Source organism: Sulfitobacter sp. PM12, assembly GCF_045586035.1.
GTDB lineage: Bacteria > Pseudomonadota > Alphaproteobacteria > Rhodobacterales > Rhodobacteraceae > Sulfitobacter > Sulfitobacter pontiacus.
In genome coordinates, this window is sequence record NZ_CP151529.1 from 2,807,352 (window position 1) to 2,861,549 (window position 54,198).

Sequence of the window (54,198 nt, forward strand, 5' to 3'; positions counted from 1 at the left end):
AGATCGTCGGCAATTTTACTTTCCGACAGCACGTAACCCATGAAGATGAACATCGGCAGGGTCAGCAGCGGATACCAACGCATCAGCTTGATTGCGGCAGAGAACCCGATGTCATAGCCGCCGCGATCCCCCCAAAGAAACAGCGCCGCAATCACCGCGACAAAACCGATGGCCCCGAACACGCGCTGTCCGGTCAGCAGCATCAGCATCATGGTCGAAAACATCAGGATGGCGATCAACTCATAGGGCATCGCGGGTCTCCTCTGCCGATTTGAGGAAAAGGATGTCCTTGAACAGTTCAGAGACAGCTTGAAGCAGCATCAGGGTGATGCCGATGCACATGGTCACTTTGACCGGCCACATATAGGGGCGCCACGCGGTCGGGCTGCGCTCCCCCCCGTATTTGAACGAATACATCGTGGATTCGATACCGCCCCACAGCAGGATCACCAGATAGATCAGCAGGAAAAAGACGGTGATACAGTCCGTCCAGGCCTTCTTGCGCGGGGTCAATTCGGCATAGAACAGGTCCATCCGCACGTTCGCGCCCATCTGCAAAGCATAGGGCCCGCCAAGGATGTAGTAGCCCACCATCACGAACTGCGCCATTTCCAGCGTCCAGATCTGGGGCGAGGCGAATGTCTTGTTATAGGACGACCACAGCAGGATCCCCATGAGCACAAAAATCCCGTACATCATGATCCGGCCAAGGCCATAGTTAAAGCCGTCGACCACCCGGATATATCTGCGCATCGCGTTCATTCTGCGGCCTCGCTGTCGGGGATGGGAAAGGCTTGGGTCAGGCTTTCGGCCAGATGCCGCGCCATGTCCTGCGCTTTTTCGGGTGTATCGATCAGATCATTGCGAATCTCGATCATCACGGCGGGCAGCGCCTGCGCCTCGCCATGTTCTTCAAGCGTATAGGTCACGCCATCCGTCGCGGCATAGGGTTCGTTCAGCGCCGAAGCATAACGCCCCCGCGCCTGTTCAACCGCCAGCAATGCCTGCGCGGCGGCGGGCTGCGCGTGGTAGAGAAAGCCAAGTTCAACCGCGCGGGTCGCCCCGTTATAGACAGGCGTAAAGCTGTGGATCGTGACCAGCACCGGTGCGGCTTGGGCGGGCTGCCAGCTTTCGCGAACACGGGCGACCGCATCGTGAAATGGCGTATGCACCTGATCAAAACGCTGCTGCCGTCCGGCATCCTCCAAAGCGGCATTTCCGGGGATGTCATAGATCTCGCTGCGCGCCGGAATACAGTCCGGGGCCTCAAGCGGGCGGTTGCAATCATAGACCAGACGGGAGATGTCACCGGCCACCAAAGGCGCGTCCAGAGCATCTGACAGCGCGTGCGCCACATCCAGCGCGCCGATGTCCCAGGCGGCGTGCGAACAGCTTGCCGCAGGGGACAGCCCCAACCCGTCCAGCGCATCGGGTATCCGGCGCGAGGCGTGTTCACACACCAACAGCCAGCCCCCCTGCCCCTGCGGGTTCACGATGTTTACGGCATTCCAGTCGGTATTGGTCACGGTGCCCCTAACGTCTTGTTGCCTCACAATCACTACAGAATTTTCTAGCCTGTCAAGATTTTTTCTGTAATCTTTGCTTCACACTGATCTGCGCTGTACCGAAAGGAACATGAGTTGCACAAAAAAGCACTGGTCCGCGATCTGCTGAAAGAAAAGCAGACCGAGCTAACGGCGGCAGAGCGTAAACTGTCGGCTGTTCTGCTGGACGACCAGTTGCTCACGGGGCTGCAATCCATCACACGGCTGGCCGAGCTGGCCGAGGTGTCATCGCCCACCATCATCCGGCTGGCGCGCAAGCTGGGGTTCGACGGTTTCTCGGATATGCAGGACGCCATCCGCGACGAAATCGGCGCACGGATGAAAAAGCCGCTGGCCAAGCTCGACACCCCCGGTGACAGCAGCGATCACATGGTGTCGCGCTTTATTCAGGCGGTATCGGGCAATGTGAACCGCACGCTTGAACGGCTTGATCTGGCTGAATTCGACGAGGTTGCGGCGCTGCTTTCCGATCCGTCGCACAGGCTCTATCTGCTGGGCGGGCGGATCACGCGGTCCAACGCGCATTACTTTTTCAACCACCTGCAGATTATCCGGCCGCAGGTCACCCTGCTCGATTCCTCCCCCAGTGCATGGCCGCAATCCTTGCTGGATATGGACGCGGGTTCGGTGCTGATCGTCTTTGACATCCGCCGCTATGAAAAAGAGCTGGAAAAGCTCGCCGATCTTGCGGTCAAGCAAGGCGCGACCATCGTGCTGTTCACCGATGCTTGGGGGTCGCCCATCGAAAAACACGCCCGCCACTGTTTCCGCGCCATGGTCGAGGTACCGTCGAGCTGGGACTCAACGCTGGCGATTAACTTTCTGATCGAAGCGCTGGTCGCCGACGTGCAATCGCGCAGCTCCGACCAGAGTGCCGAAAGGATCGCGGCGCTGGAACAGATGATCGGCGAGTCGCGCATCTTTCGCAGCAACTAAGCCCCAGCCGCCCCCCGCACGCCGGCACGGCGTCCTCCATTCATGAAACATCAGAGTTTGCGTTGAACGGCAACATCCCCTAATCGGAACGCGCACCGCGTCTGCGTCGTTTTGTAAAGGATCTGCCATGAAGACCCCGTATTATCTGATCGACAAATCCCGCCTTCAGGCCAACATGGAAAAGATCGCCTGGCTGCGCGAGGCATCCGGAGCGAAATCCTTGCTGGCGTTGAAATGCTTTGCCACATGGTCGGTCTTTGACTTCATGGCGCAGTATATGGATGGGTCCACGTCCTCCTCGCTCTATGAGGTCAAACTGGGATACGAGAAATTCGGCGGCGAAACCCACGCCTATTCAGTGGCCTATGACGATGACGAGATCGCCGAGGTGCTGGCCAATAGCGACAAGATCATCTTCAATTCCATCGGCCAGCTGGACCGTTTCGATGTGGCATCGGCAGGGCATACGCGCGGGCTGCGGGTGAACCCCGGTGTGTCGACATCGGAATTCGATCTGGCCGACCCCGCCCGCCCCTTCAGCCGTTTGGGCGAACATGATCCGGCGCAGATCGCCGCCGTGGCCGACCGCATCACCGGGCTCATGTTCCACAACAACTGCGAGAATGACGATTTTGACCGTTTCGCTGACATGCTGACGTTGATCGAGGACCGCTTTGGCGACACGATCCACCGGATGGACTGGATCAGCCTTGGTGGTGGCATCCATTTCACCGGCGACGGCTACCCGCTGGACCGTCTGGCCGCGCGGCTGAAAACCCTGTCGGATACCTATGGCGTGCAGGTCTACCTCGAACCGGGCGAAGCCGCGATTACCGGTGCCGCCACGCTAGAGACGACCGTGCTCGACACGCTGCACAACGGCAAGAACCTTGCCATCGTCGACAGCTCCATCGAGGCGCATATGCTTGATCTGCTCATCTACCGCGAGCCCGCCAAAATGGCCCCGAACACCGGCGACCACGACTGGATGATCTGCGGCAAATCCTGCCTTGCGGGCGACATCTTTGGCGAGTTCAAGTTCGACGCCCCGCTTAAACCGGGTGACCGCATTTCGTTTCAGGACGCTGCGGGCTATACTATGGTCAAGAAGAACTGGTTCAACGGCGTCAAGATGCCCGGCATCGCCATTCGTGAACTTGATGGAACGATCACATCGGTCCGGTCATTCGACTACGAGGATTTCAAATCCGCCCTCTCCTAACCCTTCCCTTACAAGAGGTGTACTGAATACATGAAACGTAACGTTCTTATCATCGGCGCCGGTGGCGTGGCTCAGGTCGTGGCGCATAAATGCGCGCAAAATAATGACGTGTTGGGCGATCTGCATATCGCCAGCCGCACCGTGTCAAAATGCGAAGCGATCATTGAAAGCGTGCATGCCAAAGGCGCGATGAAACAGGACGGCGTATTCAAGGCCCATGCGGTCGACGGGATGGACAGCGACGCGGTAGAGGCGCTGATCAACGACCTCGGCGTGCAGATCGTGATCAATGTCGGCTCGCCCTTCGTGAACATGACCGTGCTCGAAGCCTGCATCCGCACCGGTGTCGCCTATATCGACACGGCCATTCACGAAGACCCGACCAAAATCTGCGAAACACCCCCGTGGTACGGCAACTACGAATGGAAACGCCGCGAGGATTGCGCCAAGGCCAACACCACCGCCATTCTGGGGGCAGGTTTCGATCCCGGTATGGTTAACGCCTTCGCCCGTTTCGCCGTGGACGAATTCATGGACGACGTTAAATCCATCGACATCGTCGACATCAACGCGGGCAATCACGGCAAGTATTTCTCGACCAACTTCGACCCCGAGATCAACTTCCGCGAATTCACCGGCACGGTCTACAGCTGGCAGGAAGGCGCGTGGCAAGAGAACAAGATGTTCGAGGTCGGCCGCGAATGGGATCTGCCCGTCGTTGGCAAGCAAAAGGCCTATATGTCCGGCCATGACGAGGTGCATTCGCTCGCCGCGAACTACCCGCAGGCCGACGTGCGTTTCTGGATGGGCTTTGGTGATCACTACATCAATGTCTTCACCGTGCTGCAGAACCTTGGCCTGCTGTCTGAACAGCCCGTTGTGACCGCCGAAGGGCTCGAGGTCGTGCCGCTGAAGGTGGTCAAAGCCGTACTACCCGACCCATCGACCCTTGCGCCGAACTATACTGGCAAGACCTGCATTGGCGATCTGGTCAAAGGCACCAAGGACGGCAAGGATGTAGAGGTGTTTGTCTACAACGTCGCCGACCACAAGGACGCCTATAACGAGGTCGGCAGCCAGGGCATTTCCTATACCGCTGGCGTGCCACCTGTGGCGATGGCGATGCTGATTGCCGATGGCACCTACGACACCGGCACGATGGTGAACGTCGAAGAGCTGGACCCAAAGCCGCTGTTCGCCCTGCTCGACACCATCGGTCTGCCGACCCGTGTCAAACTGGCGGATCAGGATACCGGCTGGGACGAGGCCATCGCCTAAGCCTGCCGCCTGAGGCACCCACACCAACAACCCGCGCGCCCTTGCACCCGCGCGGGTTACCTCGCCCCGAGGGGCCATACCCCCATAAAATCAAACGATTAAACACAAACAGCCCAGCGCGCGATCATGCGTGCAGGGTTATCAATTTGATTATGAAAATTGCGGACGGTTGTGCCGCCAAGTTCAAAATCTAACGATGTTTGAAAGTGGCGGACCGAGGAGGATTCGAACCCCCGACCCCCTGATTCGTAGTCAGGTACTCTATCCAGCTGAGCTATCGGTCCGTTAAGGCGGGGTTTAGTTCTGGGCGCGGGGGTTTGCAACCCCTTCTTTTGCCTAACGTGAATTTTCTTCAAACAAATTAGAAAGACCCGTCGCCCTTGGGCAATGTCACAATGAAAACCGTGCCCGACGCGCTTGTCTCTGACAGTTTGAGCGTCCCACCGTGACCGCGCACCAGCTCTGCCGCGATGGCAAGGCCCAGACCGGAGCCCCCCTTGCGCGCACCGCCCTTGAACGCAGTAAACAGATGCTCCCGCGCCTTGGGGGGAAGGCCGGGGCCGTTGTCGCTGACGCGGATCACCCAGTCGCCGGCCTGTTCACTGGCAGCAACGATGATTTCGCCGGATTTACCCGTAGCGATGATCGCCTGTCGCGCGTTGCGCACAAGATTCGCCAAGACCCTGAACAAATGCTCCGGATCGGCGCGCACGTGCAAATCTTGCGGCACGTCGCAGGTGAACGTCAGATCCGCCCCGTTGATCGCCAGCCGCTCGCTATCAACGACGTCATCAACGATGCGCAACAGTGGCGTGACCGTCAGCGTCGGGCTTGGCTCTTCCGCGCGGCCAAAGGCAAGCGTGGATTCGCACAGGTGCACGGCGCGGGTGATTGAGCTGACCAGCTTGGGGGCCATGCGTTTGACCGTCGGATCCTCGGACATTTCGATCCGGTCGGTAAACAACTGTGCCGATGTCAGTATGTTACGCAGATCGTGGCTGATCTTGCTCACCGCCTGCCCCAGCTGCGCCAGACGCTCTTTCTGGCGCAGGGCTTGGGTCAGTTCGGTTTCAAGCTTCATCAAAGCTTCCTCGGCCTCTCGCACCTCTGTCACACCAGCAGAAGGCGAAATGATTCGTCGCGCATCCTCGGGGGCAAGCGCGTAGTTCTGCATATGCCCGACCACACCCTTGATCGGTTTCAGCAAAAACGCCCGCATGGTCAGAAACAGCAAAAACGCCGTGATCATCGAGATGGCGGCAGAAAGCACCAGAATGCGAATACCATAGTCAATCATGGCCGTCCGTAAGGAGCCTGCCTCCATCGTGATTTCGATCAGCAGACCCGCATCCTGCACCGGGGCACCGATCACGCGGATCACCCCCGGCTCTGTTTCGGCCAGCTGATGAAACGCATCGCGAATCAACACCCATGCGGAGGCATCGCGCAGATCGTATGTCTCTTTGATCGTCTGCGACATCGGGGACGACAGTGCCAACTGTCGTATACGGTCCCGCCGCAGCACCACATTAAACACCTGCGCGGTGCGCAACAGCTCTGCCTCAAGCTCGGGGTCGATCATATCGCTTGCGAGCAGGGTCAGCGACGCGATCTGCGCTCTCTCCAGCCGGTTCATCATGTATTCTTCGCGAAAGCGGGCGATAGAGGGCACAAAGATCAACACTTCCGCCAGCATCACAAAGATGGTGGTCAGAATAAGAAGCCTGCCGGAGAGGGATTTGAGCATAGGCGCGCGCTTTATGGGATGAACCGCTGCACCAGTCGAACGACAGTCTTGACCAAATCGCTTTCGAACAGACGCGGGCTGAAATACGCCCCCGCCGCACGTTTGTTGATTTCGCCGATGGTAGGGTAAGGTGCAACCATAGACGCAATCTGGCTCATTTTCATGGTATTTGCCAGCGCCAAAGCCCACAGGTTGATCAACTCTCCTGCTTGGTAACCGACGATGCTTGCGCCCACGGGGCGCCCCTTGACCACCATGACCTTGATCAAACCTTTGGTTTTACGCTCCGCGATGGCGCGATCATTGTGGTTATAGTGAAAGCGCACGACCTCCAGCTTGTCACCGTATTTCTCTTTGGCTTGCGCCTCGGTCAGGCCCACTTGCGACAGTTCTGGGTCGGTGTAGGTGGCCCAAGGGATATGCGCCGTCTTCGCCTTGGCAGGCAGGGCGAACATCAGCGACCGGATCACGACGCCGCCGTGATAGCCCGCAACATGGGTAAATTGCATCCCGCCTGCGACGTCGCCAATGGCATAGACCTTGCGGTTGGTGGTGCGCAGGGAATCGTCAACCTTGATCCCGTTCTTGATCGGTTCGATCCCCGCCTTTTCCAGGTCCAGACGATCCGTGTTTGCCTTGCGGCCGACGGCCACCAGAAGATGCGAGCCTTTGAAAACGCGCCCGTCTTTTGCTTCCACCTCTATCGCCCCGACATCCCCGCGGATTTCAGCAGCTTGCGCGCCTTCTGCAATCTCGATGCCTTCGTCCTTGAGCGTTTGCAAAACGATGGCGGCAAGTTCGGGGTCGTCCTTTGAAAGCGCTTTATCTCCCTCGATCACGGTAACCTTGCACCCCATGCGTATATGGGCCTGCGCCATTTCCATCCCGATCGGCCCGCCACCGATGATCAGCAGATGCTCGGGCTTCTCGCGCAGATTGAACAACGTCTCGTTCGTCTCGTATGGCGTTTTATCCAGACCTGTAATCGGGGGCACCAGCGGCGATGATCCCGTCGCGATGACGATGCGCCGCGCCTTGATCACCGTATCTCCGGCCTGCACTTCGTCTTCGGAGATGAAGCGCCCGTACTCCCGGATCACGTTAACCCCGAAGCCTTCGAAGCGTTCCTGACTATCGACGGGCGCGATCTGCGCAATCACGTCCGCCACATGATCTTTTGCAGCGGCGTAATCCACCTCGCCCGCCGCATTGGCCACGCCATATTCCGCGCTGTGCCGCTGCCCATAGGCCGCTTTGCCCGTAGCAATCAGCGCCTTCGACGGCACGCAACCAAAGTTCAGGCAGTCGCCGCCCATCTTGTGCCCTTCAAGCAGCACAACGTCCGCCCCCATTTGTGACGCCCCCGCCGCGACGGACAACCCGCCGGAGCCTGCGCCAATGATCAACAGGTCAGTTTTGATGCGGTTCATTTCAAAAGTTCCTTTTTGCCGGTGACAGCTTTCAACACGACGGGCAGCACCGACAAAGCGCAAAGCCCCAGAATGGGAAGCAGGATGTGAGGTTCGAATATAATGCCGAAGTCTGGCGTTTCACCCCGTGCAAAAACGGAACCCAGCCCAGCACCGATTGAGGTGAACACAAGCGACCCGGGAATGATCCCTAGAAAGGTAGAGATCACAAAGCGATAAAGAGGCACGCCCAGAAAGGCAGGAATAAGGTTCGCCACAAAGAAGGGCACCACGGGCACCAATCGTATGAAGAAAAGCATCGACCACTGGTTTTCGTCAATGCCCGCTTTGACCTTCCGCACAAGCCCCTCCGACGCGTCCATGCGCGCCTTCAATGTCTCTCCGAGACCCATACGCGCGGCAAGGAAGATCACAACCGCCCCCAGTGTCGCGCCGGTGACATTTGCCAGAACGCCGAACACTGTCCCGAATAGAAAGCCGCCAGTGATTGTTGCCACACTCGCCCCTGGAAGGGAGAACCCCACAATCATGATATAAATGCCCAGAAAAACGAGGATCGTCAGCGCATAGTGCTGGTCACGAAAAGCGATCAACGCCTCGCGGTTGTCGCGCAGCGTCTCGAAGGTAAGGTAATCGCGCAGGGCGAAATAGCCGATCACCGCGACCGCCAAGATGACCACAAAGGGCAAGTAGCGAAACCACGAAGGCTTTTCAGAGGCTTGTGCGGACATATTGTCGGGTCACTTTCAAAAGGGTATAAGTTGCTCCTTATTAGATGGGTCAAATATCGCCAGTCAGATAGGGTGCTCACGTGTGGTTGATGTGAAGGCGGCTTTTATGACGATGTCACGGCAATTCCCAAGAAAACTGTAACATTGCGCAGATAAGCTGGCTTAATTTGTTGCAAAGGCCGAAATAACGGCACCAAGGGTTTGACTTGCCCGTGCTGCAGCTTTAGGAGCAGGGCTTGAAATGACAGTGACGCGCCGAATCTGGTCGCGTGCTAAAGTATAAAGTGGAGTCGGAGCGATGAAACGCACCTATCAACCTTCAAACCTTGTGCGCAAGCGGCGCCACGGTTTCCGCGCACGCATGGCAACCAAAGCGGGTCGCAAGATCATCAACGCGCGCCGTGCACAAGGCCGGAAGGAACTGAGCGCGTAATACGCGACCTCGGTTTCAAAAAGATATGACACCGTCGGAGGCACCTATGGATGGCAGCATCGCCACACCAGAGGAAACGCTTCCGGCGGTTTCTTTACGTGTGCAAACGCTCAAAAATCGCCCCGACTTTCAACGGGCGTCCCGCGCCCCTCGGGTCGCCATGCCCGGTTTCATCCTGCAGATGCGTAAACGCGCAGCGGGCGAAGCCGATGGCATACGGGTTGGGTTCACCTGCTCTAAAAAAGTGGGCAACGCCGTCGCGCGCAATCGGGCCAAACGACGTCTACGCGAAGTCGCACGCCTGACGCTCCCTCACGAGGGACGCGACGGTATGGACTATGTCCTCGTAGGTCGCAGCGATGCCACGGCATCCCTCCCTTTTGACAAATTGCAGTCGGATTTCACCAAAGCCTTGGGGATCCTCCACGGCAAGCAACGCTCTGGTTCAAAAAAGTGACCCCTTTGGCGCGCGTTTTGGCGCTGCCTGTGAAAGGGTATCGCCTCGTCTTCAGCCCCTGGGTTGGCCACAACTGCCGATACCACCCGACATGCAGCGCATATGCGCTGGAAGCACTTGCTAAACATGGCGGCATCAAGGGCGGCTGGCTCACCTTGCGGCGCATCGCGCGCTGCCACCCTTGGGGCGATAGCGGCATCGACAACGTACCGGACTAGCCCTTCCGCTTCTCTCCTTTCTCTACATCACCAATCGCCGCCATACACATGCACTGGCGCTTGATCGGCAAACCCAGTTGCACTAAGCCAAGCCCATGCTTGATCATCCCGAAGAAATTCACCCGCTCTTCAACGGTGCCCCCCAAAGCACCGAGTTTCGCAAACTGCGCAAACGTCTTGTGCGACAAACGCGCGAGGCGATTGAGCAATACGGGATGATCGAACCCGGCGGCAAATGGCTGGTTTGCATGTCCGGGGGCAAAGATAGCTACACCCTGCTGGCCATCTTGCACGAGCTCCAATGGCGCGGTCTTCTGCCCGTCGAACTGGTCGCTTGCAACCTCGATCAAGGCCAGCCCAATTTCCCCGCCACGGTCTTGCCCGCGTTTCTTGAAAAGATGGGTGTCAAACACCGCATCGAATACCAAGATACCTATTCCATCGTCATGGATAAAATACCCGCCGGCCGCACATTCTGTGCGTTGTGCAGTAGGCTTCGTCGGGGGCACCTCTATCGCATCGCACGCGAAGAAGGATGTACCGCTGTTGTCCTAGGCCACCACCGTGATGATATTCTAGAGACGTTTTTCATGAACCTGTTTCATGGCGGGCGCTTGGCGACCATGCCGCCAAAACTCGTGAACGAAGAAGGCGATCTGTTCCTATACCGCCCCCTCGCCCATGTTGCGGAGGTCGATTGCGAAAAATTCTCTACTGCCATGAATTATCCAATCATTCCGTGTGATTTGTGCGGCTCGCAAGACGGTCTGCAACGCCAGCAGGTAAAATCGATTCTAGACGGCTGGGAGGCGAATAGCCCCGGACGCCGTCAGGTGATGTTCCGCGCGCTGATGAACGCACGCCCTTCGCATCTGTTGGATCCGAACCTGTTTGATTTTGCAGGACTCAGTCGAGACAAGTAAACCCTCGAAAAGCTGAGGGTTTAATTCAAATCCTTTAGATCAAAGGCAGAACATTAATCTTTTGGTCAGAGGCAAGGGCTATCGGTATGGCGGTAACACTGTCAGCCGAGGCTTCATTTGCAACACGATCTTAAACCCAATCTTTCGAGACGCAGCACAACCCGCCGCCATTTACCCGCTGGCCTCGTGCTCTTGCTGGGGTTTGCGTTGTCCGTGCTTTGGTTCGGCTGGCAGGGGTTAATTATCATCGGCTTTATCGCCCCCCCTTTGCTGTATTTGGCTTCAGATAGGTGGCGTAGTACACCATCAGAACCAATGCGAACGCGCCCCCTGGATAGGACGGCCACTGCCCGACCAAGCGGCGGCACCGATCCTACACCTCGGGAACCGATGCAGCACGCTCGAACTCTATTTCAGCCTCAGATATCCACCCATTCCGGCATGATCACCGGATTCTCTGCAGTTCCGACCTGCCACACCAGCATGAACACCGACATGGCCGCGCCGGTCAGCACCTCGGAAATTGCAGAGGATGAAACTCCTTTCAGTCACTTCAGCAATCTGACTCACGCGCTGCACAGGGCCAAAACCCTGCAACGAACGTCTCACTTTCCTCTTATCATCGCATGCAGCCTTTCTACCGAGCAAGTCGAGGACGTGCAGCTGGCGGCAAAACTGGAATGGGAACTTGATCGTCTCGACGTCAAACCCGCTACTTTGCGACTAGCCCTACCGCAACACCTTTGCCAGCATACGCCTTCTCACCCACTGATTTCCACATGCCGTGACCTTCGCACGCTAGGATGCGGTATTGCGCTTTACGGTTTTGGCAGCGGTCCACATTGCGTTGAGATCATTCAGAAATGCGGCGTTGACCTCGCTATCATCGAACCGTCTCTCACCAATGACGTTGATAAACACCCCAACCGCCGCCGCATCCTGTCAGCGGTAGTTGCGATGGCTCAGGATTTAGGCGTCGAAACCCTGGCCTGTGATATACGAACCGCCGGAGAGCATAGCTTATTGTCTCAACTGGGCTGCGACCATGTTCAAGGCGACGGCATCGCGCCGCCCATGCAGATACACGAAGCGACCACTTGGATGCATACACATAGCCAAAAACTGACACGCCTGCCCAGTGTGGTGGGTGCCATTCGTTGATGTTTGGCTTCGGCAGATCAGTGTGCACCAAAGGGGAAAAGGCGAATCTACTTGACCTTTGGTGCCTTACTCTGTTGAACCCACGCTGATATTACAGGCATCAGGTGACGGTCACATGGACGATCAAAACAAGAATCTCATTTTCGCGACGGTTCTAAGTTTCATAGTCATCCTAGGGTGGTTCGTGTTGTTTCCGCCTCCGGAAACCGAAACCATCACCGACCCGGCTGCCACACAGCAAGTGACGGACGCAACATCGACAGAAGCTGTTGTCCCTTCAAGTGCCGGTGCCGCCGACAATGTGACCGACGCATCGGACGAGGCAACGGCAGCTCTCGAAGAAGCGCCGCGTATTCCCGTTGAAACGGCTCGCATTTCCGGCTCAATCTCACTGCTAGGGGGGCGAGTCGATGACCTTCATTTGAAGGATTACAACACAACTATCGAAGACGATGCTCCCATCGTAAGCTTGCTATCACCTGCAGGCACACCCGACGCATACTATGCGCTATACGGCTGGGCTCCAGGTGCGGGGATTGCCCCTGAACAAGTTCCAGGACCAAACACCCTTTGGACGCTTAGCCAAGGTGAAACGCTGTCAGTCGAAACCCCGGTCACGCTCACTTGGGACAACGACGCCGGTCAGCTTTTCTCACGCACCATCTCAATCGACGAAAATTATATGTTCAAGATCGAACAGAAGGTTGAGAACACTTCCGAAAACTCAGTTTCGCTTGCACCTTACGGGCTAATTGCACGCCACGGTATTCCAAGCGACGCGCAGAATTTCTTCATTCTGCACGAGGGCCTTGTCGCCATGAACAATGGTGAACTGCTTGAGACCGCTTGGGATGACATTCCCGAGCTGGATGTCGTGAACGGCGTGCCATCCAAACGTATTGACGGTGTAACCAACGGCTGGATCGGCTTCACCGGGCATTATTTCATGACCAACCTGATCCCGGATCCGGCACAGCCAACGCGCTTGTCAGTCAAGTACCTGCCACGCACTGAGATTTTTCAAACCGAATCCGTGATGCCGACGCAAACTGTCGCAAGCGGGCAGACAGCAACGGTCACCACCCAGTTGTTCGCCGGTGCCAAAGAATGGGAAATTCTGCGCGACTATGAGGCGCAAGGCGTGTACAAGTTTATCGACTCCATCGATTGGGGCTGGTTCTTTTTCCTGACCAAACCGATCTTTTGGGTACTTCACCATCTAAACCTGCTGATCGGCAACATGGGTGTCGCGATCATCGGCCTGACGTTGCTGATCAAAGCTCTGCTCTTCCCACTTGCGTATAAATCCTACGTTTCGATGGCGAAGATGAAAGAGCTTCAGCCACAGATGGAGAAGCTGAAAAAGGACGCAGGCGACGACCGTCAAAAGCTTCAACAGGGCATGATGGAGCTATATAAACGCGAGAAAGTGAATCCAGCCGCCGGCTGTCTGCCGATTTTGATGCAAATCCCGATTTTCTTTTCCCTCTACAAAGTGATCTTCGTCACGTTGGAACTGCGCCACGCGCCCTTCTTCGGCCCGTTTCAGGATTTGAGCGCCCCAGACCCGACATCTATCTTCAACTTCTATGGACTGCTGCCATGGGCTGCGCCCGAAGCAGGGACCGTTCTTGCATTGGTCTTTATCGGGATCCTACCGCTGCTGCTGGGTATTTCGATGTTCCTGCAGCAGAAACTGAACCCGGCCCCTACGGATCCCACGCAGCAGATGATCTTTGCGTGGATGCCATGGGTCTTTATGTTCATGCTTGGCGGTTTCGCATCTGGCCTCGTCGTCTACTGGATCGCAAACAACACGATTACCTTTACGCAGCAGTACCTGATCATGCGCAGCCAGGGCTATAAGCCTGATATCCTAGGGAATATTAAAGGCAGCATGAAATTCGGACGGAAGGGTGATCCGAAATAATGACAACGGTGACCCAGCTCTATCGCCACCCGCTCAAAAGCCACGGTCGCGAAGAGCTGGATCATAAAGCGCCCTCCACGGGGCAGTCGATGCCGTGGAACCAGACCTGGGCGGTGGCGCATGGCGCGGCGCGTCTAGATGGGAACGAATGGGCGCATTGTGCAAATTTGAGCACCGGGTCAAAAGCACCATTTGGTTTGATACCGCAACACCATGGAGCGAGCTTGATTGGGTCGGGAACGACGTGTCACGTGGCGAAACTGTCCTACGTGTACGGGACCCCACCAAGCGGTGCCAAGCGACCACCGCGAATCGACACAACGGCGAGCGCGACATCGACATATTGCGCGTATTGAGCACTTGGGGTCACCAAGATTTCCGCGTATACGCTAAGGTCATTCACACAGGCTCCGTCGCACTTAGCGACCAGGTAAAGGTACTTTAACTCATGCAAGTCCAATTTAGCATCGCCGAAGAGCCTGATGCCTATGCAGCCGAAAAAGGCCGCATGCTATTTGCAGGCGAAACGCTGTTTGTGAAAGGCGTTGTCGCGATGGACGGCCTGCCACCCGCCGACCGGATGGAGGTGTGTTTCGCAGGGCGATCAAACGTTGGTAAATCGACTTTGATCAATGCCTTGACGGGCACAAAAGCGCTGGCAAGGGCGTCCAACACGCCGGGGCGCACGCAAGAGATCAACTATTTTACCGCGGCCGACGATCACTACCTCGTCGATTTGCCCGGGTATGGCTATGCAAACGCTCCTCTACCCGTCGTCGAAAAATGGCAACGGTTGCTGAAACAGTACCTTTCAGGTCGGCAAACGCTCCGCCGGGCGTTTGTGCTGATCGACGCGCGGCATGGCGTTAAGAAGGTCGATGACGAAATCATGTCCTTGCTGGATAGCTCAGCCGTGACTTTTCAATGTGTCCTCACGAAAGCCGACAAGGTTAAAGAAGCTGAGCGTCAGAAGGTTCTGGATCAGGTCCGCGGTGCGCTTGCCAAGCACCCAGCCGCCTACCCCGAAATCGTGGTTACGTCTTCTGAAAAGGGCTGGGGCATCCCTACGCTCCGTGCCATTATCGCGACGTTGGAGTGACGAGCACTTCGGCGTTTACCGAGGCAGAGAATGAGAAAACAAGACATGAATCGCGACTGGATCGCCACCGCACGCACCTTGAGCCAAGCGCTCCCCTACTTGCAGCGTTACGCTGACGCTACCGTTGTTATCAAGCTGGGCGGTCACGCCATGGGCAGCGACGATGCGATGGAAGAGTTCGCGCGCGACGTAGCACTTATGCGCCAGGTCGGCGTGAACCCCGTCATCATTCACGGCGGCGGCCCGATGATCAACGACATGCTCGGCCGGCTGAACATCAAGTCCGAATTCGTAAACGGCAAACGGGTGACCGACGCTGCTACGATGGAAATCGTTGAGATGGTTCTGTCGGGCCTTGTGAACGCCCGCATTGTGCAAGCGATCACGGCACAGGGTGGGCGTTGCGTCGGTGTGTCTGGCAAGGATAGCGGCCTAATTATCTGTGACCAAGAGGACCCAGAGCTGGGGTTGGTTGGCGCACCGACCGAAGTAAACCCCCGTTTGCTACGCGATCTAGCCGACAAAGGTATTATCCCGGTGATTGCGCCCCTTGGCATGGGCCGCAACGGCGAAACATTTAACATCAACGGCGATACTGCGGCGGGCGCGATTGCAGCTGCGCTGAAGGCAGACCGCTTGCTGCTGCTTACCGACGTTGCAGGCGTGAAGAATGCCGAAGGCGACGTGCTGACGGAGCTAACAGCGAGCCAGATACGCGAGATGGTGGCAGACGGAACGATTGCCGGTGGTATGATACCCAAAACGCAAACTGCGCTTGATGCGATCGACGGTGGCGTGCGCGCAGCGGTGATTTTGGACGGGAGAGCCCCTAACGCCTGCTTGTTGGAGCTTTTCACCGAACATGGTGCAGGCAGCATTATCCGCGGCCAGTAACAACCACTTTATAAATTACTGCATATTGCACCCTCCCCTGTTTCCGGCTGTCTGAGCTTCTCGTTTATGCGGCCGATACATTAAGGAAACGTTGATGAGACGCCTTATTCTGATGCGCCATGCAAAAGCAGGTTGGCCGGCGGGGATCGCAATGGACTTTGACCGGCCTTTGGATGACAAAGGTCGGCAAGACGCACATGCAATCGGGCAATGGCTCGACGCCGAAGACTACAGACCTGATCTTGTGCTATGCTCTGCATCTCGGCGAACGTCGGAAACGCTCGAATTTTTGGAAATTCCCTCCGCTGTTAAACGAATCTTCACAGACCGTCTTTATCTAGCAGATACAGAACGGCTGATGGCGGCCATACAGGGCGCTGAAGGGTCCACAGTTTTAGTTCTTGCGCATAACCCCGGCGTGGCAGAGATGGCGCACCTCCTGCCCCGTGTGGGTGCCACAGCTCATCTTGCAGCCGGAACCCCACCGGGTGCGACAATGGTGATGTCATTCGAAGTGGACGACTGGAGGGGTGTGCACTGGCACAGCGGCGACGTACAGGCGTACATGACGCCACGGATGCTTGCCCAATAAAAAAGGGCGGGGAAATCCCCGCCCTTGAAACTTAGTGGCCCAAAATCTGACTGAGGAAGAGCTTGGTCCTCGGGCTTTGGGGGTTGTTGAAGAACTCTTCAGGTTCGTTCTGTTCGACGATCTGGCCTTCATCCATAAAGATGACGCGGTTTGCCACCTGACGGGCAAAGCCCATCTCGTGCGTCACGCAGAGCATCGTCATGCCTTCCTCGGCCAGTTCGACCATCGTGTCCAGAACCTCTTTGATCATCTCCGGATCCAAGGCTGAGGTCGGTTCGTCAAACAACATGATACGCGGACGCATACACAGGCTGCGCGCGATCGCCACGCGTTGCTGCTGGCCACCAGAAAGCTGACCTGGGTACTTGTCCGCCTGATCCGGGATCTTAACCTTCTCAAGGAAATGCATCGCGATTTCCTCGGCTTCCTTCTTAGGTGTTTTTCGCACCCAGATCGGAGCAAGCGTGCAGTTTTCGAGGATCGTCAAGTGCGGGAAAAGGTTGAAGTGCTGGAAACACATCCCGACTTCGGAGCGGATCTTGTCGATGTTTTTAACGTCCGAAGACAGCACCGTACCGTCGACTTCGATCCGGCCTTTCTGATGCTCTTCCAAGGCATTGATACAGCGGATCAGAGTTGACTTCCCCGAGCCCGACGGTCCGGCAATAACGATGCGTTCACCACGGTAAACGGTCAGGTCAATATCCCGCAGTACGTGAAAAGTACCGTACCACTTGTTCATGTTCTCGATGCTGATCGCGACCTCGTTCGAGACTTTCAGCGCTTGTGCTTGTTCAGCCATAATAACAGCCTTTCCTTAATGGTGGTCGGTCTGGAGTTGACGTTCCAGCCATTGTGAATATTGCGAGATGCCGTAGCAGACGACGAAGAAGAGCAAGGCGGCAAAGCCCCAAAGTTCCCAGTAAACGCCGTTCCAGTCAGTCGACGCTAGGATCGGCCCGCGGATCATCCCAACCAGGTCGAACATCGAAATAATCGACACCAGCGTAGTATCCTTGAACAGCCCGACGGCCACGTTAACGATCCCTGGGATCGAGATTTTCAAGGCTTGGGGCAAAATAATCAGGCGCATGGCCTGCGCATAATCAAGGCCCAAGCTGTCTGCGGCCTCGTATTGACCACGTGGCAAGGCTGCTAACCCGCCCCTGATCACCTCGGCGATATAGGCCGACGCGAACATGGTGATCATGATGATAACACGCAGGATCAGGTCGAAGTTTGTGCCCGGTGGCAGGAAGTAAGCCAGGACTACGTTGGCAACAAAAAGCAACGTAATCAGAGGCACCCCTCGGATAAACTCAATGAAAACAACGCAGATCAGTTTGATGATCGGCAAGCTCGATTGACGACCCAGTGCAAGCAGAATGCCCATCGGCAAGGACAAAGACACGCAGATCACGCCCAAGATCATGTTGAGCATAAAGCCCCCCATGTTCCGCGAGGCGACCGGTTCCAGCGCGAGTACGCCGGATAGGCTTGGCGTAATGAAGCCGCAGATAAACCACGTCACGATGCCTGCGATGAGACCCGCGAAAAGGCCGCCTGCAAAGCTTGTCTTAACGATTCTGCTGTAGACCACATAGCCAACCACAACGGCCAGCAACGCCGACAATGGCACCAAAAGGGAACCGCCCCAGATCAACCAAAAGGCGATGAAAGGATAGATGACGGTAAAAAGGATGAGCCCACGTGGCAGATTGCTAAACAGCACCGGTGACACAGCGACGAACAGGAGCACGAATGCCAATGTCGGGCGCCAGTAGCCGTCCTGCGGATAGGCGATACCAAACAACAGTTGGTTCCAGCGTTCTGTCAGCACCGAGAAACAGCCGGCTTGGACACCGTCCAATACTTCGCGACACTCGCGAATGTTGGATGTCGTCCAAACGCCGCCCAGCAACCAAGGAAGGAAGCCGGAAAGGATCAGGTAGATAACGTAAAGCGCTGCGAGCGTGAGAATGGTGTAAGGGATCGACGAAAACAGGCTTTCGCGGACCCATTTTACAGGCCCCTGCGCGGTTGGCGGGGGCGCGTGCTGTGGCAACATGGTGTCCCGCACATAAGGGACGGAGGCGGCGTGTGTATCTGACATCTTACCGCTCCTTCAAGCTGACAGAGTTGTTGTAAACGTTCATGATCGCAGAGATCGACAGCGATATCGTGAGATAGAACAGCATCAGCAAAAGCACGCATTCGATCGCACGGCCGGTCTGGTTCAATGTGATCCCCCCCAGTGTCGCAGTGATATCGGCATACCCGACGGCAATCGCGAGCGACGAGTTCTTGGTGATGTTGAGGTATTGCGAAATCAGCGGCGGAATGATCACGCGCAACGCCTGCGGCAGAACCACAAGGTTCATGACCCGCTTCGGGCGCAAGCCCAGCGACGACGCAGCTTCGGTCTGCCCTTTTGAGATCGCCTGAATACCTGCACGCACGTTTTCGGCGATGAAGGCACCGGTGTATACGGACAAAGCCAACCACAAAGCGATCAGCGGCGCGCCGATCTGCAGACCACCACGGAAGTTAAAGCCCTTAAGCTCGGGGTAATCCAATGCGATGGGGCTGCCCATGATGAAGAACATCACAATCGTCGGCACCAGCAAGATCGCGACAGTGGGCCATCCCATAGGCAGCAGCTTGCCCGTACGGAACAGAAGGCTAACCGCATACCGGCGATAGATAATCGCGGCGATGATCGACAGCACAAAGGTCGCAACCACGATCATAGACCCCGGGCCCCAAACCGGTGCGGGAATGTAGATGCCGCGGTTGGTGAAGGCGAAGGCGTCGAAAAGCATGCTCGACGTGGCGTTGTCACCGCGGAACTTGTTGGGCGCGGGCAAAACGGCCGTCATCAAGGTGTAGATCATCAGGATCCAGATCAGCACCGGAATATTCCGGAAAATCTCGACGTAGACCGACATCAGTTTGGACACGAGCCAGTTCTTGGACAGGCGTGCCACACCGGCGATCACACCCAGAATTGTCGCAGTGACACAGGCCAGAAACGCAACAAGAAGTGTGTTGATGATACCGACCATTGCGGCACGCAGATTCGATGACTGGCTGTTATAATCGATTAAGGATTGGTTGATATCGTAGCCGGCTGGCACGTTCAAAAACCCGTAAGAGATGTTCAATCCGGCCTCTGCCAGATTTCGTACCAGGTTAATGCCCAGAAACGACATCAATGCGATAAGCAGTATCAGCGCGATAAACTGGAAGGTGTAGGATCTATAGCGGGTGTCGTTAAGCAACATCGACAGCCGGAACGAGCCCTGTTGAGGGTCGGACATTGTCGTCATCAGATTTTCCCTGTGTGCCGGACCTGTTTTTCACGCACCATTCGGTGTCGCGGGCCGGGTTTTATTTTTGCGTCGTATAGGCGCAAAGGGCGCGGAATTGCTCCGCGCCCCTCGACGGATGTGTTTAGCGGAAAGGAGGCGCGTACATCAGGCCGCCGTCTGTCCACTGAGCGTTCAGGCCACGGGCAAGACCGATTGGTGTTTCTTCGCCGATGTTCTTGGCAAAGATTTCGCCGTAGTTACCTTGCGACGCGATAGCTTTCTTCGCCCAGTCAGCTTCCAGACCCAGCATTTCACCCAAAGTACCTTCGGTGCCAAGCAGACGGGCAACTTCTGGGTTTGTGGTGTTTGTTGTCATCTCTTCGACGTTTGCCGATGTGACACCCAGCTCTTCAGCTGCGATCAGAGCGTAGAGAACCCAGCGGGTTACATCGCCCCAGTCGTTGTCGCCATGGCGAACAAGCGGGCCCAGAGGCTCTTTGGAGATGATTTCGGGCAGGATGATGTGCTCACCTGGGTTTTCAAAGGTCGCGCGTGTCGCGGCCAGACCGGATGCGTCGGTAGTATAGGTGTCGCACGCACCGGCCAGATACTGCTGTTGGCCTTCGGCGTTTGTTTCAACAGGAACGGGCTCGTAGCTGATGTTGTTGTTGCGGAAGAAGTCCGCGAGGTTCAGCTCGGTCGTGGTGCCGGTTTGGATGCAGACAGTCGCGCCATCCAGATCCTTGGCAGAGGAAACGCCAAGCTCTTTCGGAACCATGAAGCCCTGACCGTCATAGTAGTTCACGCCGATGAAGTCGAACTTGAGGTCGACATCGCGGCTGAAGGTCCATGTGGTGTTACGTGCGAGGAAATCGATCTCGCCCGAAGCCAGCGCGGTAAAGCGTGTTTTGCCGGTTGTGGGGATGAATTCGACAGCTGCGGGGTCGCCCAGTACAGCAGCGGCAACGGCGCGGCATACCGCCACGTCAAAGCCTTCCCATTCACCATTGGCGTTGGGGGCCGCAAAGCCAGCCAGACCGGTGGTAACGCCGCAGTTCAGCTTGCCGCGCGCTTTGACATCGTCAAGCGTGGACGCAGCAGCTGCGCCAGCCGCAAGGCCGGCTACTGTTAGCGCACCAAAAAATACGGATTTGTTCATTTTAACCTCTTCCTGATTTTCCGCCACGTTTTAGGGCGGTTCACCCGGCACCTTTTCGGACCGGAGATGTTTTGGCGGGGTTATCCCCGTCAGTGGAAGGGAGTTTGGGCGAATTTACGCCGGAACGTCAAGTCAGTGTGCTTAAAAAATGCCCTCAATCCTATGTATTGGGGTCACCGTGAAACCTATTCGGGCACGCTCAGGTCAAACATCAACTTAGCGTGTAAGAAACTAGTCTTTTTCACTGCGGCCAAGGCGTCTGCCTCGTCATCATTGCCCCACTGTTCGGCCTGCCAAATCTCGTCCAGACGCGAAATTTCCCAAATCGATTCCGCTTCCTTTGCGTCAAGCGCCGCCGCAAAGCCCAAGATCAACGAGCCAGACAGGCTCACAAGGTCGTGAAAGGCAGCGAGTTGAAAGTTGCTTAACGCATGGGTGCGCGCGGACAGGCGTGCGACATCCGCAGGTGACTGGGGTTCGTGCATGATCCCCACTCGGGTCTGCAAGCTCACGCCCAAAGCCTCGCGGGCCCAATCCAGCATGGGGTCCCATTGTTCGGCCTGCCGCGCGACCAGCTCAGCCGGGCTATCCGCGCGATAGCACAGCAGATCACAGTCGCCGTAGGCCGCCAACATATCCGCAACCTCGGCATGTTGCAGCGCAACCTTGTCGATCGCGGCATTGGCGGTTTTGGTGGCGGGCATGGTGTCGGGGTTGATCACCCCGTCCTGTGCCTGCCACTCAGCAGCGATTTTCTGCGCCATAGCGCGGGTTGGCACCACCAGTGCACGTTTGGCCGGCGTCTTGATCCCGCGCCCGTCAAGCTCGACAGTATAGCCACCCTCCGCCTCGACAACGGCCGCCTCTTTCCAGAAACGTTTCGCTTTCCAATCGCTCACCCCCAATCCTCCTCGAACGGGTCAGCAGGCACGTCGGAGGGTACCCACTGGAACGTGTCCCAGGTGCGCGCCATGTGGTCCGGCAGCGGGGCCGTGAGGTTCAGTCGCGCCTTGGTGACAGGATGCTCCAGCGTCAGGGATCGCGCATGCAGGTGCAGCTTCTTAGAGATATCACCCCCCAGTTGCGCGCCCCATCCGTCGCCCATGTTCTCCTGACCTGAACCGCCATATTTTCCATCTCCGACAATGGGATGCCCGATTTCAGCCATATGCGCACGTAGCTGGTGCGTCCGGCCCGTCACAGGGATCAGCGCCATCCAGCAGGTCCGCTTACCGGCCTGTGCGAGGGTCGCATAATCGGTGGTCGCGCGCTTGGCGCCTTCGGTTGTTTCCATGTCTTTCGGGTGGACGCAGTACATCTTTTCGCCCTCACCACGGGCGCCGTGACCGAAGGCTTTGACCAGCCCGAATTTGATCGTCCCGTTGCGCGGATGCGGGACGCCCGCGACCGCAGCCCAGTAGATCTTGCGGGTTTCGCGATGGCGGAACGACGCTGTCAGCGCGGCGGCAATTGACCGTGTCCGGGCCATGATCAGCACGCCAGAGGTGTCTTTATCCAACCGGTGCACAAGGCGCGGCTTTTCATCAAGCTCGAACATCAAAGCATCGGCAAGCGCGTCGACATGGCGGTCCGATTGACCAGACCCGCCCTGCACCGGCAGCCCCGGCGGTTTGTTTAGCGCGATGATGTGATCGTCGCGATAGATCACACAAGACCGGATAAACTTGGTATCCGCCTCTGATATCCGCGTGCGCTTGGGCGGCGGCGGAGCCTTTTCATCAGGCAGCGGCGGGATACGCACGGTCTGCCCGACCTCAAGCCGAGTAGAGGCTTTGACCCGCCCCCCATCAACACGGATGTCACCTTTCCGGCACATCTTTTCGATCAGCCCTTGGCCAATCAACGGAAAGGTCCGTTTGAACCAACGGTCCAACCGTTGTTCCCCGTCGCCTTCTTCTACGACCAGATGTTGAACCCGGCTCATGCAAATACCCCTCTGGCCACGAAAAGGCCCAGCATTAATCCTAGCACCGATAGCCCGACGGACAGTGCCACATATATCCCTGCCGCCCCGATCTGGCCGCGCTCCATCAACGTGACCGTCTCGAGCGAGAAGGACGAGAACGTTGTAAAGCCGCCAAGCACGCCGGTCATCACAAACGGGCTGATCTGCGTCAGCCCTTTTTGTGCGGCACACACCACAAAGAGGCCCATCAAGAACGACCCGATGATGTTGACCGTCAGGACCGCGATCGGAAAATCCGATAGCCCGACCAGCCGCGTCACGGCGACACCAAACAGATACCGCAAGGAGGCACCGATCGCGCCGCCCATAGCGACAAGGGACAGGGTTGAAATCATCTGCGGTCTCTCACGGTTCACGCCCCGAATGTCAAGTTTTCCGCGTTGCCCGCAGCTTTTCGAAATAATCGACGCGTTTTTTCAGGTCACGTTCAAAGCCTCGTTCGACAGGTTGATAGAATTGCGGTCGCTCCATCCCGTCGGGAAAGTAGTTCTGGCCGGAAAACCCGTCTTCGGCATCATGGTCATAGGCATACCCCGCGCCGTAGCCCTGTTCTTTCATCATCTTGGTGGGCGCGTTCATGATGTGCTTGGGCGGCAAAGAGGACCCGGTTTGCTTGGCCGCACGCCGCGCTGCCTTATAGGCCACGTAGGCCGCGTTCGACTTCGGGGCCAGCGCGAGATAGGTCAACGCCTGCGCAATCGCCAGCTCCCCTTCGGGCGAGCCGAGCCGCTCGTATGTCTCCCACGATTGCAGGCAAACAGACTGCGCCTGCGGATCGGCAAGCCCGATATCCTCGACCGCCATGCGCGTGATCCGGCGCATCAGATACCGCGGGTCTTCGCCCCCCTCCAGCATCCGCGCCAACCAGTACAGCGCCGCGTCAGGGTCAGAGCCGCGCACGGATTTATGCAGCGCTGAGATGAGGTTATAATGCGCGTCCCCCCCTTTGTCGTATTGCGCCGCGCGCCGCATCAAACGCGCCGAGAGGGCCTTGCCGTCCAGCTTGCCCTCGACCTTCCAAGCGGCGACTTGCTCTATCAGGTTGAGCAACGCACGCCCGTCGCCATCAGCCATCTCAAGCAGGTTTTCACGCGCAGGCCCGTCCAATGGCAAGCCACGACCCAGTTCCTTTTCGGCCCTTTGGGCCAGCCGCTCCAGATCAGCCAGCGGCAAGCGCTCCAACACCAGAACCTGCGATCGGCTCAGCACAGCGGCGTTCAGCTCGAACGATGGATTCTCGGTCGTGGCCCCGACCAGCAGGATCGTTCCATCCTCCATATGAGGCAGGAAGCCGTCCTGCTGCGCCTTGTTAAAGCGGTGGATCTCGTCCACGAACAGCAGTGTCCCCTGCCCGTTCTGTCGTCGGATTTTCGCCGCATCAAAGACCTTGCGGAGCTCAGGCACACCGCTGAAAATCGCGCTGATCTGCACGAAATGCAGGTCCGTCTCATCCGCCAGAAGTCGCGCGATCGTCGTTTTGCCAACGCCGGGCGGCCCCCAGAAAATCAGCGACCCCAGCGACCCCGACTGCAGCATGACCGTCAGCGGCGCGTCCGGCCCCAGCACCTGTGACTGACCGATGACCTCGCCCAAACTGCGCGGGCGCAGCCGGTCGGCCAACGGGCGGTGCCCGCTTTCCACAGCCGGCGCGTCCGATCCAAATAGGTCCGCCATCGCGCTAGACCCGGAATTGCAGCGACAGACGCTGCACGCCACGCTGCACCACCATCGACACCTGACGGCTGCCCGCCATCTGGTCGCTGACATCCGACGGTGTTTGCACCTCGGCCCCGTTCACGGCCAAGATCACATCCCCCTGCCGCAACCCCACGCGCGCACCATAGGGCCCGGTATCCATCACCGCCACACCCGCGACCTCAAGCGGGAGGTTCAATTCAGCCATCACAGCAGGATTGATCCGCGCCAACGCCAACCCCGGTAGCAAGCTGCTTTCATCCAGCGTGAGCGCGGCACGCGATGGCTCTTCCGGTGCGGCGATCAAGGCGACCTCAACCTCTTCCACCGCGCCATCGCGCAGCCGCGTGATCCGCGCTTGCGCCCCCATCCCGGCCACGCTCATGCGGTAGATCATCTCGGCGGGTGTATGTACCTCTTGCCCATCGACCGCCGTGATCACATCGCCGACAGCCACACCGGCCTTCAGAAACGGGCTGGCAGGGTGCATCCCAGACACGATGATGCCACCAGGCCTGTCCAGCCCCAGAGGGCCCGCCATATCCGCGTCCACCGGCTGCCCGCTCATCCCCGCCCAAGGTCGGGTAAATTCAACGACCCCGTCGCGCGCCTGCGCCATGAACGCCGCGATCAAATTGGCAGGTATCGCAAAGCCAATCCCGTTTGAACCGCCAGAGCGTGTCAAGATCGAGGTGTTGATCCCGATCAACCGCCCCTCTACGTCGATCAACGCACCACCAGAGTTGCCCGGGTTGATCGGTGCATCCGTCTGGATGAAGTATCCCTGCCCGCCACCGTTCATACCGCCAGACCGCGCAAGGCCTGACACGATCCCGCTGCTCACCGTTTGCCCGACCCCAAAGGGGTTGCCGATGGCCAACGTCAACTCGCCGACCTCGACGGTATCGCTATCGCGCAACGACAAAGGGGTAAGCCCGTCGACGTCATCGATTTTCAGGATAGCCAGATCGCTCTCTGCATCGCTCAGCAGCACACGGGCGGAAAACTCGCGACGGTCCGACAGGACGATCCGAATGTCCGTCGACATCCCGACCACATGATAATTCGACACCACAATCCCATCCTCCGACAGGATCACGCCGGACCCGAGCGAGTTCTGAACCCGCGGGCGGCCGGCGTCTGGCCGTCGGAAGAAACGTTCAAAGAAGGGATCAGCCTGCAGCGGCGTGCGGCTTTGCTCGACGATGGTGCGGGCGTAGATGTTCACCACGGCGGGCGCGGCTTCTCGCACCAGCGGCGCAAAGCTCAACTGGATCTGCGCGGCAGAGCTTGGCACAGTTTGCGCAGCGGCAGGGAAAGACAGAACGGTCAGCAGGATCAGAAGTATTCTCATGCCCCCAGATATGCGCAGCCATAGGCCCTTGCGCAACACCCGAGTTCCAAATGGATTTAAATCCTCGCCGAAGGCATAAAAGCAAAAAGCCCCTGCGTTGGCAGGGGCTTTCAGAATTCTTAACAAAAGCAGGTCGCTTTAGTCTTCGGCAACCTCATAGGCCGCTACGCGCGCCTTGTCGTTTGCACCCTTCGCGTCGCGGTCGCGATCTACGAATTCGATGATGGCCATAGGTGCCATGTCGCCATAACGGAAGCCCGCTTTCAGAACGCGGACATAGCCACCCTGACGGTCTTTGTAGCGTGGGCCCAGGATGTCGAACAGTTTCGCGACATACTGGTCTTGCTTCAGCTTGCTTGCAGCCTGACGACGCGCGTGCAGGTCGCCGCGCTTTGCCAATGTGATCATCTTTTCGATGATTGGCTTCAATTCTTTGGCTTTTGGCAATGTTGTTTTGATTTGCTCATGTTCGATGAGCGAGCCTGCCATGTTCGAGAACAACGCCTTGCGGTGCTCATGTGTACGGTTCAGGCGGCGGTAACCACGTGCGTGACGCATTTTCTAGTCTCCAATTTAATGCCCTCTACGGGCGGTTTTACTTTGTCTGGCTGGCGTGCGTAGCGCCAACTCTCCTTGGGGCCGATGCCCGGTCGTATTGTCGGGCGGGGAAACCCCACCCGACAAATCTCTTAGAACGAATCCTCGAACTTTTTCGCGAGGTCTTCGATGTTGTCTGGTGGCCAGTCCTCGACGTCCATACCAAGGTGCAGGCCCATGCCCGACAGCACTTCCTTGATCTCGTTCAAGGACTTGCGGCCAAAGTTCGGCGTGCGCAGCATTTCGGCTTCGGTCTTCTGGATCAGATCGCCGATGTAAACGATGTTGTCGTTCTTCAGGCAGTTTGCCGAACGGACGGACAGTTCCAGCTCGTCTACTTTCTTCAGCAGCAGCGGGTTGAATTCCAGACCGTCGTCGTCGTCCTGACGCGATGCGGATTCAGGCTCGTCGAAGTTGACGAAGATGCCCAGCTGATCCTGCAGAATACGCGCAGCAAAGGCCACGGCATCGTCAGGAGAGATGGAGCCGTCTGTTTCGACTTTCATCGTCAGCTTGTCATAATCCAGCACCTGACCTTCGCGGGTCGGTTGCACGTCATAGGACACTTTCTTGACCGGCGAATAGATCGCGTCGATCGGGATAAGACCGATGGGCGCATCTTCTGGCTTGTTCTTGTCTGCCGCAACATAGCCCTTGCCGGTGTTAACCGTCAGTTCCATGTAGACGTCAGCGTTGTCATCCAGGTGGCAGATCACGTGATCGCGGTTCAGAATTTCGATACCAGCGCTTTCGGAGATATCACCAGCAGTGACAACACCCGGCCCCTTGGCAGAGATCGACAGGCGCTTGGGCCCTTCGACTTCCATGCGCAGGGAAACGCCTTTGAGGTTCAGAACGATGTCGGTGACATCTTCGCGAACACCCGCAACGCTCGAAAATTCGTGCAAAACATTATCAATTTGTACAGATGTGATGGCGGCACCTTGCAGCGACGACATCAGAACGCGGCGCAGCGCGTTGCCCATTGTCAAACCAAAGCCACGCTCCAGCGGCTCGGCGATGACAGTAGCCTGACGTGCAGGGTCATTGCCCGGCTTGACGTCCAACTGCTGTGGCTTGATCAATTCAGCCCAATTTTTGTGGATCATACGTCCCTCCATTCCTGTTCTGCGCCCCATGTCCAAATGGCGAAGAACTCCCGAGGTTTCAACAAAGCAGTAAGAGGCCGTGCGCAAAGGCGCGGCCCCTTTTGTAACTTATACTCTTAGACGCGGCGGCGTTTCGGAGGGCGGCAGCCGTTGTGCGCCATTGGGGTCACGTCACGGATCGATGTGATGTTGAACCCGGCAGCTGCCAGCGCGCGCAGGGCGCTTTCACGGCCGGAGCCGGGGCCTTGCACTTCGACTTCCAGCGTTTTCACGCCGTGGTCCTGGGCTTTTTTACCTGCATCTTCAGCAGCCATCTGAGCCGCGTAAGGTGTCGATTTACGCGACCCTTTAAAGCCCATGGTGCCTGCGGAGGACCAGGAAATTGCGTTACCCTGAACGTCAGAGATCAGGATCTTTGTGTTGTTGAAGCTGGAGTTAACATGCGCCACACCTGCGGCGATGTTCTTGGAAACCTTACGCTTCGTCTTTGTCTTTTCGCGTGCCATTGATCAGACCCTCCCTTACTTCTTCTTACCGGCAATGGCCTTTGCAGGGCCTTTGCGCGTACGAGCGTTGGTGTGGGTACGCTGACCACGAACCGGCAGGTTACGACGGTGGCGCAGGCCACGGTAGCAACCAAGGTCCATCAGACGCTTGATGTTCATCTGCGTGTCGCGACGCAGGTCACCTTCGACGGTGTAGTTTTCGTCGATATACTCACGGATTTTCAGGATTTCAGCATCCGAAAGTTCGTTGATACGACGTGTGGAATCGATGCCAACAGCTTCGCAGATTGCAGCTGCGGAGGAGTTACCGATACCGGTGATATATGTGAGGGCGATTGGAACCCGCTTTGCAGTCGGGATGTTTACGCCGGCAATACGTGCCACGTGTGTGCTTCCTTTTCGTTGCGGGTCCGTCATGCCAGACCCTTTTTTCACAACGTGAAGCCCGAGGCGAATGTGCCGTCGGGCTCCAGCTGATCAGGTGTTCATGCGCAGGGCGTGATCGGTGCCCGTTGCAATTCGATTCTCTTACGAGATACGGCTGGTTATGAGGAATTGACCGGCGCGTCAACCCATAGCGGCTGAACGCCGCATGGATATCCCTTTCAATCTGAAAGCACCCCACCCTGCCCCATATAATAGCAAAACGGCGCGCTTCGAAAAGCGCGCCGTTGCCTATCGGTCGTAAGGTTGCATTAAGCGTCCAGAACCTTGGCGATGCTGTTCTGCACCTCTTTAATGTCCGCCAGACCGTCAACCCGCGTGAGCATGTTGTGGGCGTAATAATAGCCCAACAGCGGCGAGGTCTTCTTGTAGTATTCCATCAAACGATTGCGGAGGCTTTCCTCGTTATCGTCTGCACGGCGTTTGAAGTCAGACGCGCCGCATTTCTCGCACTTCCCGTCGGCTGGCTGCGGCTTGGTCACGTCGTGATAGACTTCGCCACAGTTGCCGCAGGTGGACCGACCAGAGATACGGGCGACCAGCGCCTCGTCATCCACGCCCAACTGGATCACGTGATCCAATGGCTTGCCCGTCGCTTCCAGCAGCTCACCAAGCGCGGTGGCCTGCGCCAGCGTGCGTGGGAAACCGTCAAAGATGAAACCGCCGTGGTCAGTGGTGTCTTCCAGCTTTTCGCGGATCAGGCCGATCACGATCTCGTCGGTCACCAGATCACCGCGCGCCATAACATCGGCAACCATGTTGCCCATCTCGGTCCCGCTGTCTTTGGCTTCACGCAGCATGTCACCAGTGGAAAGCTGTACCATATTGCGTGTCTCAACCAGATGACGCGCTTGTGTACCTTTACCCGCTCCGGGTGGTCCTAAGAGAATAATGTTCATCGACGTACCGGGCTCCGTTTTTTCCGTGGTTTGCCAGACTTACCGCGCAACTGGGAACGTTCAAGCAGACCTTCATACTGATGTGCAAGCAAATGGCTTTGTACCTGCTGGATCGTGTCCATGGTCACGGACACAACAATCAGCACCGACGTACCGCCAAAGTAGAACGGGATCGCAAACTGGCCGCGCAGGATTTCGGGCAGAATACAAACAGCCGCGAGGTAAAGCGACCCGAGCACAAGAATGCGGTTCACGACATATTCCAGATACTCAGCGGTTTTCTTACCGGGGCGGATGCCGGGGACGAAACCGTTCTGGTTCTTCAGGTTGTCCGCAACCTCGTCAGGTTTGAAGCTGACGTTGAACGTGTAGAAATACGCAAAGAAGACGATCATCGCGACAAAGAACAGCAGGTACAGCGGCTGGCCGGGGCCGAAGTTGGCCAGCAGAACCGACATCACCGGACCGGTAGAATTGCCCGAGAACGTGCTGATCGTGACCGGCAGCAGCAACAAAGAGCTGGCAAAGATCGCAGGGATAACACCGGCGGGGTTTACCTTGACCGGCAGGTGCGAAGAACCGCCATCGTACATCTTTTGCCCAACCTGACGGCGCGGGTACTGGATGTGGATCTTGCGCAAGGCGCGTTCCATAAAGACGACGAACATGATCGTCGCGATAACCATAACCAGCACGCCAACGATAATCGCGGGGCTGATCGCACCAGAACGACCCGAAGAGAAGAACTGCGCGATCGCGGCAGGAACCTCGGCGATGATGCCAACAAAGATGATCAGCGAGATACCGTTACCGATGCCGCGTGCGGTGATCTGCTCACCCAGCCACATCAGGAACATCGTGCCACCGACCAGCGTGATCATACAAGCGATGCGGAAATACATGCCCGGATCAGCGGCGATATCGCCGGCCTCAAGGGAGACAGCCAGGCCATAGGCCTGGAGCGTCGCCAGAGCCACCGTACCGAAGCGGGTGTATTGGTTGATCTTCTTGCGCCCCTGCTCGCCCTCTTTCTTGAGCTGCTCTAGCGCGGGCACCATCGAGGTCATCAGCTGAACGATGATCGATGCAGAGATGTAGGGCATGATACCCAAGGCAAAGATCCCCATACGGCCAAGCGCGCCGCCGGTGAACATGGAAACCATGCCGCCGATGCCTTGACCCGCGCTTTCCATAAACTGGCGCAGGGCGGTGCCGTCGATCCCGGGAACCGGAATGAACGTGCCAAGGCGATAAACGATCAACAACCCCAGAGTGAATAGAATCCGGTTGCGCAGGTCTGTCGCCTTGCCCAACGCGGACCAACTGGTGTTGGCGGCCATGCTTTCGACGGCTGATACCATGATATAGGGCTCTTTCTTTGCAAAAACGCCGCCCAAGCCGTTTTCCGGCGGGCGGCATTTGGGAAAACTCGATTGACTATGTAAGCGGGACGCGTCCCGCTCACAAGGCAAAAGGTCGGGTTACGCGTCTGCGTTTGCCGCGGCAGGTGCTGTGACGGTCAGTTTGCCGCCCGCTTTTTCTACGGCTTCAACCGCGGATTTGGATGCACCGGATACCTGCAGTTCAACCTTGGCGTTAAAATCGCCTTTGGCCAGAACGCGGATACCGTCCAACTTGCGACGAACCAGACCGGAGGAAATCAGGGCGTCCTCGGTGATCGCAGCGGAGGCGTCGATCTTTTTGGCGTCGATGAATTTCTGGATCAGGCCCAGGTTTACAACGGCATAGGACTTCCGGTTTGGCTTGGTGAAGCCGCGCTTTGGAAGACGTTGGTACAAGGGCATTTGACCGCCTTCGTAACCGTTGATCGATACACCCGAACGGGATTTCTGACCTTTGATACCACGGCCACCCATTTTACCGGTGCCGGAACCAGGACCACGGCCTACGCGCTTGCGTTTCTTGGTGGCGCCTTCGTTGTCAGACAGTTCATGAAGTTTCATGTCGCTTCTCCTTTTGCCGGATGTGGCCCCCAGCGACGGGAGCGGCCAAACGCGGCGTTGCATGATTCTTGTGGCGGATTGGTGGCCACTGGGGGCGTATAGACGGGAGGCCTGAAGGTTTCAAGCCCTGCCCCAACTCCCAGGTGCCCGAGACAAATGAAAACGCCCCGTAGTTTCCCACGGGGCGTCGATACCGAGCAACAAGACCATTATAAAGTCTCTAGCTTTCTAGGAAAGCGTTCAGCCTTTTTCTTCGATGATCTCAACCATGTGAGAAATCTTGCGGATCATGCCGCGAACGGAAGGTGTGTCTTCCAGTTCACGCACACGGTGCATTTTGTTCAGACCCAGACCAATCAACGTAGCGCGCTGGTCGGCGGGGCGGCGGATTGGCGAGCCAACCTGCTTGATTACGATCGTCTTAGCCATGCTTATGCCTCCTCAGCGACTTGTGCGGACGATTCAACATTGTCCTCACGCTTGGGCAGAATGTCTGCAACTTTCTTGCCGCGACGCTGAGCAACAGCACGTGGCGAAGATTCTTTTTTCAGGCCGTCCATGGTGGCGCGGATCATGTTGTAAGGGTTCTGGGTCCCGATGGACTTCGATACAACGTCCTTAACACCCAGCATTTCGAATACGGCACGCATTGGACCACCGGCGATGATCCCGGTACCTTCTGGTGCTGTGCGCATTACAACGCGACCGGCGCCGTGACGGCCTTCCATGTCGTGGTGCAAAGTGCGGCCTTCGCGCAGCTGAACGCGGATCATTTGGCGCTTAGCTTGCTCGGTGGCTTTGCGAATGGCTTCTGGAACCTCTTTCGCTTTACCTTTGCCGAAGCCTACGCGGCCCTTTTGGTCGCCAACAACGACAAGTGCAGCGAAGCCAAAGCGCTTACCACCCTTAACGGTTTTGGAAACGCGGTTGATCGCCACGAGGCGGTCGGCGAATTCGGGTGTCTCGTCGCGTTGGTTGCGGCGGTTGCCACCCCGGTTGTCATCTCTTGCCATGCGGCATCATCCTTTTGGTGCTGCGCTTGCGCGCGTCATAGAGTCAATCCAAGTGGGCAAAGCCCCCGGATCATCGAGGCGGCGCGAGACCCGCGCCGCCTACGTTCGCTTAGATTTTCAGACCGCCTTCACGGGCTGCATCGGCCAAAGCTTTGATCTTGCCGTGGAACAGGAAACCGCCACGGTCGAAATATGCTTCGCTTACACCGGCCTTCTTGGCACGCTCGGCGATCGCCGAACCAACCTTGGTCGCTGCTTCGATGTTGTTCTTGCCAACAACGCCCAAGTCTTTTTCCATCGAGGACGCGGAAGCCAATGTGACCCCGTTTACGTCGTCGATCAGCTGGGCGCTGATGTTTTTGTTCGAGCGGTGAACGGAGAGGCGAAGACGCCCTGCGTTGACCCGGCGAAGTTTGTTCCGAACGCGCAGGCGGCGTTTCAGAAACAGTTGTCTTTTGCTGTTTGCCATCTGTGCGATCCTTACTTCTTCTTGCCTTCTTTGCGGAAGACGAACTCACCCTTATAGCGGATGCCTTTGCCCTTGTAGGGCTCGGGCTTGCGCCATGCGCGGATGTTCGCAGCGACCTGACCAACAAGCTGTTCGTCAATGCCTTCTACCACAATCTCGGTCTGTTTCGGGGCTGTGACTGTCACACCTTCGGGTGCCACATAGTCAACATCATGGGACAGGCCCAGGTTCAGTTTCAGCGTGTTGCCGTTCATGGCAGCACGATAACCAACACCCTGGATCTCAAGCTCTTTTTTGAAGCCTTCGGTGACGCCGGCAACCAGGTTGCTTACCATTGTGCGGCTCATGCCCCACTGCTGGCGTGCGCGCTTGGATTTGCCGCGTGGTGTGATGGTGACCACGTTGTCTTCGACAGCCAATGTAACGTCGTCAGTTGCCTTGAAGGAACGTGTTCCCTTGGGGCCTTTGACTTCGATGGTCTGGCCGCTCACGGATGCTGTAACACCGCTTGGCAGGTCGACCGGTTTTTTACCAATACGAGACATTTTGCTCTCCTTAGAATACGGTGCAGAGCACTTCGCCGCCAACGTTCTGGCTGCGTGCATTCTGATCCGACATCACACCCTTGGGGGTGGAGACAATCGACACACCAAGGCCCTGACGGACAACAGGAATGTCATTGACGCCCATGTAGACGCGGCGACCGGGCTTGGAAACCCGCTTCAGCTCGCGAATAACAGGTTCGCCCTCGTAGTACTTGAGGCTGATTTCAATCGCGGGGTGGCCATCGGCGCCCGTTTTTGCTTCGTAGCCACGGATGTAGCCTTCGTCTGCAAGCACATCCAGAACCCATGCACGCAGCTTGGAAGCTGGTGTCATAACGGTGGATTTGCCGCGCAGCGAAGAGTTACGGATGCGTGTCAGCATATCTGCGATAGGATCGTTCATCTGATGCGCTCCTTACCAGCTCGACTTGACCATGCCGGGGATTTGGCCCGAAGAGCCAAGGTCCCGCAGCGCGATCCGCGAAATTTTCAGTTTACGGTAGTAAGCGTGTGGACGGCCTGTCAGCTGGCAGCGGTTGTGCAGACGCACAGCGCTGGAGTTGCGAGGCAGTTTTGCCAGCTTCAGGGAGGCGCGGAAACGCTCTTCCATCGGCTTGGATTCGTCGCTTACGATCTCTTTCAAGGCAGCGCGCTTGGCAGCGTACTTCTTGACCAGTGCTTCGCGCTTCTTTTCGCGCTCGATCATGGATTTCTTAGCCATATCTAAATCCTCCCCGCGCTTACGATGTGAAGGGCATGTTGAACGCTTTCAACAGTGCCTTCGCTTCAGCGTCGGTTTTCGCCGTGGTGGCGATCACGATGTCCATTCCCCAAGTCTCATCAACTTTATCAAAGTCGATTTCGGGGAACACGATGTGCTCTTTCAAGCCCATGGCGTAGTTGCCACGGCCGTCAAAGCTGTTGCCGTTGATGCCGCGGAAGTCGCGGATACGAGGCATTGCGATCGTGATCAGACGATCCAGGAATTCGTACATACGCTCGCCACGCAGGGTCACTTTCGCACCCAAAGGCATGTCTTCACGTACGCGGAAACCAGCGATGGATTTCTTGGCAACAGTTGTCAGCGCTTTTTGGCCGGCGATTGTTGTCAGGTCTTCCTGTGCGGATTTGGCTTTCTTGCTGTCACGAACAGCTTCTGCACCACAGCCGATGTTCAGAACGATTTTATCCAGACGCGGAATCTGCATTTCGTTCTTGTAACCGAACTCTTCCTTCAGAGCAGCGCGGATTTTGTCCGCGTATTCGCCCTTCAGGCGGGGTGTGTATGTTGCGTTATCAAGCATCGATCACGTCCCCCGTGGTTTTTGCAAAGCGCACTTTTTTGTCGCCTTCGATTTTAAAGCCAACGCGGGTTGCTTTGCCGTTGGCATCAACCAGCGCCAGGTTGCTCAGATCGATGGGCATCGCTTTGGGAATACGGCCGCCTTGCGACGTCTGGGACTGACGCGTGGCGCGGATTGCCATGTTGATACCATCTACGATTGCTTTGTTGGCCTTTGGGTCAACGGACGAGATGGAACCCGTCTTGCCCTTGTCCTTGCCAGCAAGCACGATGACTTTGTCACCTTTGCGAAGTTTAGCAGCCATTACAGCACCTCCGGCGCAAGCGAGATAATCTTCATGAAGTTTTTGGCGCGCAGCTCACGAACAACTGGCCCGAAGATACGTGTACCTACAGGTTCATTCGAGTTGTTCAGGATGACGGCGGCGTTACGATCGAAACGGATGGCTGTGCCATCTTCACGACGAACTTCCTTGGCAGTGCGAACGACGACGGCTTTACGCACGTCACCTTTTTTCACACGACCGCGAGGGATGGCTTCCTTGACCGACACGACAATAATGTCGCCGACGGATGCGTATTTACGCTTGGAACCACCCAATACCTTGATGCACTGAACACGGCGCGCGCCGCTGTTGTCAGCAACATCCAGGTTGGTCTGCATCTGGATCATTTGGTTTCTCCCGACCTTCTGGGGGGCGATGCGTGCCCTAACCCCAGGGTTTCGATTATATTGGTCTGCCCGAAATGGGCATCTCGCTCGTGCCTTTGGGCCTTGGCGCCCTCAGAGTCAAGGGAAACAAGGACCTCAGGTCCGAGCGAGCAGTACCTTAAGCCTCAGCGGCTTGCAGCACTTCCCAACGTTTGGTTTTCGACTTTGGTGCACATTCGATGATGCGAACAGCATCGCCCACTTTGAATGTGTTGTTCTCATCGTGCGCCCGGTATTTTTTGGACTTACGGATGGTTTTCTTCAGAACCGGGTGCGTAAAGCGACGCTCTACGGAAACGGTTACTGTCTGTGCGTTGGCATCGCTTGTCACGGTGCCTGTCAGGATACGTTTGGGCATACTCTCAGGCTCCTATTATTCAGCAGATGCCGCGGCAGCGGCTTTCTGGTTCAGAACGGTTTTGACACGTGCGACGTCACGCTTAACGGTCTTCAAACGTGCGGAGTTTTCCAGCTGGCCTGTGGCTTGCTGAAAACGCAGGTTGAAGGATTCTTTTTTCAGGTTAACAAGCTCATCGCGGAGTTGATCCGGCGTCTTGTCGTGCAGTTCTTTGGCGTTCATCGCCTCTTCCTTTCGACATCACCAGTAGGCCCCTTATGGGTGACCATGATTCTGGTGGAGTTCATGTGAAAGGTTCCTCTACAGGCCCTACCCCTGTTTGGCAAGCAAGCTTTCTATAAAACCGTATCGCCACCCAGAACAGGCTGATATAGAACGGCCCTATGTCACAGATAGAATCCCTTTTCGTCACCCGTCTTTACCGCGCCGCCCTGTCCGAGCACGGTCAACCCGTTGATCCGGCCGAGCTGGAGGCCGCGTGCCTGTCCATCGCCGAGGATGACGAGGCCGGGCAGGAATGGTGCGAGGAACATGATTTCCCGGGTTACACCAGTTATGCGTCGCTCACCGATCTGCCGTGGCGCTTCCCGATCTTCAAGACGGTGAAGAAAGCGCTGGATAAACACGTCAAAGCTTTTGCAAAGGAACTGGCGTTTGATCTGGACGGGCGCAAGCTCAAGCTGGAAGATCTCTGGATTAACATCCTACCCGAAGGCGGTATCCATACGGCGCATATCCATCCCCATTCGGTGATCTCCGGCACGACCTATGTGGCGATGCCCGAAGGCACGAGCGCGCTTAAGCTCGAAGATCCGCGGCTGCCGATGATGATGGCTGCCCCCGGTCGCAAGAAAGACGCTCCGCGGGAGCTGCGCCAGTTCGTCTATGCGGAACCCGTCGTCGGCGACGTGCTGCTTTGGGAAAGCTGGCTGCGGCACGAAGTGCCGATGAACATGTCCGAAGACGATCGCATCTCGGTCTCGTTCAACTACGCCTGGGGTTAACCACGTTTGGGCGGCGTTGCCTTGCGCGCCGCCTCTTGTTCTTTGATCGCGGCCTTTTCCTCTTTGGTCAGCTTATTGCCCCACTGATTATTGCTAAGCCCCAGATCATCCGGCATCGGCTTGGTCTTGCCCTTTTTGATCGTACCCCCCTTCTCAAGAAATGCTTTGATCAGGTCTTCGTCGGTGGTGGGCTTGGGCACATGTTTCATGTCAGCTCCTATAGGCAGGTTAGCCCGAGCCTATGCGCCACGCCTTGCGCTGGCTAGACCCTGCCGCCGCTTATTCATCATGCATTAATGTTTCAAAAATCGCGGGCTGGATCACGTCACCGCGGGTTCAGCAGCTTGTGACTAGGATTGCATGTGCCCCGGTGCCATCTCGACCCCGTTACCGTAAACGATGCGCACATAAGGAAGCCCCACGTGGATACCCCAAACCAAAGCCCCCTGCCCGCCCTTGCCCTTGCCGGTCTGATCGGCGAACTCACATTCGAGGCCTACGCATGGCTCGCCTCTCCCGCCCTGTTCGGCGTCAAGCTAGAACCCGCGAACCTGGTCATCGGGCTAAGCAAAAAGCTTTTGGGCCTCGACCTGGCTTACGGCGCGGCCTTCGCCGTCCACTTCCTGATTGGCGCGTTAGGATTTGCAGCGGTGGTCTATCTGACCAAGCGGATGACACAGTTCGGCTATATCGGCGCGGGTGCCCTGGCCGGCGTCATCTTGTGGTTTGTCGCCCAAGGCATTTTGGCACCGCTGATGGGGCGTAGCTTCATGATGGGTTTTGGCACCTACACGCAGTCATCCTTCGTGGGCCACGTGGGCATGACCATTGTCATCGCGATGGTCTGGCAGAACCTGGCACGCCGCCGCGCCAAGCTGTTTACCTAAACCCCGCACCGACCGACAAAAACAAAAGCCCCCGCTGATGTCTCAGCGGGGGCTATTCTATTCATTCCTCCGACAGATGTCGAAGCGAAGGTCTTACCAATCTTCGCGTACAACGACGCGGGTTTTGATAGGCAGCTTCATCGCGGCAAGACGCAGAGCTTCTTGTGCAACGTCCTCGGCGACACCGTCGATTTCGAACATAACACGGCCTGGCTTGACCTTGCAGACCCAACGATCCACGGAACCTTTACCTTTACCCATACGAACTTCGATGGGCTTTGCGGTGACAGGAACATCCGGGAAAATACGGATCCAGACACGGCCTTGACGCTTCATGTGACGCGTCATGGCACGACGAGCAGCTTCGATCTGACGTGCAGTCACACGCTCGGGCTCGAGAGCCTTCAGACCGTAGGTACCAAAGTTCAGGTCAGACCCGCCCTTTGCCACACCTTTGATACGGCCTTTGTGCTGCTTGCGGAATTTAGTACGCTTTGGTTGTAGCATCTTTCATTCCCCCTTAGCGACGACCGCCGGCACCGCGTGGTGCTGGGCCGTCTTGCATTTCTTGTGCCTTGCGGTCACGCGCAGCCGGGTCATGTTCCATGATCTCGCCTTTGAAGATCCAGGTTTTGATCCCGATGATGCCGTAAGCGGTCGACGCTTCAACATGCGCGTAATCGATGTCGGCACGCAGAGTGTGGAGCGGCACGCGGCCTTCACGGTACCATTCGGTACGCGCGATTTCTGCACCACCCAGACGGCCAGCAACGTTCACACGGATACCCAGGGCACCCATACGCATGGCGTTCTGTACCGCACGCTTCATGGCGCGACGGAAAGAGACCCGGCGTTCCAGCTGCTGTGCGATGGATTCACCAACAAGGGCTGCGTCCAGCTCTGGCTTGCGCACTTCAACGATGTTGAGGTGCAGGTCAGATTTGGTGATCTTGGCGATTTTCTGACGCAGACCTTCGATGTCTGCACCTTTCTTGCCGATGATCACACCGGGGCGCGCTGTGTGAATCGTGACGCGGCACTTCTTGTGTGGGCGTTCGATGATCACACGGGCGATACCGGCCTGTGCACATTCTTTCTTGATGAAGTCACGGATGGCGAGGTCTTCGAGCAGAAGATCACCATAGTCCTTCGTATCGGCGTACCAGCGGCTGTCCCAGGTGCGGTTGACCTGAAGACGCATACCGATCGGATTTACTTTGTTACCCATCAGGCTTGCTCCTCAACTTGACGCACGACAATCGTGATTTCCGAAAACGGCTTGATGATCTTGCCGAAACGGCCACGCGCACGTGGGCGACCACGTTTCATGATCAGGTTCTTGCCGACATATGCTTCGGCAACGACCAGTTCATCCACGTCAAGGTTGTGGTTGTTTTCGCCGTTCGCGATGGCGGACTGAAGGCATTTCTTCACGTCCTGTGCGATCCGCTTTTTCGAGAAGGTCAGGTCCGTCAGGGCCTTGTCTACCTTCTTGCCACGGATCATCGCGGCGACGAGGTTCAGTTTCTGCGGGCTTGTGCGAAGCATGCGCAGTTTTGCACGGGCTTCGTTGTCAGCCACGCGGCGGGGATTTTTATCCTTGCTCATGGCTTATTTCCGCTTCGCTTTTTTGTCAGCTGCGTGACCATAATAGGTGCGAGTTGGCGAATACTCACCAAACTTCTGACCGATCATTTCTTCGCTGACGTTTACTGGGATATGCTTGTGACCGTTGTACACGCCGAACGTCAGGCCAACAAACTGTGGCAGGATCGTGGAACGGCGCGACCAGATTTTGATCACTTCGCTGCGACCGCTTTCGCGGGAGGCTTCGGCCTTCTTGAGGACATAAGAGTCAACAAAAGGACCTTTCCATACTGAACGAGACATCTATTAACGCCCCTTCTTCTTGGCGTGGCGCGAGCGTAGGATAAGCTTGCTGGACGCTTTGTTCTTGTTGCGGGTTTTTGCACCCTTTGTGGGCTTGCCCCAAGGCGTAACAGGGTGACGACCACCCGATGTACGGCCTTCACCACCACCGTGAGGGTGGTCGATCGGGTTCATAACAACACCACGTACCGAAGGGCGGATACCCTTGTGACGCATGCGGCCCGCTTTACCGTAGTTCTGGTTGGAGTTGTCAGGGTTGGACACGGCACCAACGGTGGCCATGCATTCCTGACGCACCAGACGCAGTTCGCCCGAGGACAAACGGATCTGAGCGTATCCACCATCACGGCCTACGAACTGTGCGTAGGTACCGGCGGCGCGTGCGATCTGGCCGCCTTTGCCTGGCTTCATTTCGATGTTGTGAACGATTGTACCGATTGGCATGCCCGAAAATGGCATAGCGTTCCCAGGCTTGATGTCGGCCTTGGCCGAGGAAATCACCTTGTCGCCAACAGCGATACGCTGTGGGGCCAGGATGTAAGCCTGTTCGCCGTCTTCGTACTGGATCAGTGCGATGAATGCGGTCCGGTTAGGGTCATATTCGATGCGAGCGACAACCGCGGACATGTCCAGCTTGTTGCGCTTGAAATCGACGATACGGTAAAGGCGCTTTGCCCCACCGCCTGTGCGACGCATTGTGATCCGTCCGGTGTTGTTCCGACCGCCAGATTTGGTCAAACCCTGTGTAAGGGATTTGACCGGGCGGCCTTTCCAAAGCTCCGAACGGTCGATCAGTACCAGCCCACGCTGGCCTGGCGTCGTCGGTTTGTACGACTTGAGTGCCATGTTCTCTGTCTTCCGTTTTGCTTGTCCCCAGCCCCGTCGTGATGGTGCCGAGATGGTTGTAGGGCCCCGAAGGTCCCCAATTTGAAATGCCAGACAAAGAACCCCTTTGCCCAACCTCGCGCGTGGCTAGAACTCACCAATGCGCAAAACGACACAGCCCCGGACGAATCCGGGGCACTGCCGATGGGGTCGTTTAGGGGAGGATCAGCCGAGGGTCAAGGGAGCGTTCGGGAATAGTCGGGAAAACCCGACGTAGACCTACGCGGTGCCCTTCAGGACGCCATTGCCTTGACCTTGCGCGCGACGCTTTCAACCGACGGGTCGGCAGCCTTAGGTACAATACGGTAGACCGCATTCACAAAGCAGAACAGCGAAAACATCAGCAATCCGGCACAGAGCAGCCCAACCAGCACGCGCCCGTAGGCCTGCTGGTGCAACCATTCAAACGCCGCATCGATGCCGCCTGCACTCGACGCATTGGCACTTATCGCGGCATAGGCGATCAAACCACCGATGATCAGGACCACGACGCCCTGCGCAGCCACGCCGATACGCAACAGCGGGTTCCAATGCATAGTAAAGTGGTTCGCTTCCAAATGCTCGCGATACGACTGCGACGCTGCCTTGTAGAAATAGTAGAACCCCGTGCCCATCGTCGCCAGACCGATCCCGCCCACGACCCACACGCCCGCTGTGGTCTGCAAAAACTGGTTCAGCAGCTCCTTGCTGCTAGAGCCAGACGACGCCACCCCCAGCACCGTCACAGCCAGCGCACCGATGGCACCGTGGATCAGGCCGGTGACCAGCATCCCGAACCGCGCAACGATGCCCTTGGCCCCGCTCCCATATGCCTCAAGGTCCCAAAAGCTATCAACTGCCCGCCAGATCGCATAGGCGAACATGCCCGTGGCGATCGCGAAGATCACTGCAAACCCCGTCGCGCCGTCTAATGACTGCAGCGTCGACTTGGTGCCCTCGGCCTGACCGCCAGATACAACGGACCAGAGCGACAGCCCGGCCACGACAAGGTAAACCAATCCGCGCCCGGCATACCCCGTCCGCATGATCGGCACGGCCCAGGCGAAATCGTCGGGGTCATTATGAGACAGGATCTCTGATCGGGTGGACTGGACGGAGTTGGTCGACATAGTGGCGCGATCCCTTCGGGCAAAGCCGGCCACCATTCAGCGGGGCCATTCCTTTGACGTGATGTGCAATGTCAACGCACCGTAGGTCGGCAAGTTCCCGCGCGACATGCGCAGCGGATATTATGCAGGCACCACCGCCCTCAAAACGGAAAAGGCCCCCCGCCTTGCAGCGAGGGGCCTTTTAACTTTTACGTCCAGGCTGACTTACAGACCGGTGGATACGTCGATCGAGTTACCTTCTTCGAGCGTAACGTAAGCCTTTTTCACGTCTTTCCGGCGACCCATCTGGCCACGGAAACGCTTTGCCTTGCCTTTGGTGATGGTCGTGTTCACGGCCTTCACCTTGACACCAAAGAGAGCTTCAACAGCTTCTTTGATCATTGGCTTGTTGCTGTCGATCGCAACTTCGAAAACGACTGCATTGTGCTCGGAAGCCATTGTCGCTTTTTCAGTGATGATCGGCTTGCGGATCACATCGTAATGTTCGTGCTTGGCGCTCATTTCAAACGGGCCTCCAGTGCTTCGATCCCCGCTTTGGTGATCACGAGAGTGTCACGCTTGAGGATGTCATAGACGTTTGCACCCATCGTCGGCAGGATATCCAGACCTTCGATGTTGCGCGCGGCTTGCAAGAAGTTCTCATTTACCGAGGCACCGTCGATGATCAACGCGCGCTTCCAGCCCAGGTTCTTAACCTGTTTGGCCAAAGCAGCTGTTTTCCCATCGGATGTGGCATCGTCGATGATGACCAGGTTGCCGGTTTTTGCCTTGGAAGACAAAGCGTGGCGCAGACCCAGTTTGCGGAACTTCTTGGTCAGGTCGTGGCCGTGGCTACGAGGGGTTGGCCCCTTGTAGATACCACCCGAACGGAAGATCGGTGCAGAACGTGCGCCGTGGCGTGCGCCGCCGGTGCCTTTCTGACGATAGATCTTCTTGGTCGAATAGCTGACCTCGGACCGTGTCTTGACCTTGTGCGTACCCTGCTGCGCGTTGTTACGCTGCCAGCGGACAACACGGTGCAGAATGTCGGCGCGTGGCTCAAGACCGAACAGGGCCTCGTCCAAGTCTACCGAACCGGCTGCGCCGCCGTCGAGTTTGATGACATCAAGTTTCATTCGTCACCTTCCTTCTTGTCCGACTCAATGGATGCTTCGGCTTCGGCAAGTGCGGCAGCTTCGGTCGCTGCTTGCTCTTCTGCCAAGCGTGCTGCTTCTGCTTCGGCCTCTGCAGCGGCTGCTGCTGCGGCTTCTTCAGCTGCTTTTGCGGCTTCGTCAGCGGCGGATTTCAAAGCGGCAGGCAGGATCGCGTCAGCTGGGAACGGCTTTTTCACCGCGTCCTTAACAGTCACCCAACCACCTTTGGAGCCTGGTACGGCGCCTTTGACCATGATCAGACCGCGTGCGCTGTCAGTTTTGACAACTTCGAGGTTCTGCGTGGTAACACGGGCAGCACCCATGTGACCGGCCATTTTCTTGCCTTTGAAAACCTTGCCTGGATCCTGACACTGACCTGTCGAACCATGCGAACGGTGAGAGATCGAAACACCGTGTGTCGCACGCAGACCGCCAAAGTTGTGGCGTTTCATCGCACCGGCAAAACCTTTACCGATGGAGGTGCCTGCAACGTCAACATACTGACCAGCAAAGTAGTGATCGGCGATGATTTCTTCGCCAACATTCAACATGGCTTCGGGGTCCACACGGAACTCCGCAACCTTACGCTTGGGTTCAACCTTTGCCGCAGCAAAGTGACCACGCATGGCCTGCGACGTCCGCTTGGCCTTGGCTGTACCTGCACCAAGCTGAACAGCTGTGTAGCCGTCCTTCTCGGGGGTACGCTGAGCCACAACCTGCAGTTTGTCGAGCTGAAGAACGGTCACAGGGATCTGCTTGCCGTCTTCCATGAACAAACGGGTCATGCCCATCTTTTTTGCAATAACGCCTGAGCGCAACATATTATTACCCTCCTACGCTTATGACTGCAGCTTGATCTCGACGTCCACACCAGCGGCCAGGTCGAGCTTCATCAGCGCGTCCACGGTCTGGGGGGTCGGATCAACGATATCCAGCAGACGCTTGTGCGTGCGGATTTCGAACTGGTCACGGGATTTCTTGTCAACGTGTGGGCCACGCAGAACTGTGAATTTTTCGATCTTGTTCGGCAGCGGGATTGGGCCGCGAACAGATGCACCGGTACGCTTGGCGGTGTTAACGATTTCCTGTGTGGACGCATCCAGCACGCGGTAATCGAACGCCTTCAAACGGATGCGGATATTTTGGCTTTGTGCCATATGTCATCATCCCTCATTGGGAGTAGAAACGAAGAGGAAGAGACGCCTCATCACGGCCCTTCATTGCGTTTTGTCGTAAATCAAACGGGGCGCGTAAAAACGCACCCCGCTGAGACTTGCGCTCTATAGGTCGAGTCGCGCCATGTGGCAAGGGGGGAATCCGAGGTTTCGCTCGAATCCGCCCAGTGCGACAGCAATCATCGGTCAAAGCGGTAGTGTCACAGCCAGCACCGCCCGCCCCCAAGCCACGAAAAAGGCCGCCCCGATTGGGAGCGGCCTTCGTCTTGTTGCCGGTGCGCGGGGTGACCCGCGGGTTGGCTTACTCGGTGATTTTGGAAACCACGCCCGCGCCAACGGTACGACCGCCTTCGCGGATCGCGAAGCGCAGACCGTCTTCCATCGCGATGGGGGCGATCAGCTCCACGTCGAACTGCAGGTTGTCGCCAGGCATAACCATTTCAGTGCCTTCTGGCAGCTGAACGGTACCGGTGACGTCTGTGGTCCGGAAGTAGAACTGTGGACGGTAGTTCGCGAAGAACGGCGTGTGACGGCCACCCTCTTCTTTGGTGAGGATATAGGCTTCGGCTGTGAACTTGGTGTGCGGCTTAACCGAACCTGGCTTACACAGAACCTGACCACGCTCAACACCTTCACGGTCGATACCGCGCAGCAGGGCACCGATGTTGTCGCCAGCTTCCCCACGGTCCAGCAGTTTGCGGAACATTTCAACGCCGGTACATGTGGTTTTCTTGGTGTCGCGGATGCCAACGATTTCGATTTCGTCGCCAACGTTGATCACGCCACGCTCAACACGGCCGGTCACAACGGTACCACGACCGGAGATCGAGAAGACGTCTTCCACAGGCATCAGGAACGGCTGGTCAACAGCGCGCTCTGGTGTCGGGATGTAGTTGTCGACTTCTTCCATCAGCTTGCGGATGGAGTTTTCGCCGATGTTCTCGTCACGGCCTTCCATCGCCGCCAGAGCGGAGCCTGGGATCACAGGGATGTCGTCGCCTGGGTAGTCGTAGGAAGACAGCAGTTCGCGGATTTCCATTTCAACCAGTTCCAGCAGCTCTTCATCGTCCACCTGGTCTACTTTGTTCATGTAGACAACCATGGCGGGGATGCCGACCTGACGGCCCAGCAGGATGTGCTCGCGGGTCTGTGGCATGGGGCCATCAGCAGCGTTCACAACCAGGATCGCGCCGTCCATCTGCGCCGCACCGGTGATCATGTTTTTCACATAGTCAGCGTGGCCTGGGCAGTCGACGTGGGCGTAGTGACGGCCTTCGGTCTCATACTCAACGTGTGCGGTCGAGATGGTGATGCCGCGTGCTTTTTCTTCGGGCGCGCCGTCAATCTGGTCATAGGCGCGGAAGTCGCCGAAGTACTTGGTGATCGCCGCGGTCAACGTGGTTTTGCCGTGGTCAACGTGACCAATGGTACCGATGTTAACGTGTGGTTTATTACGTTCAAACTTTGCCTTAGCCATGGTGGCCTCCTTGGTTTTCAAATTGGGCGGTGGGTTGAACACCCACCCTACGGTTTGGGTAGGGCGGGGTTATCCCCGCCGTCCCAGTTATTGCAACGCGCCAGTTACGCGAATTTCGCTTGGATCTCGTCAGAGATGTTCTGCGGAACAGGTTCGTAGTGCGAGAACTGCATGGTGAAGTTCGCACGACCCGACGACATCGAACGCAGCGTGTTGATGTAGCCGAACATGTTGGCCAGCGGCACCTGTGCGTCGATTGCGATTGCGTTCCCGCGTGTGTCCTGACCCTGAACCTGACCGCGACGCGATGTCAGATCGCCGATGATCCCGCCTGTGTAATCCTCAGGAGTGATAACTTCGACTTTCATGATCGGTTCGAGCAGTTTCGCACCAGCTTTACGCATGCCTTCGCGCATACCCATACGGGCCGCGATTTCAAACGCAAGAACGCTCGAGTCAACGTCGTGGAATTTACCGTCGATCAAAGCAACCTTGAAGTCGATGACCGGGAAGCCCGCCAAAGGACCGGAGTCCATGACCGAGTTGATCCCTTTTTCGACGCCCGGGATGTATTCTTTCGGAACGGCACCACCAACGATGCGGCTCTCGAAGGAATAGCCTTCGCCTGGCTCGGTTGGCATCAGGATCATCTTCACCTCAGCGAACTGACCGGAACCACCGGACTGTTTCTTGTGGGTGTAGGTGATTTCTGCTTCGCGCGAGATGGTCTCGCGGTAGGCAACCTGAGGCGCACCGATGTTCGCTTCAACTTTGAATTCACGACGCAGACGGTCCACCAGAATGTCGAGGTGAAGTTCGCCCATGCCCTTCATGATGGTCTGGCCGGATTCCAGATCCGTTTCAACGCGGAAGGAGGGGTCTTCTGCAGCCAGACGCGCCAGACCGGTGGACATCTTCTCTTGGTCAGCCTTTGTTTTAGGCTCAACCGCGATTTCGATAACCGGATCGGGGAAGGTCATTGTTTCAAGAACAACAGGATCGTTGACGGCGCAAAGCGTGTCACCGGTTGTTGTGTCTTTCAGACCTGCCAGCGCGATGATGTCGCCCGCGAACGCTTCTTGAATTTCTTCACGATCGTTGGAGTGCATCATCATCATACGACCGACGCGCTCTTTCTTACCTTTTGTGGAGTTCAGGAGCGTGTCGCCCTTGTTCAGCACACCGGAGTAGATGCGGGTAAAGGTCAGCGAGCCAACAAAGGGGTCGTTCATGATTTTGAACGCCAGACCGGAGAAGGCCATGTCGTCATCCGCACGGCGTGGGATGTTACGTGTCTCTGTCTCGTCGCCTGGTTTGAAGCCCATGTAGTCAACAACGTCCATCGGGGATGGCAGATAGTCGATAACAGCGTTCAACAGAGGCTGAACACCTTTGTTTTTGAACGCGGAGCCGCAGAGTACGGGGATGAACTTGATCGCCAGTGTCCCTTTACGGATCAGACCGCGCAGGGTGTCGACGTCAGGCTCTGCGCCGTCCATCAGGTAGTTTTCCATGGCTTCGTCATCCATCTCGACCGCAGTCTCGATCAGATGCGCGCGCCATTCGTCGGCCAGGTCTTTCAACTCGGCACGGATTTCGCGTTGTTCCCAGCTCGCGCCAAGATCTTCACCGGCCCAGACCCATTCTTTCATGGTAACCAGATCGATCATGCCTTCCAGCTCGGTTTCGGCACCGATCGGGATTTGGATCGGCGCAGGTGTCGCACCGGTACGGTCTTTGATCATCTTCACGCAGTTGAAGAAGTCAGCGCCGATTTTGTCCATTTTGTTGACGAAAACGATGCGTGGAACCTTGTAGCGGTCCGCTTGGCGCCAAACGGTTTCGGTCTGGGGCTCAACACCGGCGTTGGCGTCAAGAACAGCAACCGCGCCGTCAAGAACGGCCAGCGAACGTTCAACTTCGATGGTGAAGTCAACGTGGCCGGGGGTGTCGATGATGTTCATCCGGTACTTGGTGTCGGATGTCGCGTCGGCTGTGGGCTCTTCCTGGCGCTGCCAGAAAGTGGTCGTCGCAGCGGAGGTAATTGTAATACCGCGTTCCTGCTCCTGCTCCATCCAGTCCATCGTAGCGGCACCGTCGTGCACTTCGCCGATGTTGTGGGACTTACCAGTGTAAAACAGGATCCGTTCGGAGCAGGTTGTTTTGCCTGCGTCGATGTGGGCCATGATGCCGAAATTGCGGTAGCGTGAGAGCGGATAGTCGCGTGCCATTGGGCTGCTTCCTCGAATATATCTGAAACGGATAAATCGCGCCCCGGGGTGGGACGCGACGGGAACGGCTTATGCCGCCCGAATTACCAGCGGTAGTGGCTGAACGCTTTGTTCGCGTCGGCCATCTTGTGGGTGTCTTCGCGCTTCTTAACAGCAGTACCGCGCGATTGAACAGCGTCCAGAAGCTCACCGGCAAGGCGCTCTTCCATGGTGTTCTCGTTGCGGGCGCGGGACGCTTTGATCAACCAGCGGATCGCCAGTGCTTCGCGACGCTCGGGGCGCACTTCGACAGGAACCTGATAGGTGGCACCACCAACGCGGCGCGAACGCACTTCGACGGACGGCTTGATGTTGTCCAGCGCTTCGTGGAAGACTTCGATGGGCGCGCGTTTGATTTTGTCTTCAACACGGTTCATCGCGTTGTAAACGATACGCTCCGCAACCGACTTCTTACCGTCGATCATCAGGTTGTTCATGAATTTGGTGAGAACCAGATCACCGTACTTGGCGTCTGGCAGTACTTCGCGTTTTTCAGCGGCGTGACGACGTGACATTTAAAGCTCCTAATTGTCAGTTGCCGAGGCAGGTTTGGTCCAGTGCGTCTGGTGCATATTGCACCCCGATCGTCCGGCGCTCAGTCTTACTCGGCTCACTCCCTTACGGGAAAACATGGCGGGCGGCGGGATCCGGCATCGTGTATCCGCGATGCGCGACCCCAAACCGACCCAAATTACTTTGGCTTCTTTGCACCATATTTGGAGCGACGCTGCTTACGGTCTTTAACGCCTTGCGTATCGAGAACACCGCGCAGGATGTGGTAGCGCACACCGGGAAGGTCTTTTACACGGCCGCCGCGGATCAGAACAACGGAGTGTTCTTGCAGGTTGTGCGATTCACCCGGGATGTAGCTGATGACTTCGAAACCGTTGGTCAGGCGCACTTTGGCAACCTTACGCATGGCCGAGTTCGGCTTCTTAGGTGTGGTGGTGTAAACACGTGTACAAACGCCGCGCTTTTGCGGGCATTCTTGCAGGTGCATGGATTTCGAACGTTTGATTTTAGGCTGGCGCGGTTTGCGGATCAGCTGTTGGATCGTTGGCATTCCGGTTTTATCCCCGTTTAGCTCACATAAGTGGTGCAGCGGGGCGGACCCCAGTGCGGTTTCAAATTCGGTCACTTCGCACGTCCACGAAGCCTATCTTTCGCCCTACACCACTGGCGCAAAGCAAAATCACCGCAGCGTTCCCGTACCGAGGAAAACGAAGCGGTGGGGTAACAGAGGATCGAGTCAGCAGTAGACCGGATCGTGACCACAGTAGATATGATGTCGGCAAAGCAGGGCGACCCCCGCATCCGAGATAAGGGGCGTATAGGCAGAGTCGTCCACGCTGTCAACAGCCCCCGCCCCCAAGCCGCCCACGGCACGCCAAACGGGTATTCCACCTTGCAAGACACCCCGCCTACCGCGCATATTTATGCCACATTATTCGGACAGGGCGGATCACGATGCAGGTACTTGGGCTATGCCGCTTTTCCTATCCGGCGCTTGGCGGGTTTCAGGTCGGGCATGACACCACCGCTGATCGTATCGCCTACCTTTATGATCCTGCGCGGCTTGAAGAAAGGTTCCGCCTGTTCGAAACCGTCGCCCTGCCCTGCCTGATGGCGCAAACAGACCCCGATTTCGAAATGATCGTGCTGGTCGGCGATCGTTTTCCGCCTGTCCATCTGGAACGGCTCACGGCCTTGCTCGCCCCCCTGCCCCAAGCGCGGATTGTGGTAGAGCCGCCGCGCCCGCACCGCGAGGTGATGAAAGAGATTCTGAACAGGGCCCGCCACGCGCGCTCTGAACCCTGTGTGCAATTCCGCTTTGATGACGACGACGCGATTGCGGTCGATTTCGTGGCCAAGCTGCGTAAAGCTGTTGATGACGCCGCCCCGCTCCTGGTCCAGCACAAATCCATCGCGCTTGACTGGAACAAGGGCTACGTGGCCGAGTTCGGCGCGGATGGTATCGCGGCGACCCCGTCGTTCCGGCCGTTCTACACCGCGGCGTTGGCCATGTTCGTGAACGCGGGGTGTCCGCTTACGATCATGAACTTTGCCCATGACAAGCTGCCCCGCTTCATGCCCGCGCTCAGCTTTCCCGACCCTGCGATGTATGTCCGCGGCCACAATGGATTTAACGATTCACGCCAAAAGAATGCACGGGCGGTCGACCTATCCCCACTCAGCCCCGAGGAAGAGATCCTGTTCAAGGACCGCTTTGCCATCGACATCGACACTGTGCGCCGCGTCTTTGCCAAAGGTTAAAGCGGCGGCAGCGGGCGGGTGGTGATGCGCTCACGGTAGAGTGTGAACAGCCCCGTCGCAGCGACGATAGATGCCCCAGCGAGTGTTGACGGCACCGGCCAGTCACCGAACACCAACCACCCGAGAATAAGCGCCCAGATCAGCCCGGTATAGCGGAACGGCGCGATGAACGATACGTCGCCCACCCGCATCGTCTGCACGCTGAAATAATACCCCATCAGCACAAAGACCGCGGCCGCCGTAATGGCGATCCAATGCGCGGAAGAGACCGGAGCCCACGGCGTGGTGAACTGCGCGAAGGTCGAAAACCCCGTCACGGCCAGCACAGCGGCGAAGGTCACGGTCATCGACGGCACCTCTTTCGACAGGCGGCGGGTGCTGAGGTCGCGCACGGTGACAAAGAACACCGCGATCAGCGCGTAGATCGACCAGATGTTGAAGCCCTCGGTGCCCGGCTTGACGATCAGCATCACGCCGAAGAACCCCACAAGGATCGCAGAGAAGCGCCGCCAGCCGACCTTTTCGCGATAGACCAGCGCCGCGCCCAAAGTCACCGTCAGCGGCAGGGATTGCAGAATGGCGCTGAGGTTCGCCAAGGGCATATTGAACAACGCGGTCACGAAGAAAAAGCTCGCCCCGACTTCGGCACCAGACCGGATTGCGACCAGCTTCCAATCGCGCCGGCTAAGACGCAGATGCATCGGGCCAAGCCGTCCCCATAGCATCACGATCAACGAGATAGAGATCACACCGCGCAAGAACAGCAGTTGGAACAGGGGCACGGCCCCGCCGGTCGTCTTGGTCATCGTGTCGTTCAACACAAAGGCCGCCATGGAGCCCATCATGAAAAGTGCTCCGGCAAGGTTTGGCGACATCGGGTGGCTTTCCGTTTGTTAGGTTGGCTTATCATTGGCGCAAGCCGCGGTGGAAAACCAGCCCACCGGCGCAAATTTTCGACGCTATTTCATCCCCCTGCCCCACAACGAAAAACCCCCGCCGATCTCTCGGCGGGGGCTCTGTTGGTCAGGTTTCAAGCCTAGGCTTAGCTGCGGCTTTCGTCGTCGCTGGGGACGTTGTCGAAGACATCGCCACCAACAACATCGTCGGCTGTAGGCTCTGGCGCGGCCAGACGTGCTGCGGCTTCGGCTTCTTCGCGACGGGCCTCGATGACCACGTTGTCACGATCTGTCGCAACCTTGCGCATCTGCTGCGTCGCACCACCGGTACCGGCTGGGATCAGACGGCCCACGATGACGTTCTCTTTCAGGCCAACCAGCTTGTCGCGCTTACCCTGAACCGATGCTTCGGTCAGAACGCGTGTGGTTTCCTGGAAGGACGCCGCCGAGATGAAGCTGCGTGTTTGCAGCGACGCCTTGGTAATCCCCAGCAGGATCGGTTCGCCCTGCGCAGGACGCCCGCCTTTGGACAGCGCTTTGGCACAGGCCTGGTCGAACTCTTGCTTGTCGACGTGTTCGCCTTTCAACAGGGTGGTATCACCGCTGTCCTGGACTTCCCACTTCTGCAACATCTGACGCACGATCACTTCGATATGCTTATCGTTGATCTTAACGCCCTGCAGACGATAAACATCCTGCACTTCGTCGATCATGTAGTCAGCCAGCGCTTCGACACCCATAATCGCGAGGATGTCATGCGGCGCAGGGTTGCCGTCCATGATGTAGTCGCCCTTCTGGACAAAGTCACCTTCCGCAACGGGAATGTGCTTACCCTTGGGCACCATGTATTCGACCTTGTGATCCGGATCCTCGGACGACTCGATCGAGATACGACGCTTGTTTTTGTAGTCCTTACCGTAGCGGACGTACCCGTCGATCTCGGCGATGATCGCGTGGTCTTTGGGGCGACGTGCCTCAAAGAGTTCCGCAACACGTGGCAGACCACCGGTAATATCCTTGGTCTTGGCACCTTCACGCGGGATACGCGCAACGATGTCACCGGCCTTGATTTCAGTCTGGTCCTCAACGGACAGAATGGCATCAACGGACATTGGGTAGGTCACCGGGTTGCCCGCATCGTTGCGGACCGGTTCGCCATCGGCATCCACCAAAATGATTTCAGGCTTCAGCTCATTGCCTTTGGGTGCTGCACGCCAGTCGATCACGATCTTCTGTGTCATACCGGTTGCATCATCGGTTTCATCCTTGACCGCGATCCCCGACGTCAGGTCGACGAACTTGGTCATACCGGATTTCTCCGCGATGATCGGCAGCGTGTAGGGGTCCCATTCGAACAGCTTGTCGCCGCGCAGGATCGACTGACCCTCCTTGACGAACAGCTTGGTACCGTAGCCAACCTTGTGGCTGGCGCGCTCGTCGCCGTTATCATCAACGATGGCAAGCTTCATGTTCCGGCCCATTACCATGATCTCGCCTGCGGCGTTCTCAAGGGTTTGAGCGTTCTCGAACACAACCTTACCGGACTGCGATGCCTCGAGGAAGGACTGCTGGCCACCCTGCGCAACACCACCAATGTGGAATGTACGCATGGTCAGCTGCGTGCCGGGTTCACCGATCGACTGAGCAGCGATAATGCCGACAGCTTCACCTTGGTTCACCAGCGTACCGCGTGCAAGGTCACGACCATAGCACATGGCGCAGACGCCCTCTTCGGCCTCACAGGTCAGCGGGCTGCGGATCCGTGCGGATTGAACAGCCGCTTCATCGATGATGTCAGCCAGACGTTCGTCGATCACAGTCTGCGCAGGTACCAACACTTCGTCGGTCCCGGGGCGCAGGATGTCATCCGCCGCAACGCGACCTAACAGACGTTCCGCCAGCGAAGAGACAACCTCACCATCATTCACAGCCGCTTCAGCCGTGATCGCGGTTTCGGTGCCACAGTCATGCATACGAACGATACAATCCTGTGCCACGTCCACCAGACGACGGGTCAGGTAACCCGAGTTCGCTGTTTTCAAAGCGGTATCCGACAGACCCTTACGGGCACCGTGGGTGGAGTTAAAGTACTCCAGAACGGTCAGACCTTCTTTAAAGTTCGAGATAATCGGAGTCTCGATGATGTCGCCGTTCGGCTTCGCCATCAGACCGCGCATCCCGCCCAGCTGTTTCATCTGTGTGACCGAGCCACGCGCACCGGAGTGCGCCATCATGTAGACCGAGTTCGGCTCCATCACCGCGCCGTCATCGTTGCGACGTTCAGCCGAAATGGCCCCCATCATCGCGTCGGTGACCTTGTCGTTACACTTGGACCAGGCATCGACGACTTTGTTGTACTTTTCACCCTGGGTGATCAGGCCGTCCATGTACTGCTGTTCAAAGTCTTTAACCTGCTCGCGCGTTTCGTCCACCAAGGTCCACTTGGTTTCTGGAATCAGCATGTCGTCCTTACCGAAGGAAATGCCGGCACGGAAAGCTTCACGGAAGCCCATGGTCATGATCTGGTCACAGAAGATAACGGATTCTTTCTGACCACAGTAGCGGTAGACCGTATCGATGACCTGCTGCACTTCTTTCTTACGCAGCAGACGGTTCACCAGATCGAACGGCGCTTTGGCGTTCAGCGGCAGCAACGCGCCAAGGCGGATACGGCCCGGCGTGGTGTCGTAACGCTTCATCACCTCGTTGCCTTCGGCATCGATCTGTTTGATCCGCGCCTTGATCTTGGAGTGCAGGTGGATCGCACCGGCACCAAGCGCGTGCTCGACTTCCTCGACAGAGCCGAACACCATGCCTTCGCCCGGCATGCCTTCGCGTTCCAAGGTCGTGTAGTACAGACCCAAGATCATATCCTGTGACGGAACGATGATCGGCGCGCCGTTTGCAGGCGACAGAACGTTGTTCGTCGACATCATCAGGACGCGTGCTTCCAGCTGTGCTTCCAGCGAAAGCGGCACGTGCACAGCCATTTGGTCGCCGTCAAAGTCAGCGTTAAAGGCGGAACAGACCAGCGGGTGAAGCTGGATCGCTTTACCTTCGATCAGTACCGGTTCGAACGCCTGAATGCCCAAACGGTGCAAGGTAGGCGCACGGTTCAGCATGACGGGGTGTTCGCGGATCACTTCGTCGAGGATGT

The 54,198-nt window shown here is 57.2% G+C and carries 66 protein-coding genes and 1 tRNA gene (2 of these 67 running past the window's edge); 16 read left to right on the top strand and 51 right to left on the bottom strand.

The window, feature by feature from the left end:
* The 3 genes in view from AADW22_RS13765 to AADW22_RS13775 are tightly spaced (each overlapping or abutting the next) and all read right to left on the bottom strand, a layout consistent with a single transcriptional unit that may run on beyond the window.
* Window positions 1-251 carry the beginning of a TRAP transporter large permease subunit gene (locus tag AADW22_RS13765; protein ID WP_180828066.1) on the bottom strand. 1,075 nt of this gene lie to the left of the window's left edge, so only the first 251 of its 1,326 coding nucleotides appear in the window; its start codon is at window positions 249-251; its stop codon lies off the left edge, out of view.
* A complete protein-coding gene (locus AADW22_RS13770; RefSeq protein WP_005849730.1) occupies window positions 241-762 on the bottom strand; it encodes a TRAP transporter small permease subunit in 522 nt (173 codons plus the stop codon). The genes AADW22_RS13765 and AADW22_RS13770 overlap by 11 nt, the downstream gene beginning before the upstream one ends.
* On the bottom strand, window positions 759-1,526 hold the full coding sequence (locus AADW22_RS13775; protein ID WP_180828068.1) for an N-formylglutamate amidohydrolase: 768 nt from the start codon (window positions 1,524-1,526) through the stop codon (window positions 759-761). The genes AADW22_RS13770 and AADW22_RS13775 overlap by 4 nt, the downstream gene beginning before the upstream one ends.
* Before the next feature lie 114 nt (window positions 1,527-1,640).
* Between AADW22_RS13775 and AADW22_RS13780 the strand changes: the two genes are divergently transcribed.
* The 3 genes from AADW22_RS13780 to AADW22_RS13790 all read left to right on the top strand — a co-directional run bounded on the left by AADW22_RS13780 (window position 1,641) and on the right by AADW22_RS13790 (window position 5,001).
* A complete protein-coding gene (locus tag AADW22_RS13780) occupies window positions 1,641-2,501 on the top strand; it encodes a MurR/RpiR family transcriptional regulator (protein WP_005849734.1) in 861 nt (286 codons plus the stop codon).
* A gap of 127 nt (window positions 2,502-2,628) precedes the next feature.
* Window positions 2,629-3,723 (top strand): carboxynorspermidine decarboxylase, encoded by a 1,095-nt coding sequence (locus AADW22_RS13785; RefSeq protein WP_407473924.1) that lies wholly within the window; start codon window positions 2,629-2,631, stop codon window positions 3,721-3,723.
* 30 nt (window positions 3,724-3,753) lie between these two features.
* Entirely contained in the window at window positions 3,754-5,001 is a 1,248-nt protein-coding gene (locus AADW22_RS13790) for a saccharopine dehydrogenase family protein (protein ID WP_348000931.1), read from the top strand.
* 207 nt (window positions 5,002-5,208) lie between these two features.
* Here AADW22_RS13790 and AADW22_RS13795 read toward each other — a convergent pair.
* From AADW22_RS13795 to AADW22_RS13810, 4 genes are all read right to left on the bottom strand, one after another.
* A tRNA-Arg gene (locus AADW22_RS13795) sits at window positions 5,209-5,285 on the bottom strand.
* Between the two features lie 77 nt (window positions 5,286-5,362).
* A complete protein-coding gene (locus AADW22_RS13800) occupies window positions 5,363-6,748 on the bottom strand; it encodes a HAMP domain-containing sensor histidine kinase (protein ID WP_037944838.1) in 1,386 nt (461 codons plus the stop codon).
* 11 nt (window positions 6,749-6,759) lie between these two features.
* Window positions 6,760-8,178: a dihydrolipoyl dehydrogenase family protein gene (locus AADW22_RS13805; protein ID WP_407473925.1), complete on the bottom strand. Its 1,419-nt coding sequence runs from the start codon at window positions 8,176-8,178 to the stop codon at window positions 6,760-6,762.
* Window positions 8,175-8,909: a TVP38/TMEM64 family protein gene (locus AADW22_RS13810; RefSeq protein WP_064215823.1), complete on the bottom strand. Its 735-nt coding sequence runs from the start codon at window positions 8,907-8,909 to the stop codon at window positions 8,175-8,177. Before AADW22_RS13810 ends, AADW22_RS13805 begins: the two co-directional genes overlap by 4 nt.
* A 298-nt stretch (window positions 8,910-9,207) precedes the next feature.
* Between AADW22_RS13810 and rpmH the strand changes: the two genes are divergently transcribed.
* The 10 genes from rpmH to AADW22_RS13860 all read left to right on the top strand — a co-directional run bounded on the left by rpmH (window position 9,208) and on the right by AADW22_RS13860 (window position 16,616).
* Window positions 9,208-9,342, top strand: a complete 135-nt coding sequence (rpmH, locus tag AADW22_RS13815) for a 50S ribosomal protein L34 (protein WP_005849748.1) — start codon at window positions 9,208-9,210, stop codon at window positions 9,340-9,342.
* A gap of 46 nt (window positions 9,343-9,388) precedes the next feature.
* Window positions 9,389-9,799 (top strand): ribonuclease P protein component, encoded by a 411-nt coding sequence (gene rnpA, locus AADW22_RS13820; protein WP_005849750.1) that lies wholly within the window; start codon window positions 9,389-9,391, stop codon window positions 9,797-9,799.
* A complete protein-coding gene (gene yidD / locus AADW22_RS13825; protein WP_152540662.1) occupies window positions 9,796-10,017 on the top strand; it encodes a membrane protein insertion efficiency factor YidD in 222 nt (73 codons plus the stop codon). Before rnpA ends, yidD begins: the two co-directional genes overlap by 4 nt.
* Window positions 10,018-10,112: 95 nt before the next feature.
* Window positions 10,113-10,940, top strand: a complete 828-nt coding sequence (gene ttcA, locus AADW22_RS13830) for a tRNA 2-thiocytidine(32) synthetase TtcA (RefSeq protein WP_407473926.1) — start codon at window positions 10,113-10,115, stop codon at window positions 10,938-10,940.
* A 390-nt stretch (window positions 10,941-11,330) separates the two neighbouring features.
* On the top strand, window positions 11,331-12,101 hold the full coding sequence (locus AADW22_RS13835; protein ID WP_407473927.1) for an EAL domain-containing protein: 771 nt from the start codon (window positions 11,331-11,333) through the stop codon (window positions 12,099-12,101).
* A 115-nt stretch (window positions 12,102-12,216) separates the two neighbouring features.
* Window positions 12,217-14,031: a membrane protein insertase YidC gene (gene yidC / locus AADW22_RS13840; RefSeq protein WP_288960297.1), complete on the top strand. Its 1,815-nt coding sequence runs from the start codon at window positions 12,217-12,219 to the stop codon at window positions 14,029-14,031.
* Window positions 14,032-14,179: 148 nt separating this feature from the next.
* Complete coding sequence (locus AADW22_RS13845) at window positions 14,180-14,476, top strand: MOSC domain-containing protein (RefSeq protein WP_407474600.1); 297 nt, start codon at window positions 14,180-14,182, stop codon at window positions 14,474-14,476.
* Window positions 14,477-14,479: 3 nt separating this feature from the next.
* A complete protein-coding gene (gene yihA / locus AADW22_RS13850) occupies window positions 14,480-15,130 on the top strand; it encodes a ribosome biogenesis GTP-binding protein YihA/YsxC (RefSeq protein ID WP_037944854.1) in 651 nt (216 codons plus the stop codon).
* 30 nt (window positions 15,131-15,160) lie between these two features.
* A complete protein-coding gene (gene argB, locus AADW22_RS13855; RefSeq protein ID WP_174226614.1) occupies window positions 15,161-16,024 on the top strand; it encodes an acetylglutamate kinase in 864 nt (287 codons plus the stop codon).
* Window positions 16,025-16,118: 94 nt separating this feature from the next.
* Entirely contained in the window at window positions 16,119-16,616 is a 498-nt protein-coding gene (locus AADW22_RS13860) for a histidine phosphatase family protein (RefSeq protein ID WP_353628010.1), read from the top strand.
* Between the two features lie 31 nt (window positions 16,617-16,647).
* Here AADW22_RS13860 and AADW22_RS13865 read toward each other — a convergent pair whose 3' ends face one another.
* From AADW22_RS13865 to rpmC, 27 genes are all read right to left on the bottom strand, one after another.
* Entirely contained in the window at window positions 16,648-17,418 is a 771-nt protein-coding gene (locus AADW22_RS13865; RefSeq protein ID WP_005849767.1) for an amino acid ABC transporter ATP-binding protein, read from the bottom strand.
* Window positions 17,419-17,433: 15 nt separating this feature from the next.
* The gene (locus AADW22_RS13870; protein ID WP_005849768.1) at window positions 17,434-18,729 is read right to left on the bottom strand and encodes an amino acid ABC transporter permease; all 1,296 of its coding nucleotides are present in this window, start codon (window positions 18,727-18,729) and stop codon (window positions 17,434-17,436) included.
* Window position 18,730: 1 nt separating this feature from the next.
* The gene (locus AADW22_RS13875) at window positions 18,731-19,945 is read right to left on the bottom strand and encodes an amino acid ABC transporter permease (protein WP_037944857.1); all 1,215 of its coding nucleotides are present in this window, start codon (window positions 19,943-19,945) and stop codon (window positions 18,731-18,733) included.
* 124 nt (window positions 19,946-20,069) lie between these two features.
* Window positions 20,070-21,086 carry an amino acid ABC transporter substrate-binding protein gene (locus AADW22_RS13880; protein ID WP_037944858.1) on the bottom strand — a complete coding sequence of 339 codons (1,017 nt, stop codon included), beginning with the start codon at window positions 21,084-21,086 and terminating at the stop codon, window positions 20,070-20,072.
* A gap of 185 nt (window positions 21,087-21,271) precedes the next feature.
* On the bottom strand, window positions 21,272-21,985 hold the full coding sequence (locus AADW22_RS13885) for an ATP12 family chaperone protein (protein ID WP_407473928.1): 714 nt from the start codon (window positions 21,983-21,985) through the stop codon (window positions 21,272-21,274).
* Window positions 21,982-23,031 (bottom strand): RluA family pseudouridine synthase, encoded by a 1,050-nt coding sequence (locus AADW22_RS13890; RefSeq protein ID WP_407473929.1) that lies wholly within the window; start codon window positions 23,029-23,031, stop codon window positions 21,982-21,984. Before AADW22_RS13890 ends, AADW22_RS13885 begins: the two co-directional genes overlap by 4 nt.
* Window positions 23,028-23,408 carry a fluoride efflux transporter CrcB gene (gene crcB, locus AADW22_RS13895; protein ID WP_039911526.1) on the bottom strand — a complete coding sequence of 127 codons (381 nt, stop codon included), beginning with the start codon at window positions 23,406-23,408 and terminating at the stop codon, window positions 23,028-23,030. The genes AADW22_RS13890 and crcB overlap by 4 nt, the downstream gene beginning before the upstream one ends.
* A gap of 31 nt (window positions 23,409-23,439) precedes the next feature.
* Window positions 23,440-24,747, bottom strand: a complete 1,308-nt coding sequence (locus tag AADW22_RS13900; RefSeq protein WP_260003735.1) for a replication-associated recombination protein A — start codon at window positions 24,745-24,747, stop codon at window positions 23,440-23,442.
* 4 nt (window positions 24,748-24,751) lie between these two features.
* Window positions 24,752-26,122, bottom strand: coding sequence for a trypsin-like peptidase domain-containing protein (locus AADW22_RS13905; RefSeq protein ID WP_184581467.1), 1,371 nt, complete (start codon window positions 26,120-26,122; stop codon window positions 24,752-24,754).
* Window positions 26,123-26,260: 138 nt separating this feature from the next.
* Window positions 26,261-26,680 (bottom strand): 50S ribosomal protein L17, encoded by a 420-nt coding sequence (rplQ, locus tag AADW22_RS13910; protein ID WP_005849785.1) that lies wholly within the window; start codon window positions 26,678-26,680, stop codon window positions 26,261-26,263.
* A gap of 131 nt (window positions 26,681-26,811) precedes the next feature.
* The gene (locus tag AADW22_RS13915) at window positions 26,812-27,828 is read right to left on the bottom strand and encodes a DNA-directed RNA polymerase subunit alpha (RefSeq protein ID WP_005849787.1); all 1,017 of its coding nucleotides are present in this window, start codon (window positions 27,826-27,828) and stop codon (window positions 26,812-26,814) included.
* Window positions 27,829-27,944: 116 nt separating this feature from the next.
* A complete protein-coding gene (rpsK, locus tag AADW22_RS13920) occupies window positions 27,945-28,334 on the bottom strand; it encodes a 30S ribosomal protein S11 (protein WP_005849789.1) in 390 nt (129 codons plus the stop codon).
* A gap of 15 nt (window positions 28,335-28,349) precedes the next feature.
* Entirely contained in the window at window positions 28,350-28,718 is a 369-nt protein-coding gene (gene rpsM, locus AADW22_RS13925; protein WP_005849790.1) for a 30S ribosomal protein S13, read from the bottom strand.
* Window positions 28,719-29,029: 311 nt separating this feature from the next.
* Window positions 29,030-29,677, bottom strand: a complete 648-nt coding sequence (locus AADW22_RS13930; protein WP_407473930.1) for an adenylate kinase — start codon at window positions 29,675-29,677, stop codon at window positions 29,030-29,032.
* Complete coding sequence (gene secY, locus AADW22_RS13935; protein ID WP_037945112.1) at window positions 29,674-31,038, bottom strand: preprotein translocase subunit SecY; 1,365 nt, start codon at window positions 31,036-31,038, stop codon at window positions 29,674-29,676. Before secY ends, AADW22_RS13930 begins: the two co-directional genes overlap by 4 nt.
* A 120-nt stretch (window positions 31,039-31,158) precedes the next feature.
* Window positions 31,159-31,641 carry a 50S ribosomal protein L15 gene (gene rplO / locus AADW22_RS13940; RefSeq protein WP_005849796.1) on the bottom strand — a complete coding sequence of 161 codons (483 nt, stop codon included), beginning with the start codon at window positions 31,639-31,641 and terminating at the stop codon, window positions 31,159-31,161.
* A 240-nt stretch (window positions 31,642-31,881) separates the two neighbouring features.
* The gene (gene rpmD / locus AADW22_RS13945) at window positions 31,882-32,070 is read right to left on the bottom strand and encodes a 50S ribosomal protein L30 (RefSeq protein ID WP_005849797.1); all 189 of its coding nucleotides are present in this window, start codon (window positions 32,068-32,070) and stop codon (window positions 31,882-31,884) included.
* A gap of 2 nt (window positions 32,071-32,072) precedes the next feature.
* Entirely contained in the window at window positions 32,073-32,654 is a 582-nt protein-coding gene (rpsE, locus tag AADW22_RS13950; RefSeq protein WP_005849799.1) for a 30S ribosomal protein S5, read from the bottom strand.
* Window positions 32,655-32,763: 109 nt separating this feature from the next.
* On the bottom strand, window positions 32,764-33,123 hold the full coding sequence (gene rplR, locus AADW22_RS13955) for a 50S ribosomal protein L18 (RefSeq protein WP_005849801.1): 360 nt from the start codon (window positions 33,121-33,123) through the stop codon (window positions 32,764-32,766).
* 11 nt (window positions 33,124-33,134) lie between these two features.
* Window positions 33,135-33,668: a 50S ribosomal protein L6 gene (gene rplF, locus AADW22_RS13960; RefSeq protein WP_005849804.1), complete on the bottom strand. Its 534-nt coding sequence runs from the start codon at window positions 33,666-33,668 to the stop codon at window positions 33,135-33,137.
* Window positions 33,669-33,678: 10 nt separating this feature from the next.
* Window positions 33,679-34,071: a 30S ribosomal protein S8 gene (rpsH, locus tag AADW22_RS13965; RefSeq protein ID WP_005849806.1), complete on the bottom strand. Its 393-nt coding sequence runs from the start codon at window positions 34,069-34,071 to the stop codon at window positions 33,679-33,681.
* A 12-nt stretch (window positions 34,072-34,083) separates the two neighbouring features.
* Complete coding sequence (gene rpsN, locus AADW22_RS13970; protein WP_005849808.1) at window positions 34,084-34,389, bottom strand: 30S ribosomal protein S14; 306 nt, start codon at window positions 34,387-34,389, stop codon at window positions 34,084-34,086.
* A gap of 19 nt (window positions 34,390-34,408) precedes the next feature.
* Complete coding sequence (gene rplE, locus AADW22_RS13975; protein WP_005849810.1) at window positions 34,409-34,972, bottom strand: 50S ribosomal protein L5; 564 nt, start codon at window positions 34,970-34,972, stop codon at window positions 34,409-34,411.
* Window positions 34,965-35,276, bottom strand: coding sequence for a 50S ribosomal protein L24 (gene rplX, locus AADW22_RS13980; RefSeq protein WP_005849812.1), 312 nt, complete (start codon window positions 35,274-35,276; stop codon window positions 34,965-34,967). The genes rplE and rplX overlap by 8 nt, the downstream gene beginning before the upstream one ends.
* Entirely contained in the window at window positions 35,276-35,644 is a 369-nt protein-coding gene (gene rplN / locus AADW22_RS13985; RefSeq protein WP_005849814.1) for a 50S ribosomal protein L14, read from the bottom strand. Before rplN ends, rplX begins: the two co-directional genes overlap by 1 nt.
* A 157-nt stretch (window positions 35,645-35,801) precedes the next feature.
* On the bottom strand, window positions 35,802-36,041 hold the full coding sequence (gene rpsQ, locus AADW22_RS13990; RefSeq protein WP_005849816.1) for a 30S ribosomal protein S17: 240 nt from the start codon (window positions 36,039-36,041) through the stop codon (window positions 35,802-35,804).
* 15 nt (window positions 36,042-36,056) lie between these two features.
* Entirely contained in the window at window positions 36,057-36,263 is a 207-nt protein-coding gene (gene rpmC / locus AADW22_RS13995) for a 50S ribosomal protein L29 (protein WP_005849818.1), read from the bottom strand.
* A gap of 161 nt (window positions 36,264-36,424) precedes the next feature.
* Between rpmC and AADW22_RS14000 the strand changes: the two genes are divergently transcribed.
* Complete coding sequence (locus AADW22_RS14000; RefSeq protein ID WP_009825297.1) at window positions 36,425-37,045, top strand: TIGR02466 family protein; 621 nt, start codon at window positions 36,425-36,427, stop codon at window positions 37,043-37,045.
* On the opposite strand, the gene AADW22_RS14005 is transcribed toward AADW22_RS14000, so the two are convergent.
* Entirely contained in the window at window positions 37,042-37,254 is a 213-nt protein-coding gene (locus AADW22_RS14005; RefSeq protein ID WP_005849822.1) for a hypothetical protein, read from the bottom strand. The genes AADW22_RS14000 and AADW22_RS14005 overlap by 4 nt on opposite strands.
* 213 nt (window positions 37,255-37,467) lie before the next feature.
* Between AADW22_RS14005 and AADW22_RS14010 the strand changes: the two genes are divergently transcribed.
* A complete protein-coding gene (locus AADW22_RS14010) occupies window positions 37,468-37,932 on the top strand; it encodes a hypothetical protein (RefSeq protein ID WP_407473931.1) in 465 nt (154 codons plus the stop codon).
* A 93-nt stretch (window positions 37,933-38,025) separates the two neighbouring features.
* Here the strand turns inward: AADW22_RS14010 and rplP are convergent, their stop codons facing one another.
* The 14 genes from rplP to rpsL all read right to left on the bottom strand — a co-directional run bounded on the left by rplP (window position 38,026) and on the right by rpsL (window position 48,934).
* Complete coding sequence (gene rplP, locus AADW22_RS14015) at window positions 38,026-38,439, bottom strand: 50S ribosomal protein L16 (RefSeq protein ID WP_005849828.1); 414 nt, start codon at window positions 38,437-38,439, stop codon at window positions 38,026-38,028.
* Between the two features lie 13 nt (window positions 38,440-38,452).
* Window positions 38,453-39,160, bottom strand: a complete 708-nt coding sequence (gene rpsC / locus AADW22_RS14020) for a 30S ribosomal protein S3 (RefSeq protein ID WP_005849830.1) — start codon at window positions 39,158-39,160, stop codon at window positions 38,453-38,455.
* Window positions 39,160-39,540, bottom strand: coding sequence for a 50S ribosomal protein L22 (gene rplV, locus AADW22_RS14025; protein WP_005849831.1), 381 nt, complete (start codon window positions 39,538-39,540; stop codon window positions 39,160-39,162). Before rplV ends, rpsC begins: the two co-directional genes overlap by 1 nt.
* Window positions 39,541-39,543: 3 nt before the next feature.
* Window positions 39,544-39,822 carry a 30S ribosomal protein S19 gene (gene rpsS / locus AADW22_RS14030; protein ID WP_005849833.1) on the bottom strand — a complete coding sequence of 93 codons (279 nt, stop codon included), beginning with the start codon at window positions 39,820-39,822 and terminating at the stop codon, window positions 39,544-39,546.
* 3 nt (window positions 39,823-39,825) lie between these two features.
* Window positions 39,826-40,668, bottom strand: a complete 843-nt coding sequence (rplB, locus tag AADW22_RS14035) for a 50S ribosomal protein L2 (protein ID WP_005849835.1) — start codon at window positions 40,666-40,668, stop codon at window positions 39,826-39,828.
* A gap of 272 nt (window positions 40,669-40,940) precedes the next feature.
* The gene (locus AADW22_RS14040) at window positions 40,941-41,816 is read right to left on the bottom strand and encodes a DUF1206 domain-containing protein (RefSeq protein WP_407473932.1); all 876 of its coding nucleotides are present in this window, start codon (window positions 41,814-41,816) and stop codon (window positions 40,941-40,943) included.
* 204 nt (window positions 41,817-42,020) lie between these two features.
* Window positions 42,021-42,317: a 50S ribosomal protein L23 gene (locus AADW22_RS14045; protein WP_005849839.1), complete on the bottom strand. Its 297-nt coding sequence runs from the start codon at window positions 42,315-42,317 to the stop codon at window positions 42,021-42,023.
* Window positions 42,314-42,931 carry a 50S ribosomal protein L4 gene (gene rplD, locus AADW22_RS14050; RefSeq protein ID WP_009825301.1) on the bottom strand — a complete coding sequence of 206 codons (618 nt, stop codon included), beginning with the start codon at window positions 42,929-42,931 and terminating at the stop codon, window positions 42,314-42,316. The genes AADW22_RS14045 and rplD overlap by 4 nt, the downstream gene beginning before the upstream one ends.
* The gene (gene rplC, locus AADW22_RS14055; RefSeq protein ID WP_005849843.1) at window positions 42,928-43,770 is read right to left on the bottom strand and encodes a 50S ribosomal protein L3; all 843 of its coding nucleotides are present in this window, start codon (window positions 43,768-43,770) and stop codon (window positions 42,928-42,930) included. The genes rplD and rplC overlap by 4 nt, the downstream gene beginning before the upstream one ends.
* An 18-nt stretch (window positions 43,771-43,788) precedes the next feature.
* On the bottom strand, window positions 43,789-44,106 hold the full coding sequence (gene rpsJ, locus AADW22_RS14060) for a 30S ribosomal protein S10 (protein WP_005849850.1): 318 nt from the start codon (window positions 44,104-44,106) through the stop codon (window positions 43,789-43,791).
* A 319-nt stretch (window positions 44,107-44,425) separates the two neighbouring features.
* Window positions 44,426-45,601 (bottom strand): elongation factor Tu, encoded by a 1,176-nt coding sequence (tuf, locus tag AADW22_RS14065; RefSeq protein WP_005849852.1) that lies wholly within the window; start codon window positions 45,599-45,601, stop codon window positions 44,426-44,428.
* A 104-nt stretch (window positions 45,602-45,705) separates the two neighbouring features.
* On the bottom strand, window positions 45,706-47,832 hold the full coding sequence (gene fusA, locus AADW22_RS14070) for an elongation factor G (RefSeq protein ID WP_037941636.1): 2,127 nt from the start codon (window positions 47,830-47,832) through the stop codon (window positions 45,706-45,708).
* 83 nt (window positions 47,833-47,915) lie between these two features.
* A complete protein-coding gene (rpsG, locus tag AADW22_RS14075; protein ID WP_005849857.1) occupies window positions 47,916-48,386 on the bottom strand; it encodes a 30S ribosomal protein S7 in 471 nt (156 codons plus the stop codon).
* Between the two features lie 176 nt (window positions 48,387-48,562).
* Complete coding sequence (gene rpsL / locus AADW22_RS14080) at window positions 48,563-48,934, bottom strand: 30S ribosomal protein S12 (protein WP_005849863.1); 372 nt, start codon at window positions 48,932-48,934, stop codon at window positions 48,563-48,565.
* Window positions 48,935-49,338: 404 nt separating this feature from the next.
* Here rpsL and AADW22_RS14085 point away from each other — a divergent pair, with 404 nt between their 5' ends.
* Window positions 49,339-50,145, top strand: coding sequence for a putative rhamnosyl transferase (locus AADW22_RS14085; protein ID WP_407473933.1), 807 nt, complete (start codon window positions 49,339-49,341; stop codon window positions 50,143-50,145).
* Here the strand turns inward: AADW22_RS14085 and AADW22_RS14090 are convergent.
* Both AADW22_RS14090 and rpoC read right to left on the bottom strand, forming a co-directional pair.
* On the bottom strand, window positions 50,142-51,020 hold the full coding sequence (locus tag AADW22_RS14090) for a DMT family transporter (protein ID WP_005849867.1): 879 nt from the start codon (window positions 51,018-51,020) through the stop codon (window positions 50,142-50,144). The genes AADW22_RS14085 and AADW22_RS14090 overlap by 4 nt on opposite strands.
* A 167-nt stretch (window positions 51,021-51,187) precedes the next feature.
* Window positions 51,188-54,198, bottom strand: partial view of a DNA-directed RNA polymerase subunit beta' gene (gene rpoC / locus AADW22_RS14095; RefSeq protein WP_005849869.1) — the 3' portion only. Its footprint extends 1,237 nt past the window's final position; the window shows 3,011 of its 4,248 coding nt (coding positions 1,238-4,248); the start codon falls outside the window, past its right edge; the stop codon is at window positions 51,188-51,190.

What these genes read in the sequence shown, in the direction of transcription:
- AADW22_RS13770 (WP_005849730.1), bottom strand. Translation starts at nt 762, where the DNA reads ATGAACGCGATGCGCAGATATATCCGGGTGGTCGACGGCTTTAACTAT.
- AADW22_RS13785 (WP_407473924.1), top strand. Translation starts at nt 2,629, where the DNA reads ATGAAGACCCCGTATTATCTGATCGACAAATCCCGCCTTCAGGCCAAC.
- AADW22_RS13790 (WP_348000931.1), top strand. Translation starts at nt 3,754, where the DNA reads ATGAAACGTAACGTTCTTATCATCGGCGCCGGTGGCGTGGCTCAGGTC.
- AADW22_RS13800 (WP_037944838.1), bottom strand. Translation starts at nt 6,748, where the DNA reads ATGCTCAAATCCCTCTCCGGCAGGCTTCTTATTCTGACCACCATCTTT.
- AADW22_RS13805 (WP_407473925.1), bottom strand. Translation starts at nt 8,178, where the DNA reads ATGAACCGCATCAAAACTGACCTGTTGATCATTGGCGCAGGCTCCGGC.
- AADW22_RS13810 (WP_064215823.1), bottom strand. Translation starts at nt 8,909, where the DNA reads ATGTCCGCACAAGCCTCTGAAAAGCCTTCGTGGTTTCGCTACTTGCCC.
- rpmH (WP_005849748.1), top strand. Translation starts at nt 9,208, where the DNA reads ATGAAACGCACCTATCAACCTTCAAACCTTGTGCGCAAGCGGCGCCAC.
- rnpA (WP_005849750.1), top strand. Translation starts at nt 9,389, where the DNA reads ATGGATGGCAGCATCGCCACACCAGAGGAAACGCTTCCGGCGGTTTCT.
- ttcA (WP_407473926.1), top strand. Translation starts at nt 10,113, where the DNA reads ATGCTTGATCATCCCGAAGAAATTCACCCGCTCTTCAACGGTGCCCCC.
- AADW22_RS13835 (WP_407473927.1), top strand. Translation starts at nt 11,331, where the DNA reads ATGCAGCACGCTCGAACTCTATTTCAGCCTCAGATATCCACCCATTCC.
- yidC (WP_288960297.1), top strand. Translation starts at nt 12,217, where the DNA reads ATGGACGATCAAAACAAGAATCTCATTTTCGCGACGGTTCTAAGTTTC.
- AADW22_RS13845 (WP_407474600.1), top strand. Translation starts at nt 14,180, where the DNA reads ATGGGCGCATTGTGCAAATTTGAGCACCGGGTCAAAAGCACCATTTGG.
- yihA (WP_037944854.1), top strand. Translation starts at nt 14,480, where the DNA reads ATGCAAGTCCAATTTAGCATCGCCGAAGAGCCTGATGCCTATGCAGCC.
- argB (WP_174226614.1), top strand. Translation starts at nt 15,161, where the DNA reads ATGAGAAAACAAGACATGAATCGCGACTGGATCGCCACCGCACGCACC.
- AADW22_RS13860 (WP_353628010.1), top strand. Translation starts at nt 16,119, where the DNA reads ATGAGACGCCTTATTCTGATGCGCCATGCAAAAGCAGGTTGGCCGGCG.
- AADW22_RS13865 (WP_005849767.1), bottom strand. Translation starts at nt 17,418, where the DNA reads ATGGCTGAACAAGCACAAGCGCTGAAAGTCTCGAACGAGGTCGCGATC.
- AADW22_RS13870 (WP_005849768.1), bottom strand. Translation starts at nt 18,729, where the DNA reads ATGTCAGATACACACGCCGCCTCCGTCCCTTATGTGCGGGACACCATG.
- AADW22_RS13875 (WP_037944857.1), bottom strand. Translation starts at nt 19,945, where the DNA reads ATGACGACAATGTCCGACCCTCAACAGGGCTCGTTCCGGCTGTCGATG.
- AADW22_RS13880 (WP_037944858.1), bottom strand. Translation starts at nt 21,086, where the DNA reads ATGAACAAATCCGTATTTTTTGGTGCGCTAACAGTAGCCGGCCTTGCG.
- AADW22_RS13890 (WP_407473929.1), bottom strand. Translation starts at nt 23,031, where the DNA reads ATGAGCCGGGTTCAACATCTGGTCGTAGAAGAAGGCGACGGGGAACAA.
- crcB (WP_039911526.1), bottom strand. Translation starts at nt 23,408, where the DNA reads ATGATTTCAACCCTGTCCCTTGTCGCTATGGGCGGCGCGATCGGTGCC.
- AADW22_RS13900 (WP_260003735.1), bottom strand. Translation starts at nt 24,747, where the DNA reads ATGGCGGACCTATTTGGATCGGACGCGCCGGCTGTGGAAAGCGGGCAC.
- AADW22_RS13905 (WP_184581467.1), bottom strand. Translation starts at nt 26,122, where the DNA reads ATGAGAATACTTCTGATCCTGCTGACCGTTCTGTCTTTCCCTGCCGCT.
- rplQ (WP_005849785.1), bottom strand. Translation starts at nt 26,680, where the DNA reads ATGCGTCACGCACGTGGTTACCGCCGCCTGAACCGTACACATGAGCAC.
- AADW22_RS13915 (WP_005849787.1), bottom strand. Translation starts at nt 27,828, where the DNA reads ATGATCCACAAAAATTGGGCTGAATTGATCAAGCCACAGCAGTTGGAC.
- rpsK (WP_005849789.1), bottom strand. Translation starts at nt 28,334, where the DNA reads ATGGCACGCGAAAAGACAAAGACGAAGCGTAAGGTTTCCAAGAACATC.
- AADW22_RS13930 (WP_407473930.1), bottom strand. Translation starts at nt 29,677, where the DNA reads ATGAACATTATTCTCTTAGGACCACCCGGAGCGGGTAAAGGTACACAA.
- secY (WP_037945112.1), bottom strand. Translation starts at nt 31,038, where the DNA reads ATGGTATCAGCCGTCGAAAGCATGGCCGCCAACACCAGTTGGTCCGCG.
- rplO (WP_005849796.1), bottom strand. Translation starts at nt 31,641, where the DNA reads ATGAAACTTCATGAACTGTCTGACAACGAAGGCGCCACCAAGAAACGC.
- rpmD (WP_005849797.1), bottom strand. Translation starts at nt 32,070, where the DNA reads ATGGCTAAGACGATCGTAATCAAGCAGGTTGGCTCGCCAATCCGCCGC.
- rpsE (WP_005849799.1), bottom strand. Translation starts at nt 32,654, where the DNA reads ATGGCAAGAGATGACAACCGGGGTGGCAACCGCCGCAACCAACGCGAC.
- rplR (WP_005849801.1), bottom strand. Translation starts at nt 33,123, where the DNA reads ATGGCAAACAGCAAAAGACAACTGTTTCTGAAACGCCGCCTGCGCGTT.
- rplF (WP_005849804.1), bottom strand. Translation starts at nt 33,668, where the DNA reads ATGTCTCGTATTGGTAAAAAACCGGTCGACCTGCCAAGCGGTGTTACA.
- rpsH (WP_005849806.1), bottom strand. Translation starts at nt 34,071, where the DNA reads ATGAACGATCCTATCGCAGATATGCTGACACGCATCCGTAACTCTTCG.
- rpsN (WP_005849808.1), bottom strand. Translation starts at nt 34,389, where the DNA reads ATGGCTAAGAAATCCATGATCGAGCGCGAAAAGAAGCGCGAAGCACTG.
- rplE (WP_005849810.1), bottom strand. Translation starts at nt 34,972, where the DNA reads ATGCTTGATAACGCAACATACACACCCCGCCTGAAGGGCGAATACGCG.
- rplX (WP_005849812.1), bottom strand. Translation starts at nt 35,276, where the DNA reads ATGGCTGCTAAACTTCGCAAAGGTGACAAAGTCATCGTGCTTGCTGGC.
- rplN (WP_005849814.1), bottom strand. Translation starts at nt 35,644, where the DNA reads ATGATCCAGATGCAGACCAACCTGGATGTTGCTGACAACAGCGGCGCG.
- rpsQ (WP_005849816.1), bottom strand. Translation starts at nt 36,041, where the DNA reads ATGCCCAAACGTATCCTGACAGGCACCGTGACAAGCGATGCCAACGCA.
- rpmC (WP_005849818.1), bottom strand. Translation starts at nt 36,263, where the DNA reads ATGAACGCCAAAGAACTGCACGACAAGACGCCGGATCAACTCCGCGAT.
- AADW22_RS14000 (WP_009825297.1), top strand. Translation starts at nt 36,425, where the DNA reads ATGTCACAGATAGAATCCCTTTTCGTCACCCGTCTTTACCGCGCCGCC.
- AADW22_RS14005 (WP_005849822.1), bottom strand. Translation starts at nt 37,254, where the DNA reads ATGAAACATGTGCCCAAGCCCACCACCGACGAAGACCTGATCAAAGCA.
- rplP (WP_005849828.1), bottom strand. Translation starts at nt 38,439, where the DNA reads ATGCTACAACCAAAGCGTACTAAATTCCGCAAGCAGCACAAAGGCCGT.
- rpsC (WP_005849830.1), bottom strand. Translation starts at nt 39,160, where the DNA reads ATGGGTAACAAAGTAAATCCGATCGGTATGCGTCTTCAGGTCAACCGC.
- rplV (WP_005849831.1), bottom strand. Translation starts at nt 39,540, where the DNA reads ATGAGCAAGGATAAAAATCCCCGCCGCGTGGCTGACAACGAAGCCCGT.
- rpsS (WP_005849833.1), bottom strand. Translation starts at nt 39,822, where the DNA reads ATGTCTCGTTCAGTATGGAAAGGTCCTTTTGTTGACTCTTATGTCCTC.
- rplB (WP_005849835.1), bottom strand. Translation starts at nt 40,668, where the DNA reads ATGGCACTCAAGTCGTACAAACCGACGACGCCAGGCCAGCGTGGGCTG.
- AADW22_RS14040 (WP_407473932.1), bottom strand. Translation starts at nt 41,816, where the DNA reads ATGTCGACCAACTCCGTCCAGTCCACCCGATCAGAGATCCTGTCTCAT.
- AADW22_RS14045 (WP_005849839.1), bottom strand. Translation starts at nt 42,317, where the DNA reads ATGAGCGCCAAGCACGAACATTACGATGTGATCCGCAAGCCGATCATC.
- rplD (WP_009825301.1), bottom strand. Translation starts at nt 42,931, where the DNA reads ATGAAACTTGATGTCATCAAACTCGACGGCGGCGCAGCCGGTTCGGTA.
- rplC (WP_005849843.1), bottom strand. Translation starts at nt 43,770, where the DNA reads ATGTTGCGCTCAGGCGTTATTGCAAAAAAGATGGGCATGACCCGTTTG.
- rpsJ (WP_005849850.1), bottom strand. Translation starts at nt 44,106, where the DNA reads ATGGCACAAAGCCAAAATATCCGCATCCGTTTGAAGGCGTTCGATTAC.
- tuf (WP_005849852.1), bottom strand. Translation starts at nt 45,601, where the DNA reads ATGGCTAAGGCAAAGTTTGAACGTAATAAACCACACGTTAACATCGGT.
- fusA (WP_037941636.1), bottom strand. Translation starts at nt 47,832, where the DNA reads ATGGCACGCGACTATCCGCTCTCACGCTACCGCAATTTCGGCATCATG.
- rpsG (WP_005849857.1), bottom strand. Translation starts at nt 48,386, where the DNA reads ATGTCACGTCGTCACGCCGCTGAAAAACGCGAAGTACTGCCAGACGCC.
- rpsL (WP_005849863.1), bottom strand. Translation starts at nt 48,934, where the DNA reads ATGCCAACGATCCAACAGCTGATCCGCAAACCGCGCCAGCCTAAAATC.
- AADW22_RS14085 (WP_407473933.1), top strand. Translation starts at nt 49,339, where the DNA reads ATGCAGGTACTTGGGCTATGCCGCTTTTCCTATCCGGCGCTTGGCGGG.
- AADW22_RS14090 (WP_005849867.1), bottom strand. Translation starts at nt 51,020, where the DNA reads ATGTCGCCAAACCTTGCCGGAGCACTTTTCATGATGGGCTCCATGGCG.